Here is a 56,650-nt window from a genome sequence, read left to right as displayed (position 1 = left end):
ATCCGCCCCACGCTACCCGCGTGCCCCGTGAGCTCCCCCGCGTTCCGCCTGCTGATCGAGCAGCCCGCAGCGGGCGTCTCGAGATCCACCCGCACAAGAACAAGGGTCTGCAGACCCGCCCTGCTGACGACACCGGGTCTCGATACGCCGCTCCGCGGCTACTCGACCACCATGAATGGAGCCCCTCCGAGGAAGTCGGCTCGACTCCACGGCGGACCGCATCCGTTTCATGCTGATCGAGTAGCCCGCGCAGCGGGCGTATCGAGATCCACCACCGCCCGAACAACGGCCCCCCGGACGCGACGGAGCCCCGGCACCGCCGACGTCCGCCGCAGAAGCGGTGTCCGTCGACGGCCCGGGGCTCCAGGTCGTCAGAAGCGGGCGACTAGCGCGCGACGCTGCCGTCGGTGTAGTCCTCGTCGGTCTGCTTCCAGGCGAAGAGCTTGCGCAGCTCGCGGCCGGTCTCCTCGATCGGGTGCTTCTCGCCCTTGGCGCGCAGCTCCTGGAACTCGGGCGCTCCCGCGTCCTGGTCCGCGATGAAGCGCTTCGCGAAGGCACCGTTCTGGATGTCGCCCAGAACGGCCTTCATGTTCTCCTTGACGCTCGGGTCGATGACGCGGGGGCCGGACACGTAGTCGCCGTACTCGGCCGTGTCGGAGACCGACCAGCGCTGCTTGGCGATGCCGCCCTCCCACATCAGGTCGACGATCAGCTTGAGCTCGTGGAGCACCTCGAAGTAGGCGATCTCGGGCTGGTAGCCGGCCTCGACGAGGGTCTCGAAGCCGTACTGGACGAGCTGCGAGGTGCCGCCGCAGAGCACGGCCTGCTCGCCGAACAGGTCGGTCTCGGTCTCCTCGGTGAAGGTCGTCTTGATGACGCCGGCGCGGGTGCCGCCGATGGCCTTCGCGTACGACTTCGCGGTCTCCCAGGCGGTGCCGGTCGCGTCGTTCTCGACGGCGATGATGTCCGGGATGCCGCGGCCGGCGACGAACTCGCGGCGCACGGTGTGGCCCGGGGCCTTCGGCGCGATCAGGATCACGTCGACCCCCGCGGGGGCCTCGATGTAGCCGAAGCGGATGTTGAAGCCGTGCGCGAAGGCGAGGGTCTTGCCCTCGGTCAGCTTGTCCGCGATCTGCTCGCTGTAGATGGCGCGCTGGTGCTGGTCCGGCGCGAGGATCATGATCAGGTCGGCCCACTCGGCGGCGTCGGCGACGCTCTTGACCTCGAACCCGTCGTCCTCGGCCTTGGCGGTCGACTTCGACCCCTCCTTGAGAGCGATGACGACCTGGACACCGGAGTCGCGGAGGTTCTGCGCGTGCGCGTGGCCCTGCGAGCCGTAGCCGACGATCGCGACCTTCTTGGACTGGATGATGGAGAGATCGGCGTCGGCGTCGTAGATGAGCTCGGTCACGTGATGCTTCCTTTTCTGGTTGTGGAGTGGGCGGAGCAGAGGGGACGGCGCGGAGCCGTCAGTTCTTGAAGACGCGCTCGGTGATCGACTTCGAGCCGCGGCCGATGGCCAGCAGGCCCGACTGGGCGATCTCCTTGATCCCGTAGGGCTCGATGACCCGGAGGAACGCGGTGGTCTTGCCGGAGTCGCCGGTGACCTCGATCACCAGGGCGTCGGTCGCGACGTCGACCACGCGGGCGCGGAAGAGGTTCACGGCCTCGAGCACCTGCGAGCGGGTGACGTTGTCGACGCGCACCTTCACGAGCAGGTGCTCGCGGTGCACCGACTGGTCGGGGTCGAGCTCGACGATCTTGATGACGTTGATCAGCTTGTTCAGCTGCTTGGTCACCTGCTCGAGCGGGAGGTCCTCGACGTCCACGGCGACCGTGATGCGCGAGAGCCCCTCGAGCTCGGTCGGCCCGACGGCCAGCGACTCGATGTTGAAGCCGCGGCGCGCGAACAGCCCCGCGACGCGGGTGAGCAGTCCCGGCTTGTCCTCGACGAGCAGGGAGAGAACGTGGTGGGTCATGCGGTCTACTCCTCGTCGTCCCAGGTCGGGCTGTGGTCTCTGGCGTACTGGACGTAGCTGTTCGAGACGCCCTGCGGGACCATCGGCCACACCATGGAGTCGCGGCTGACCACGAAGTCGATGACGACCGGCCGGTCGTTGGTGGCGATCGCCAGCTCGATGGCCGCGTCGATCTCCTCCGGCTTGGTGACCCGGATGCCCAGGGCGCCGTAGGCCTCCGCGAGCTTCACGAAGTCCGGCACCCGGACGGTGTCGTGCCCCGTGTTGAGGTCGGTGTTCGAGTAGCGGCCCTCGTAGAACAGGGTCTGCCACTGGCGCACCATGCCGAGCGAGGAGTTGTTGATCACCGCGACCTTGATCGGGATGTCGTTGATCGTGCAGGTGGCGAGCTCCTGATTGGTCATCTGGAAGCAGCCGTCGCCGTCGATCGCCCAGACCGTGCGGTCCGGCTCGCCGACCTTGGCGCCCATCGCCGCGGGCACGGAGTAGCCCATCGTGCCGGCGCCGCCGGAGTTGAGCCACGAGTTGGGGCGCTCGTACTTGATGAACTGCGCCGCCCACATCTGGTGCTGGCCGACACCCGAGGCGAAGACGCCCTCGGGTCCGGTGATCTCGCCGATCCGCTTGATCACGTACTGCGGGGACAGCAGGCCGTCGACCGGCTCGGTGTAGCCGAGCGGGAACTCCTCCTGCAGGCCCTTGAGGTAGGTCCACCAGTCGGCCGTGTCGGGCGCGGCGCCGTCGATCGCCTTCGCGAACGCGTCGGTGAGGTCCGGCAGGACGTCCTTCAGGTCGCCCACGATCGGCACGTCGGCCGTGCGGATCTTCGAGATCTCCGCCGGGTCGATGTCGACGTGCACGACCTTGGCGTTGGGCGCGAAGAGCGCCGCCTTGCCGGTCACGCGGTCGTCGAAGCGCGAGCCGAGCGCGAGGATCAGGTCCGACTCCTGCAGCGCGAGCACCGCGGGGACGGTGCCGTGCATGCCGGGCATGCCGAGCTGCTGCTCGTGCGAGTCCGGGAACGCGCCGCGCGCCATCAGCGTCGTGACGACGGGAGCGCCGCAGGCCTCGGCGAACGCCAGGAGCTCGGCCGCCGCACGGGCGCGGATGATGCCGCCGCCGACGTACAGCACGGGCTTCTTCGCCTCGGCCAGCAGCTGCGCCGCGGCCTGGATCTGCTTGCCGTGCGCCTTCGTCACCGGGCGGTAGCCGGGCAGGTCGACCTTGGGCGGCCAGACGAACGGCGCCGCGTCCTGCTGCGCGTCCTTGGTGATGTCGACGAGCACCGGGCCGGGGCGGCCCGTCGTCGCGATCAGCACGGCGGAGGCGAGCGCCGAGGGGATGTCCTCGGGGCGCGTGACCAGGATGGAGTGCTTGGTGATCGGCATCGTGATGCCGACGATGTCCGCCTCCTGGAAGGCGTCGGTGCCCATCAGCGTCGAGAAGACCTGACCGGTGATCGCGAGCATCGGCACGGAGTCCATGTACGCGTCCGCGATCGCCGTGACGAGGTTGGTCGCGCCGGGCCCGGAGGTCGCGATGCAGACGCCGAGCTTCCCGGTCGCCGCGGCGTAGCCCTCGGCCGCGTGGCCGGCGCCCTGCTCGTGGCGGACCAGGATGTGGCGGATCTTCGACGAGTCCATCAGCGGGTCGTAGACGGGCAGGATCGCGCCGCCGGGCAGGCCGAAGACGTCCTCGATCCCGAGCATCTCGAGCGAGCGGACGACCGCCTGCGCTCCGGTGAGCGACTCGGCGACGGGAGCGACCGCCGTCGCGGACGCAGCGGAGCGGGGTGGCTGGGGGGTCGGGGCGGGAGGCGCGGCGGACGGGTCCGGGGTCATGCGGGTGTCGATTCCTTCGAAGCGGTGTGCGGCGGCGGGCACCGGGGGCTCGGAGTGCGAGCGAGCGGTGCCCGGGAGGCGCGAGTGCGCGGCCGGCCCGAGCGGGCCGGGATCAACCCGTGGTGGCGCCCTCGGCGGCCGAGCGGACGAGCTTGGCGTACTTGGCGAGGACACCGCGGGTGTAGCGCGGAGGGAGGGGCGCCCAGCCTTCTCGGCGGGCGGCGAGCTCGGATTCGTCGACGAGTAGGTCGATCGATCGAGCGGCGATGTCGACCCGAATCGGGTCTCCGTCGCGAACGAATGCGATGGGACCTGCGTCCACCGATTCGGGAGCTATGTGGCCGATGCACAGGCCGGTTGTGCCGCCTGAGAATCGTCCGTCGGTCAACAGTAGTACATCTTTTCCGAGGCCGGCCCCCTTGATGGCGGCAGTGATGGCCAGCATCTCGCGCATGCCCGGGCCGCCCTTGGGGCCCTCGTACCGGATGACCACCACGTCGCCCTTCTTGATCTGGCCGTCGGTCAGCGCGTCCATCGCGGCGCGCTCGCGCTCGAAGACCCGCGCGGGGCCCTCGAACACGGAGGCGTCAAAGCCGGCCGTCTTGACGACCGCGCCCTCGGGAGCGAGCGAGCCCTTGAGCACGGTCAGTCCGCCGGTGGCGTGGATCGGGTTGTCGAGGGTGCGGATGACCTCGCCGTCCAGCGGCGCGATGTCCATCGCCGCGAGGTTCTCGGCGACGGTCTTCCCGGTGACGGTGAGGCAGTCGCCGTGCAGCAGGCCCGCGTCGAGCAGGGCCTTCATCACGGCGGGGACGCCGCCGTGGCGGTCGACGTCGTTCATCACGTACTTGCCGAACGGCTTGAGGTCGCCGATGTGCGGGATCGTGTCGCCGATGCGGTTGAAGTCGTCGATCGTGAGGTCGACCTCGGCCTCGTTCGCGATCGCGAGCAGGTGCAGGATGACGTTGGTCGAGCCGCCGAAGGCCATGGCCACGGCGATCGCGTTCTCGAACGCCTCCTTGGTCAGGATGTCGCGCGCGGTGGTGCCGTTGCGCAGCAGCTCGACGACCGCCTCCCCCGACTTGCGGGCGAAGTAGTCGCGGCGGCGGTCGGCCGCGGCGGGCGACGCGGAGCCGGGCAGGCTCATCCCGAGCGCCTCGGCGACGCTGGCCATGGTGTTCGCGGTGTACATGCCACCGCAGGAGCCCTCGCCCGGGGCGAAGGCGCACTCGATGCGCTTGGCGTCCTCCTCGGACATGATCCCGGCCTTGACGCCGCCGACCGCCTCGAAGGAGTCGATGATCGTGATGTCCTTCTCGGTGCCGTCGGACAGCTTGACCCAGCCCGGCGCGATCGACCCGGCGTAGACGAAGACGGCGGCGAGGTCGAGGCGCGCGGCGGCCATCAGCATGCCGGGCAGCGACTTGTCGCAGCCGGCCAGCATGACGGTGCCGTCGAGGCGCTCGGCCATCATCACGGTCTCGACGGAGTCGGCGATGACCTCGCGTGAGACGAGCGAGAAGTGCATGCCCTCGTGACCCATCGAGATGCCGTCCGAGACGGAGATGGTGCCGAACTGCAGCGGATAGCCGCCGCCCGAGTGCACGCCCTCCTTCGCGCTGCGCGCGAGGCGCTCCAGCGAGAGGTTGCAGGGGGTGATCTCGTTCCAGGACGACGCGATGCCGATCTGGGGCTTCTCCCAGTCGTCATCGCCCATTCCCACGGCGCGCAGCATCCCGCGCGACGTCGTGGCCTCGATGCCGTCCGTGACGGTGCGCGAACGAGGCTTCCAATCGATTTCCGGCATGTGACGAGGCTACCGCCTCGCGCGCGGTGCTCCGGCGCTGCCGAGCGCGTCCCGATCCGTCGCGAACGGTCGCGTCCGTCGCCTCGATCCGGCAGCGATGGTCGTGTCAGTGGCCGCGCGCCGACCGTTCGTGACGGATCGACCGGCGCTGGTCAGTCCGCGGTGGCGCGGAAGTCGGCGAGGAGCGACAGCACGTGGGCGATCTGCTCGGGGCCGCGGACGCGGTAGGCGGCCGAGGTCGTGCCGGGACCGCTCTTGACACCGACGTCGCCGGTGCCGAGGACCGCGAAGGCGTCCTCATCCGTGACGTCGTCGCCGGCGTAGAGCACGGCGGTCGCGCCGGTGTAGCGGCGCAGGTGCTGCACGGCCTCGCCCTTGGTGGTCGAGCGGACCGAGAACTCGAGGACGTTCTTGCCTTCGCGGACCGTGACGCCCTCGACCTCGGCGCGCGCCTCCGACAGGGCGACGACGTGCGCGACGCGGCTGTGCCGGTCGGTGGCCAGGCGCGTGTGCAGGGCGAAGCCGGCCGGCTTGTCCTCGATCCAGACGTTGTCGATCCCGCGGGCGATGCCCTTCAGCACGTCCTCGAGCACGCCGACCTTCGCCAGCTCGGTCTCGTCGAGGCGGACGGCGTCGTCGCCCGGGTCCAGGCGGATCTCGATGCCGTGCGAGCCGACCAGCAGCGCCTCGTCGGGCAGCTGCGCGACCTCCTCGAGGCTGCCGAGGGCACGGCCGGAGACCAGTGCGACGCGGGTGCCGGGCAGCGCGAGCAGTCGGAGGACCGCCTCGCGCGCCTCGGGCAGGGCGCGGGCGTGCGCCGGGTCGTCGACCTCGGGCGCGAGCGTCCCGTCGAAGTCGAGCGCCACCAGCAGACGGCCGGTCGCGGCCAGCTCGTGCAGCGCGGCGACGAGGCGGTCGGGCACGCCGGGCAGGTGCTCGCCCGGGGTCGGGGTCACGATGGTCATCGCGTCGCCTCCGCCGTCTCGTGGTGCGCGTCCTCGGCCGCGCGACCGCGGACCCCGTCCTCGTGGTGCTCCGCCTCCTGGCCGAGCGGCGCCTCCTGGCCCCGCGCGGCCGGCCGCACGTCGAGCTGCTGGCCCGCGGCGTGCTCGCTCAGCGCGTCGAGGAAGCTCGCCGACCAGCGCGAGACGTCGTTCTCGAGCACCCGGCGGCGCAGCGCCCGCATCCGGCGGCTGCGCTCGGCGCGCGGCATGCGAGCCGCGTTCTCGATGGCGTCCTTGAGCCCGGAGATGTCGTGCGGGTTGATCTGCACGGCCTGCTTGAGCTCGTCCGCCGCACCGGTGAACTCGCTCAGCACGAGCACGCCGTCGTTGTCGAAGCGGGAGGCGACGTACTCCTTGGCGACCAGGTTCATCCCGTCGCGCAGCGCCGTCACCAGCATCACGTCGGCGGCGAGGTAGAGCGCGACCATCTCCTCGCGCGGGTAGCCGTGATGCAGGTAGCTGATCGCCGGGTTGCCGATCGTGCCGTAGTCGCCGTTGATCCGGCCGACCTGCAGCTCGATGTCGTCGCGCAGCTGCTTGTAGGTCTCGACCCGCTCGCGGCTCGGGCTCGCGACCTGCACGAGCACCGCGTCCTTGGTGCTGAGCCGGCCGTCGGCGAGCAGCTCGCCGAACGCCTTCAGCCGGTGGCCGATGCCCTTGGTGTAGTCGAGGCGGTCGACGCCGAGCATGACGGTCTCGGGATCGCCCAGATCGGAGCGGATCTGGCGCGCCCGCTCCTGGATCTCGGGGGTGCGCGCCATCGCCTCGAAGGCGGCGGCGTCGATCGAGATCGGGAAGTGCCGGGCGACGACCGGGCGGACGCTGGCGCCGCGGCGCGAGCGGTTGACCCGGCGGGTGCCGTCGACCGCGTCGTCCTCGACCGGCACCTCGACGACGGTGCTGCGGGTGTCGTAGCCGAGCAGGCGCCGGACCGCGCGGAGGAAGCTGCCCGCGTCGCCCTGGCGCTGGAAGCCGATGACGTCGGCGCCGAGCAGGCCCTCGACGATCTGCTTGCGCCACGGGAGCTGGGCGAAGATGCCGTAGGGCGGGAACGGGATGTGGTTGAAGAAGCCGATCGTGACGTCCGGGCGCAGCTCGCGGAGCATCTTCGGCACGAGCTGCAGCTGGTAGTCCTGCACCCAGACCACGCCGTCCTGCTCGGTGACCGCGGCGGCGGCCTCGGCGAAGCGGCGGTTCACCCGCACATAGGCGTCCCACCACTCGCGGTGGTAGGTGGGCGGCGCGATCACGTCGTGGTACAGCGGCCAGAGGGTGTCGTTCGAGAAGCCCTCGTAGTAGTCCTCGAGCTCCTGGGCGCTGAGGGCGACCGGGACGATCAGCACGCCGTCGTTCTCGAACGGCGCGACCTCCTCGTCCGCGACCCCGGGCCAGCCGACCCAGGCGCCCTCGTTGGCCCGCATCACGGGCTCGAGCGCGGTGACCAGCCCGCCGGGCGACGTCTTCCACGAGGCGGTGCCGTCGGCGTCGACGACGCGGTCGACCGGGAGGCGGTTGGAGACCACGACGAACGCGTTGCGCGCTCCGGCGGTGTGGTCGGCGGCGGCTGGAGTCGTCCCGTCGGCGCTGTCCTCGAGGGGTGCGGGGGCGGAGGCGGAGTGCGGAGGAATGGTGGTCCCGATCGTCGGTCGTGCCCGTCTTCGTACCCGCCGAGGCTACCAGCCGCACTCGAACGGGGGTCGGGCTCAGCCCTGGGCGAGGGCCAGCGCGAGCACCGCACCGCCGACCGTCGGCACCACCGCGACGGCGCCGAGCAGCGCGTACTGCCGCCAGGAGATCGTCACGCCGAGCGCGGTCAGCCGCTGGTGCCAGAGCAGGGTGGCGAGCGAGGCCCACGGGGTGATCAGCGGGCCGGCGTTCACGCCGATCAGCAGGGCGACCAGGCGCACCCGGTCGGCGGCGACCGGCTCGAGCGCGAGATAGGCGGGCAGGTTGTCGACGAGGTTCGCGGCCACGACACCGGAGCCCGCGAGCCGGAGCAGCTCGCCCACGCCGCTCCCGTCGCCCGCGACCACGGCGAGCGCCGCTCCGAGCCCGAGCTGGTGCGCCGCCTCCATCACGACGAAGAGACCGGAGGCGAAGACGACCAGCTGCCACGGCAGCAGCGAGACCTTCAGCGCAGACGGCCGCCGCACCGCGAAGAGCACGACGAGGGCGAGCGCCGCGACGGCCGCGGGGATCCACACCTCGAGCCCGGAGACGAGGGCGGGCAGCAGCAGCGCGACGACGACGCCGGCGCCGATCAGCAGGACGCGGTCCTCGACCGGGGTCCGCTCCCCCGTCCGGTAGCGGCCGGCCAGCTCGCGGCGGTAGCGGATCGCGAGCACGAGCACCGGGACCACGGCGGCGACGAGCGCGGGCGCGGCGGTCAGCGCGGCGAAGGCGAGCGGCCCGTCGACGCCGAGCCGCCTCTCTGCCAGGAGGTTGGTGAGGTTCGACACAGGGAGCAGCAGGGAGGCGCAATTGGCGAGCCAGACGGTCGCCATCGCGAACGGCAGCGGCGACACCCGGACGTGCGCGGCGAGCAGCACGACCACCGGCGTGAGCAGCACGGCGGTCGTGTCGAGGGAGAGGAAGACGGTGCTGACGATCGCCATCGCGACGACCAGGAGCCAGAGCAGCGCGGTCCGCCCGCGGCCCCAGATCGCCGCCCGCTCCGCCACGACCGTGAAGACTCCGGCCTCGGAGGCCAGCTCCGCCACCACGGTGACGGCGACCACGAAGGCCAGGATCGGCGCCGTGCGCTCGACCAGCTCGCCGAGCGCGTCCATCGGCAGGACCCCGGTGAGAGCGGCGATCACGCCGAGCACGAGGAGCACCGCCCCGATCACAGCCGTGCGCATCTCGTATCCGTTCTCCTCGGTCCGTGCCGCGGCCCGGCGCCGAGCAGCGGTTCACCGTAGCGGGCGACACCGACGACGGAGCCGTCCGCTGGCCGTCGGCGGTGTCAACCGTTGGGAGGGAACGGGGCCGGGCCACTAGCGTCGTGGTGAACACAGGAGGCAATCGATGCGCAAGTTCATCCTCAATTCCAGCGTCATCAGCGCGATCGTCGGAGGCTGGTCCATCCTGCAGACGACGCGCAAGGGTCCGCGCGACTGGCGGCTGGCCCTGCAGTGGGTCAGCTGGGCGATCGCTCTCGCGGTCGCCATCGGCTCGGTCTCCTACGACTCGAAGGAGCTCGTCAAGGAGCAGAACGGCAAGAAGCGCGACCGCTGACCGCCTTCTGACACGCCGCGAGCCACCGGCCGCGGCGTGTCAGCGCGCTCCGGCGCCGTCGCCCCTGGACACTGGAGTCTCAGCACGCGGCACGGGAAACGGGGTTCGTCATGAGGTTTCGTCTGAGGCGCCGTCAGCCGGCCCCCGAGGTCGTCGCGGCCCCCGCGCTCACGCAGGACGAGCTCTTCGCCGTCGTGCACGAGCGCCTCTCCGCCTTCGTCGGCGCCGAGGGCGCCTGGGTCGTCACCCGGCGCAGCCATGACGACCGCGACCCGATCTTCCACGGGATGCTCGCCCGCTCGCTCGCCCACGAGCTGTCCGCCGCCATCCAGGCCGAGCAGCTGCGCGCCGGCGTCGAGGCCACCGCCAACCCGGTCACCTCCGCCATCCCCGTGATGCGCGCCTCCACTCCCCCCGTCACCGCGGAGCCGGCCGCCCCCGTCACCGAGCCCGCCGCCCTCACCTGGGACCCGAAGCCGATCGCCGTCTGGGCCGAGCCCGACTCCGCCTCCGTCGCGACCCCGGCCGACGCCACCCGCTGACCCGTCGGCCCCCTGCATGCTGATCGAGTAGCCCTCGCAGAGGGCGTATCGAGCGGAGGGGGCGCCTCCGGCGCCATCGCAGGGCGGGGAAGAGGCCGACGTCCTTGGGGTGCGCGGGTCTCGATACGCCCCTGCGGGGCTACTCGACCAGCATGTCTGCGGGCGTCTCTTCCAAGTAGATCCACCCCCCTGAGCACGTTGGGTCTCGATACGCCGCTCCGCGGCTACTCGACCAGCATGGGCTGCCTCAGAGCACGTCGAGGATGTCGTTCTTCAGCGCCTCCGCGCGGGGGCCGAAGACCGCCTGGACGCTCTCGCCGACCTCCAGCACGCCGGCCGCGCCGAGAGCCTTCAGCCGTGCGGGATCGACCAGCGCCCGGTCGCCGACCTGGACGCGCAGCCGCGTGATGCACGCGTCGACGTGGACGAGATTCCCGCGCCCACCGAAGGCCGCGATGAGCGACTCGGCCTCGGACTCCGGCGGTTCGTTCGACGCGGAGGTCGGCTCCGCCACGACCGCGGCAGGTTCGCCCACGTCCACTCCGGAGACGACCTCCTCCCGGCCCGGCGTGCGGAGGTTCCACCTCCGGATGACGACCCGGAACAGCAGGTAGTACACGCCGGAGTACACGACTCCCATCACCACGAGCAGCCCCACGTTCTTCGCGGCCGGCGCCGTGCCGTAGAGAAGCAGGTCGACGAGCCCGGCCGAGAACGAGAAGCCGAGGTGGATGTCGAGGAGGTCGGCGATCGCGAGGGACAGCCCGGTCAGCACAGCGTGCACGACGTAGAGCGGGAACGCCGCGAACATGAACGCGAACTCCAGCGGCTCGGTGATGCCGGTGAGGAAGGCGGTCAGCCCGGCCGCACCGAGGATGCCGATCGCGACCGCGCGCTGCGAGCGGTTCGACACGTGGATCATCGCCAGCGCCGCCGCCGGGAGTCCGAACATGAGCACCGGGTAGAAGCCCGAGGTGAGCGCGCCAGCCGTCGGGTCGCCCGCGGCGAAGCGCGTCAGCTCGCCCGTGACGACGCCGCCGTCGGCGTTCGTGTACGAGCCCTGGAGGAACCAGACGTACGAATTGAGGATGTGGTGCAGCCCCAGCGGGATCAGCATGCGGTTGGCGAAGCCGTAGACGAAGGCGCCGAGCGCCCCGGTGCCGCCGATGAAGGCGCCGAGACCGGTGAGGCCGGACTCGAAGACCGGGTAGAACCAGCTCAGACCGAAGCCGACGACGAGGCACGCGAGCGAGACGACGATCGGGACGAACCGCCGGCCGCTGAAGAAACCGAGGTAGGCGGGGAGCGCGATGGTGTGGAACCGGTCGAACAGCACGGCCGTGAGCAGTCCGACCACGATGCCGCCGAAGACGCTGTAGTCGATCTGCACCTGGTCGCCGGCGGCCGTCGTCCGCCCCGCCAGGACGATCGGCGACAGGACGGTGAAGACCTTCGCGAGCACGAGGTGGCCGACGACGGCCGCGAGCGCGGTCGACCCGTCCGGCCTCCTGGTGAACCCGATGGCGACGCCGACGGCGAACAGCAGGGCCAGGTTCTCGAAGAGGGCCCCGCCCGCCGCGCTCATCGCCTGGAAGAACGGGCCGATCACGGGCAGATCGATCCGCCCGAGCAGGTCGGGCTGTCCGATCCGGAGGAGGAGCCCGGCCGCCGGGAGCACCGCGATCGGCAGCATGAGGCTCTTGCCGAGGCGCTGCAGACCCGCGAAGCCGGGGACGACGAGTCGTCGACGCGAGGCGGGCGCGCTCCGAGTGCGGGCGGTCATGCGGACAGCAGAGGATCACCGGCGAGGACGGACGCGCCGTCCTCCACGAGGGCGTCGACGTGGTCCGCGGTCCGCTCCAGCACGACCACGGGCACCACCGTCGGGAGTCCCGCGGCGAGGATCGCCGGGACGTCGTACTCCAGGACCGGCGTCTCGGCCTCGACGCGGTCGCCCTTGGCGGCGAGGACCGTGAAGCCGCCGCCCTTCAGCCCCACCGTGTCGATCCCGAGGTGGACGAGCACCGCTCGTCCGCTGTCCGCGACGACCACGAACGCGTGCGGCAGCACCTGGAGCAGGACCCCGCGGACCGGCGAGAGGACCTCGACGCGCTCCGCGGGAGGCTCGATCGCCATTCCGGCTCCCATCACGCCGGCCGCGAAGAGCTGATCGGGGACGGCCGTGAGGGGCACGGCGCGCCCGGCGAGTGGGGACAGGACGACGACCACGGGGACTCCCTCGAACCGGAGACCGGCGCGTACTCGGCACCGGTCGCCGATCACAGTAGGTCGGAGCGGAGCCCGGCCGTGCTGTGGCGCGAAACGCCCTGCGCGCCTGCCGCCGGGTCTCGATACGCCGCTCCGCGGCTACTCGACCACCATGCCCCCCTGCTGATCGATCAGCACTGCAGAGGGCGTCTCCGCTTCATGCTGATCGAGTAGCCCTCGCAGAGGGCATATCGAGATCCCGCGCGCTCAGACCGCCGGCCAGCGCTCCGGGCCCTCGCTGCCGGCCGGGTACTCGTCCAGCGGCACGTCGTCGGCGCGCCAGGCGTCGATCGCGGGCTGGACGATGCGCCAGCACTCCTCGGCCGCGTCGCCGCGGACCGAGAGCGACGGGTCGTCGTCGAGGATCCCCGAGATGACCTCGCCGTACGCCAGCAGCTCCCCCGCACCGAAGGTCGCCTCGAGCGACGCGCGCTCGAGCGTGTACGGGTCGCCCGGGCCGTTGATGTTCAGCTCCAGCGCCATCTGGTCCGGAGCGAGGAACAGCCGCAGCACCGATGCCTCGGCCGTCCCGTGGAAGCCGGCCGGCAGGTGCGGCACCGGCTTGAAGCGGATGACGATCTCGCGCCGCCGCTCGCCCAGCGCCTTGCCCGAGCGCAGCGTGAACGGCACGCCCGCCCAGCGCCAGGTGTCGATCTCGACGGTCAGCTCGGCCAGCGTCTCGGTCTTGCGCGACGGGTCGACGCCCTTCTCGTCCGTGTAGGCGGGGAGCTCGCGCCCGTCGACCGAGCCGGCGGTGTAGCGCGCCCGGCGCGAGTTCGCGCTCAGGTCCTCGCCGTGCAGCCGCGTCGCCCGCAGCACGATGCCCTTGGCGTCGCGCAGGTCCGCCGCGCCGAGGGTCGACGGCGGCTCCATCGCGACGACCGCCAGCACCTGCAGCAGGTGGCTCTGGATCATGTCGATCAGCGCGCCGGCGCCGTCGTAGTAGCCCGCGCGCCCCTCGAGGCCCAGCTGCTCGTCGTAGACGATGGCGACGCTCTCGATGTGCTCCGCGGACCACAGCGGCTCGAGGATCCGGTTCGCGAAGCGCAGCCCGAGCAGGTTCATGACGGTCGCGCGGCCGAGGAAGTGGTCGACGCGGTGCACCCGGTCCTCGGGGACGAGCGCGGCGACGCGCGCGTTCAGGTCCCGGGCGCTCTTCTCGTCGGTGCCGAACGGCTTCTCGAGCGCGAGCACCGTCCCCTCCGGCAGCTCGTGCGCGGCGAGCGCGTCGCAGGCCTTCGCGGCGATCGCCGGCGGCAGGGCGAAGTAGATCGCGACGGGTCCCTCGCAGCTCGCGAGCAGCGCGGCGAGCGCCTCCGGATCCGTCACGTCCACCTGCTGGTAGCGCGTGCCCGAGACGAGGGCGTCGATGCCGGCACCCGAGGCGGTCTCCGTGGCGAACGACGTGGACACGACCTCGTGCCAGTGCTCCTGCGTCCAGTCCTCCTGACCGGCGCCGACGAGGTGCAGGCGGCGATCGGGCTCGCGGGTCAGGAGCTGACCGACAGCGGGGAGGAGCAGGCGGGCGGACAGGTCGCCCGTCGCACCGAGGATGAGCAGCGTGTGGACCGACTGAGGCATGCGCCACACCCTACGGCGCCCCCGCCGACCTTTCCCGGCCTTGACGGCGGTGCGTCCCGGCCGGCCGGCCCCGCCCGCTCGCAGGAGCGCCCAGTGTTCTGCTGCCAGGATCAGCGCATGGTCTCCCCGATCGAGGACTACGCCGTCCTCTCCGACTGCCGCACCGCCGCTCTCGTCTCCCGCGACGGAGGAATCGACTGGCTCTGCCTCCCCCGCTTCGACTCCGCGTCGATCTTCGGCGCGCTCCTCGGCGGTGACGACCAGGGCCGCTGGTCGCTCCGGCCGGTGGACCCGGAGGCGACCGTCGAGCGGCACTACCTCGGCGACACCCTCGCCCTCGTCACCACCTGGACCACCGCGACCGGCGTCGTCGAGGTCACCGACGTGATGCCGCTCCGTGACGACCGCGCCGAGCTGGTCCGCCGCGTGAAGGGCGTCTCCGGCTCGGTGCGGATGCGCCAGGAGCTGCGGATCCGGTTCGACTACGCCCGCACGATGCCGTGGGTGCGCCAGGAGGGGACGGAGGAGGATCCGCTGCTGGTCGCCGTCGCCGGCCCGGATGCGGTCGTCGTCCGCGGCGTGCGCCTCTCGGCGACCGATCACGTGCACTCCGCCGAGTTCGACGTCGCGCCCGGCGAGACGGTCGACCTCTCGATGGCCTGGTTCCCCTCGCACCAGCGCGCCCCGAAGGTGCTCGACGTCGACAGGGCGATCGAGCGCACGGTCCGCTGGTGGACGGACTGGGCCGGCGCGATCCGCTACGACGGCCCGCACCGCGAGGCCGTGGTCCGCTCGCTGCTCACGCTGCGCGCTCTCACCGACGACCAGACCGGCGGCATCGTCGCCGCCGCGACCACCTCCCTCCCCGAGGAGTTCGGCGGCAGCCGCAACTGGGACTACCGCTACGTCTGGCTCCGCGACGCGTCCCTCACCCTCGAGGCCCTGCTCGCGCACGGCTTCGAGAAGGAGGCGCAGAAGTGGCGCGCCTGGCTGCTCCGGGCGGTCGCCGGCGCCCCGGAGGACGTGCAGATCATGTACGGCCTGGCCGGCGAGCGCGACCTGGCCGAGCGGGAGATGCCGAGCCTGCCCGGCTACGACGGCGCCTCCCCCGTCCGGATCGGCAATGCGGCGGTCGACCAGTACCAGGCCGACGTGATCGGCGAGGTGATGGTGGCGCTGCACGAGGCGCGAGTGGCCGGAGTGGACGAGAACGAGTTCTCCTGGCCGCTGCAGCGCGCGCTGCTCGGCTTCGTCGAGAGCAACTGGCAGCGGCCCGACAACGGCATCTGGGAGATCCGCGGCGAGCCGAGGCACTTCACCCACTCCCGGGTGATGGTCTGGGCGGCGCTGGACCGCGGCGTCCGCGCCGTCCGCGAGCACGGGCTCGACGGCCCGGTCGAGACCTGGGAGCGGCTGCGCGACACCGTCCGCGCCGAGATCGAGGAGCAGGGCTTCGACTCCGAGCGCGGCCACTACGTGCAGTCCTACGGCTCCACCGAGGTGGACGCCTCGCTGCTCGTGCTGCCGATGGTCGGCTTCGTCGCCGCCGACGACCCGCGGATGCTCGGCACGGTCGCCGAGCTCGAGCGGGCGCTGATGCACGACGGCCTGCTGCACCGCTACCGCACCGAGTCCTCGGTCGACGGCCTGGCCGGCGGGGAGCACCCGTTCCTGGCCTGCTCGTTCTGGCTGGTGCGGCAGTACGCCGACTCCGGCCGTCTCGACGACGCCCGCGCCCTGATGGACCGCCTCGTCGGGCTCTGCAACGACGTCGGCCTGCTCTCGGAGGAGTACGACGTCGAGAACCGGCGCCACGCGGGCAACACTCCGCAGGCGCTCTCGCACCTCGCGCTCGTCCAGGCCGCCGACGCGATCGCGCGGCACCGATGAGCGCGCGCAGAGCGGCGCCGCGCCGGCGCCGCCCGCTGCGGATCGTCCTCGTGAGCATCGGCGCCCTCGTCGCCGTCGCCGTCCTCGGCTTCCTCACCTGGTCCTCGATCGTGATGGGCCCCGATCCGGAGGCGCTCGCCCGCGTCGACGCGGACCCGGCGGTCGCCGTCGAGCGCACCGACACCGCGATCGTGCTCACCCCGACGGACGACGCGGGCACCGACCTCGACGGCGTCGGCCTCGTCTTCGTCCCCGGCGCCAAGGTCGACGCGGCCTCCTACGAGGCGACCCTCGCGCCGCTCGTCGAGGAGGGTGCGAGCGTGGTGATCACCCGGCCGATCCTCAACCTGGCGTTCTTCGATCTGCGCTCGCTCGAGAGCTTCACGGCGCAGGCCGACGGCGTCGACGAGTGGCTGGTCGGCGGCCACTCCCTGGGCGGCGTGAAGGCCTGCCAGTGGGGCGAGGACCCCGAGGTCGCGGGCCTCGTGCTCTTCGGCAGCTACTGCGCGAACGACCTCTCCGCGTCGGGACTGCCGGTGCTGAGCGTGAGCGGCTCGGAGGACGGCCTGAGCACCCCGGCGAAGGTCGCCGCGGCGAGCGACCAGCTGCCCGCCGACGCGCGCTTCGTCGAGATCGACGGGTCGAACCACGCCGACTTCGGCTGGTACGGCCCGCAGCCCGGCGACGGCACGGCCACGATCAGCCACGAGGAGGCCGACGCGCAGATCGCCGAGGCGCTGCTCGCCTTCGCGGGCGAGCGCGGTTAGGCCCGGTCCCGCCCGCCGTGGCGGTCAGTCGTGCCGGCGGCCGTCGCGGTCGGGCGTCTCGCGCAGGTCGATCAGCCCGGTGAAGAGCGCGCCGCGCTCGTTGGACTGCTGGTCGCCCGAGAACAGGTTGTCCGGCGCCGACTTCGTGCGGGTGCGCGGTGCGGGGGCGGTGCCCGCCTCCTCGTGCTGCATCTCCACGCGCTGGCGCGGCAGGGCGATCGGGTCGCTCTCGTGCAGCCAGCTCACCAGCCCCTCGCGGACGTAGCAGCGCAGGTCGAAGAGCGTCGGAGCGTCCTTCGCGGTAACGAGCACGCGGATGCGGACGTAGCCGCCGACCGCGTCGGTGACCTGCAGGACGCTGACCCGCTGGTCCCAGAGATCGGTCTCCTCGAGGATCCGGTGCAGCTCGGCCCGCATCTCGTCGGGTCGGACGCGCCAGTCCAGATCGAGCTCGACGGCGCCGAGCAGCTCGGAGCCGGTCCGGGTCCAGTTCTGGAAGGGCTGGGTGGTGAAGTAGTTGGTCGGGAGCACCAGGCGGCGGTCGTCCCAGAGGTGGACCACCACGTAGGTCAGGGTGATCTCCTCGATCCGACCCCACTCGTTCTCGACGATGACCACGTCGTCCAGGCGGATCGCGTCGCTGAAGGCGAGCTGCATCCCCGCGAAGATGTTGGTCAGGCTCGACTGCGCGGCGAGACCGGCGACGATCGAGAGCACACCGGCGGAGGCCAGCAGGGACGCCCCGGCGGTCCGCGCCTCGGGGAAGGTCAGGAGCGAGGCGCCGATCGCGATCACGACGACGGCCGCGACGGCCACCCGCCGGATGATCGTCATCTGCGTGCGCAGGCGGCGAGCCCGCCGGTTGTCGGCGGTGTCGGTGCGGTAGCGCTCTGCGCCCAGGTCCTCGAGGAAGACGAAGGTCGCACCGACCAGCCAGGCGGCGGCGCCGATCGTGGCGATCTGGAAGATCCGGTCGACGAGCCCCGGCCAGGTGTCACCGGAGACGGTCGCGGCGAGCGCGGCCCAGACGGCGATCGTGAGCAGCAGCACGCGGAACGGGATGCGCACCCGGCGGATCAGCAGCCGGGCCCACGTCTTGCGCTTGCCGATCGAGCGGATGATCAGCGCCACGACCGCGGTCACGACGACGGCGATCACGACGGCGATCAGCACGGCGAGGGCGATGGAGCCGACTTCTTGCAGGGCGTCTTCGGGCACGGCGGTCCTTTCGGGTGGGGGAAGGGGCGCGCACCATCGAGCGGATCGGACGAAGAGGGCAGCCTCCCACGGACACGGCGGGGAGCGCACGGGGCGACGCCGCACGTTGCGGGGATGCCCAGGCGGAGCGCGACGACGTCGGACGCTCCGGAAACGACGAAACGCCCGCCGGAGTGGCGGGCGTCTCGATGTGGTGCACCCCCTCGGACTTGAACCGAGAACCCACTGATTAAGAGTCAGTTGCTCTGCCGATTGAGCTAGAGGTGCGTGGCGACCGGCGAATCGTGCGTGCCGAACCGAGGAATCACATTACCAGCGCCCACCCCCGTTTCGTCAAATCGACACTCGCGCCCTGCTGATCGAGTAGCCCGCGCAGCGGGCGTATCGAGATCCACCCTTCTGCACACGTGGGTCTCGATACGCGCTGCGCGCTACTCGACCAGCATGCAGTGCGCCCCTCCGGGGCCACTGACCAGCATGCAGTGCGCCCCTCCGGGGCTACTCGAGCAGCAGGGAGACGCGCGTCCACGCCGCGCTGGCACCAGGCCATCGGCGGGGGCGCTCAGTATCGTGGACGCGTGACCCTCGACGACGACCTCCGCCTCGCCCTCCGCCTCGCCGACGCCGCCGACGCGATCTCGCGCGAGCGCTTCCTCGCCCTCGACCTCGTCGTGGACACCAAGCCCGACAGCACGCCCGTCTCGGACGCGGACCGCGCCGTCGAGGAGGCGATCCGCGCGGTCCTCGCCGCCGAGCGCCCCGACGACGCGATCCTCGGCGAGGAGTTCGGCACCTCCGGCGAGGCCTCGCGCCAGTGGATCCTCGACCCGATCGACGGCACGGCGCACTTCGTCCGCGGCGTCCCGATCTGGGCGACCCTGATCGCGCTGGCGATCGACGGCGTCCCGGTGGTCGGCGTCGTCTCGGCCCCCGCCCTCGGCAAGCGCTGGTGGGCCTCCAGGGGCGCCGGCGCCTGGGTGGACGAGAGCCGCGCTCCCCTGGGCAGCCTCGACCTGCCGGACGGCCTGCGCGGCGTCCTGGTCGCCCCGGCCGCCGAGGAGCCGCGCCGGCTCCAGGTCTCCGGCGTCGCGTCCCTCGCCGACGCCACCTTCAGCTACAACAGCATCCAGCAGTGGGACGGCGCCGGCCGGCTCGAGCAGCTGCTGGAGCTCGCCCGCACGGTCTGGCGCGACCGGGCCTACGGCGACGCCTGGCCCTACATGCTGGTCGCCGAGGGCCTCATCGACGGCGCGGGCGAGTTCGACGTGAAGCCCTACGACCTCGCCGCCCTGATCCCGATCGTCCAGGAGGCGGGCGGCCGCTTCACCTCCGCCGACGGCGAGGACGGCCCCTGGAACGGCAGCGCCGTCGCGACCAACGGCCTCCTGCACGACGAGGTCCTCGCGATCGCCGCCCGCCGATGAGCCGGCGCTCGGCGCTCCTCGCGGCGGCACTCCTGACCGCCGTGCTCCCGCTCGCGGCGTGCTCGTCCGTCGTCGGCTCCGACGATCCGGCGGCACTCCGTGACGAGAGCGGCACGGTCACCACCGCGGGCGTCATCGACGCCTTCTCGGTGGCGAAGGGCGACTGCCTCCGGGAGCCGGACGACGACCGCGTCGCCGACTTCGAGGCCGTCCCCTGCGCGGACAGCCACGACCTCGAGGTCTTCCACGTCTTCGCGCAGCCCGGCGACGACTACACCAGCCGCAACACCCTGCTGGCCCAGGCGGACGCCGGCTGCGAGCCCGAGTTCGGCGCGGTGATGAGCATCGCCTACGGCGACTCCGCCCTCGAGTACCGCAGCTTCGTCCCGTCCGAGGTCAGCTGGCGCCACGGCGACCGCGCCGTGCTCTGCGCCGTCTTCGACCCGGCGACCGGCGAGACCACGGGCAGCCTCTTCGACGCCGCGCGCTGACGCTCAGCCCGGACGCCCGCCGTCCGGGTCAATCCCCTCCGCGCCTCGATTGACAGGTTCGCGGCGCACGCGCACTGTGGGAGGACGATCACACACGATCGGCGAACGGCTCGGGGGTGCCGCGAAGCGCTGCAGGAGTCGAAGATGCACGAGCACCCAGGAGACGTTCCGGAGAGCGCGGAGCCGGAGCGCTCGGCGACGGCGGAGCACGAGCTCCGGCCGGCGGACAGCCTCTTCACCCGGCTGCAGCGGCAGTGCGCGCTGCTCTCGGCGGCGGAGGCGCTGGCCGACTCGACCGAGGACTCCGTCCGGCGCTGGTCGCGGCTGATCCACGACTACGCGCTGACCTCGGACCGAGTCGTGTCGGTGCACGGCGGCGCGGAGGACGCCGTGCTGGGCTGGCTGAAGCCCCGCGGCGTCATCGCCCTCCTGGTCACGGAGGAGTGCGCGGACGACCACGCGGTCGAGCACCTGGCCGCCGCTCTCGCGGCGATGAACGCGGTGACGCTGACCGTCGACGACGAGCGCGCCGAGCGCCTCGCCCCGCTCACGCAGGCACTCGCGCGGATGCTCCCGAGCGGATTCGCCGAGCTGCCCCTCGATGCCCACGCGCACTACCCGGAGGGGGCGATGGCGACGGTCGTCACGCCCGAGAACCTCTACCGCGCGTGGACGCCTCCCGCGACGCTCCAGGGGCCGGAGAACGGTGCGGAGCGCGACGACGACGAGCGCCTCGCGCTGCTGACCCTCTACGGCCGCGTCCGCCAGCTCGACGTCCGTCCGGAGTGACGGCTCGGAGCAGCGGCGGCTCGGAGCGGCAGCTCCTGTGTGCGACGACGACCGGTGGTGGAGATGGGGGGAATCGAACCCCCGTCCATCGCTGTGATTCTGCGCCTTCTACGGGTGTAGCCAGTGAGAGCGTTCTGCTCGGCCCCGACCGTTACCACTGGCGCATCGGTCGACGGGCCCAGCCCGAGTGCAAGTCCCGCGTCGCCCTCAGGCGTAACGACGCAGCAAGTCCTCTAGATGACGCCAGGATCCGGGGCGAGGACGCACCCACGGGCTGACGGACTATCTACTCTGGCTTAGGCAGCGAGAGCGAAGTCGGTGCGCTTCTGTTCGGCACCTGTGTTTTTCAGAGATCGTTAACGAGATAACCCTGAATCCTCGACCCGCTTCTCGCAGTTTCGCAGGCAATGTCGAAACCGATCATCCCCGCGAGCACTCGCCGGCACTGGGCCAGGTGGAGTGGGTCGTCGTCGCACACTGTGGAGTTACGAGAGAAGAGTCTACCTCGTCGCGCGGGCGGTGACCCGACGACGGCGCAGATCGAGCAGTCCGAGCACGAGGGCGAGCGCGATCAGCCCGAGGGTGACGAAGTAGCCGTTGCGGAAGGCGTCGTGGTACCGGTCGAGCCCCTCCGCCATCCCCGCCTCACTGGCGAGCGTGGCGAAGAAGATCGCCGAGGCGCAGGCCGTGCCGACCGCGGTGCCGACGCGCTGACCGAGCTGGCCGACCGAGCCCGCCACGCCGCCCTGCTCGGGCGAGATCTCGGCGAGCGTCAGCGTCTGGTTGGGCGAGACGACGAAGCCGCCGCCCGCGCCGGCGACGAGCATCGCCGCGCCCATCCCGTAGGCGGCCGTCTCGGCCGGCAGCAGCTCGGCCGCCAGCAGCACCAGTGTGAAGCCGATGACGACGAGCACGATGCCCAGCACGACGAGGGCGCGACCGTAGCGCTGGACGAGCTTGCCGCCGTACCACGCGGTCACCGCCGAGGTCAGCGCGAACGGGATGCTGACCATGCCCGCGAACACCGGCGCGAGGCCGAGGCCCTGCTGGAGGAAGAGCGTCGTCAGCAGGAAGGTCGCCGGGATCGCCGCGAAGTAGGACGTCGCGACCAGGATCCCGTTGCGGTACGAGCTGGTGCGGAAGATCCGGAAGTCGATGACCGGGGTGCGGTCCTTCGCGGCGTAGTGCGCCTCCCACTTCACGAAGGCGTACGCGGCGACAGCCGCCAGCAGCAGCCAGAGCCAGCGGAACGGCGAGTCCGTCGAGGCGCCGGTGGTCAGCAGGAACGGCAGCATGAAGGCGAAGATCGTCACGCCCAGCAGCAGCAGGCCGACCGGGTCGAGCGAGGTGTCGCCCTGCGGTGTGCGCTGCACCTTCGGCAGCAGCTTCCAGGCGAAGACCAGCGCGGCGATGCCGAGCGGGATGTTCATCCAGAACAGCAGCCTCCAGCCGTCCTGCTCGCCGCCGATCGCGATCAGCAGTCCGCCCAGGGTCGGCCCGAACGCCGTGGAGAGGCCGATCACGGCGCCGAAGACGCCGAAGGCGCGGGCCCGTGCGGCCCCGGTGAACAGCTGCTGCACCAGGCCGAGCACCTGCGGCATCTGGATGCCGGCGGCGATGCCCTGGATGAAGCGGGCGATGACGAGCAGCTCGATCGTCGGCGCGACGGCGCAGAGCAGGCTGGCGAGGGTGAATGCGGTGAGACCGACGAGGAAGAGCAGGCGCCGCGACTTGATGTCGCCGAGCCGTCCGGACGGCACGAGCGAGAGACCGAAGGCGAGCGCGTAGCCGGCGACGATCAGCTGCAGCTGGCTCGGATCGGCCGAGAGCGACTTCTCGATCGAGGGCAGCCCGACGTTGACCTTCGACAGGTCGAGGATCGTGAAGGCGGCGACCGACACCGCGACCGCGAAGGCCCGCCAGCGCGTCCTCTCCTCCGCGGCAGTGGGCGGCGCGTCGGGAGCGTTGTCGGGAGAGGTCACGTCCTCCAGTCTCTCAGGACCGGAGCGCGCGCCTCCCCCGCTTGCGGGACATCGGCGCGGGCCGCCTACTCCCCCATGCGGCGGCGGGTGGACATCGCGCGGTCGGCCTCGCGGCGGTCCTGGCGCTCGCGGAGCACCTGGCGCTTGTCGTAGTCCTTCTTGCCCTTCGCTACCGCGAGCTCGACCTTGGCCTTGCCGTCGCTGAAGTAGAGCGAGAGCGGGATCAGCGTGTACCCGCCCTCCTTCACCTTGTTGTGGATCTTGAGGATCTGCGCCTTGTGCAGCAGCAGCTTGCGCTTGCGCCGCGGCGGGTGGTTGGTCCAGGTGCCCTGGGCCCACTCGTTGATGTGCACGGCGTCGAGCCACGCCTCACCGCCGTCGACGAAGGCGTAGCCGTCGACCAGTGACGCGCGGCCGTTGCGGAGCGACTTGACCTCGGTGCCCGAGAGCACGAGTCCCGCCTCGTAGGTGTCCTCGATGAGGTAGTCGTGGCGCGCCTTGCGGTTGGTCGCGACGACCTTCTGTCCCTGTTCCCTGGGCACGGCTGCTCCTTCGGTCCGAGAGCGATGGTGAGCCACCCCGATCGGGGCAGCCCACCAGTATACGGCCGCACGCGGCCGAGAACGCCGGGCGGTCTAGACCCGCAGGTACCGCGCGATCGCCACGTTGGCCGAGATCGCCGCGAGGACGATCCCCACCACGATCAGGATCGGCACCACGATCAGCGCGTCGTCGACGCCCACGAACGACGTCAGCGGGATCCGGTACGCGAGGAACCCCTGCACGAAGAAGACCACGATCGCCACGACCGCGACCCCCGCGAGGATCGAGCCGAGCAGCGCCGCGAAGACGCCCTCGAGGATGAAGGGGGTCTGGATGAACCGGTTCGAGGCGCCCACGAGCCGCATGATGCCCAGCTCCCGTCTCCTCGAGAACGCCGACAATCGGATCGTCGTCGCGATCAGCAGCACCGCCGCCACGAGCATCAGCACCGCGATGCCGATGGCCGTGTAGCTGGCCGCGTTGAGGATCGAGAAGATCTGGTCGAGGTACTGCTTCTGATCCGTGACGCTCTCGACCCCCGAGACGCTGGACAGGCTCTCCACGAGCACGTCCGACTGCGTCGGGTCCTTCAGGTTGATCCAGAAGGTCTGGTTGAGCAGGTCGGGAGTGACGTACTCGGCGACCGGGTTCCCGGCGAACTGCTCCTGGAAGTTCGCGTAGGCCTGGTCGTGGTCCTCGAAGTAGGAGCGGTCGATGTAGGGGGCGAGCGTCGCGCCCGCGAGCTGCGACTCGACGGTGTCGATCTGCTCCTGCGTCGCGTCGGAGCCGCTGCAGTTCGAGCCGCCGGAGGTGGCGGTGCACATGTACACCGCGACCTGGGCCTTGTCGTACCAGAAGTTCTTCATCTGGCCGATCTGCATCTGCAGCAGGATCGCGGTGCCGACGAAGGTGAGCGAGATGAAGGTCACCAGGATCACCGAGACGACCATGGAGACGTTGCGCCGGAGGCCGCTCGAGACCTCCGACCAGATCAGTGCGTATCTCACTTGACGGGTCCTACATCCTGCTGGTCGTCCCCGGACTCGTCGCCCTCGCCCGCGTGGGCGCGCAGCCCCAGGCGGGCCGCGAGCGACTCCTCGGGGAGGGCCCCGGTGTCGGCGGGGAGGTAGATCGGGCCGGTCTGGCTCTGCAGCTCGACCACGCGCGGCGAGGCGGGCGCCTCGGTCGGGGCGGGCGGCGGCGGCGGGACGACCGGGTTCGACTGGGTGGTGGGACGCGCCGGAGCGACGTGGGTCTCGGGTGCGGCGGCCGAGCGGCGGCCCTCCGGGACGCGGGGCTGCGGCGCGGTCTGCTGCAGGCGCGGGCGCGCGAACGCGGCGCCGTGCTCGGGGAGCTCCGGCGCGGCGGCGGCGGGCGCCGGGGCACGGCGCAGGTCGACCTCCGGGACCTCGGCGGGCGCGAGCGCGCTCTCGGTGATCACGGGGTTGGCGATCGAGGACGTGGTGGTCGGGTGGTCGTCGGCCGCGACCACCACGACGCCGTCGTGCACGACGGTGATGCTCTCGGTCTGGCCGTACCCGCCCCGTCTCTCGTCGCGGACGATGCTGCCCGCCGAGAGCTCGATGACGCGGCGCTTCATCTGGTCGACGATGCCGGCCTCGTGGGTGGCCATGATCACGGTCGTGCCGCCGGCGTTGATCCGCTCGAGCAGCGCCATGATGCCGGCGCTGGTCGTCGGGTCGAGGTTTCCGGTCGGCTCGTCGGCGAGGAGGACCGCGGGCTTGTTGACGACGGCGCGGGCGATGGCCACGCGCTGCTGCTCGCCGCCGGAGAGCTCGTGCGGCAGGCGCGCGGCCTTGCCGGCGAGGCCCACCATCTTGAGCGTGTCGGGGACCGCCTCCTGGATGTAGCCCTTCGACTTGCCGATCACCTGGAGGCTGAAGGCGACGTTGTCGAAGACCGACTTGTTCGGGAGGAGCCGGAAGTCCTGGAACACCACGCCCATGTTGCGGCGGAAGTAGGGGACCTTGCGGCTCGAGATCTTGCCCAGGTTCTGCCCGAGCACGTGGATCGAGCCGGAGGAGGGCCGCTCCTCCTTGAGGATCAGGCGGAGGCAGCTGGACTTGCCGGACCCGGAGGCGCCGACGAGGAAGACGAACTCGCCCCGGAGGATCTCGAGATCGATGGCGTTGAGGGCGGGTCTCGTGCCACCCCGATACTGCTTGGAGACGTTGTCGAAGCGAATCATGTCGGTACGAGGGTAAGCGACGATCCCGGAGAGTGACCCGTCCGGCCGCCCGGCGCGCCGAGCGGCCGGCCCTTCGGCGGACCCGACCTGGGAGTCAGACGCCTCGCGACTCCCCCGGCCGCCGCACCAGAGCGACGACGAGGGAGCCCGCGGAGACGGTCGCGCAGGCGAGAAGAGCGATCGCGAGAGCCGACGACGCCCTCTGCGCCTCGGGAGTCGGCATCGACGTCGCCGGCTCCGTCCCGACGCCGACGAGCGACAGCCCGACGAGGAGGCAGACCGCCGCCGCGGCCGCCGTCGTCGCGATCACGGGGGCTGCGCTCCCCCCGCGCTCGGCACCCCAGGCCCGTCCGAGCAGCGCGGCGGCTCCGAGCAGCAGCAGACTGGCGAGCGCCGACGCCACCGCGAAGCCGACCCGCCATCCCTCGTCCGGCACGGCGTCGAACGCACCGGTCCGGTTGCCGATGACGGACGCGACGACGAACGCGGCCGCCGCCGCACCGAGCGCAGCGAGCCCGAGGAGAACGAGCCCCACCGGGCGCTCGGCCGGAGTGCCCCCGGGGGTCTCCCCGCCGGTCCGCTCAGCGGCGGGCCGACGGGGAGGCGTGCTCACCGGCGATCGGCGGAGGTGGCGTCTCCCGGATCGCCGTCGACCGCCCCGGTCGGAACGACGCGAGCGGCGGCGTCGACGACGGCAGCGGCGTCCGCGACGGAACCGCCCGCGACGACGGCGCCCGTCTCCTCGGAGGGCAGCGCGACGTCGCCCGCCACGGTGAGGGACGCCCACTCGTCCTCGAGGACCAGCGCGAACAGCTCGGTGCCGTCGAACAGCGCGGCTCCGTCGACTCGGAGCCCGGCGCCGGTGACCGCTCCCGCAGAGGCACCCCCGACGACGTCCGCTGCTCGGGCGGGAGCGAGCGGGTTCGCGGGGGTCTCTCCGAGTCGCAGCGCGATGTCGTCCCCGAGGGCGTCGGAGAGCGACGTCTCGGAGGACAGCGGGAGGCCGGCGATCGGCTGGTCCGCCTGTGCCGGAGCGGCTGCCGCGAGGGCGAGCACGGCGCCGGCCCCGGCAGCGATCAGGAGAGAAGTCTTCGACATGGTTCCACCTTTCTTGAGAGAGTCTCGGATCGAGACGTTCTCAGGGTAGAACCGGTCGACGCTCAGGCTCTTCCGGGTTCGCGGAACGTCGGCTCCGCCTCGCGCCCGTGCTCCAGTGGGGTTCCCGGGCGCAGGGGGCCGGCCCGGCTCGCGCCGTGCCGCCGCCGGTCAGGCGGACTTGCGCCAGCGGATGCCCGCGGCGATGAAGCCGTCGAGGTCGCCGTCGAAGACGTGCGAGGGGTTGCCGACCTCGTGGTCGGTGCGGAGGTCCTTGACCATCTGGTACGGCGCGAGGACGTAGCTGCGCATCTGGTCGCCCCAGCTCGCCGTGATGTTGCCGGCCAGCTCCTTCTTGGTCGCGGCCTCCTGCTCCTTCTGCAGCAGCAGCAGGCGCGACTGCAGCACGCGCATGGCGGCCGCGCGGTTCTGGATCTGGCTCTTCTCGTTCTGCATCGAGACGACGAGGCCGGTGGGGAGGTGGGTCAGGCGCACCGCGGAGTCGGTCGTGTTGACCGACTGGCCGCCGGGGCCGGAGGAGCGGAAGACGTCGACGCGGATGTCGTTGTCCGGGATCTCGATCGCACCGGCCTCCTCCATCAGCGGGATGACCTCGACCGCGGCGAAGGACGTCTGGCGCTTGCCCGCGGCGCCGAAGGGGCTCATCCGCACGAGGCGGTGGGTGCCGGCCTCGACGGAGAGGGTGCCGAAGGCGTAGGGCGCGTCGATCTGGAAGGTGGCGGACTTGATGCCGGCCTCCTCCGCGTAGCTCGCGTCCATCACGGTCGCGGGGTACTTGTGCTTCTCGGCCCAGCGGAGGTACATCCGCATCAGCATCTCGGCGAAGTCGGAGGCGTCGACGCCGCCGGCTCCCGCGCGGATGGTGATGACGGCGGGGCGGTCGTCGTACTCGCCGTCGAGGAGGGTCTGCACCTCGAGCTCGCCCATGGTCTTCTGCAGGGCGTCGAGCTCGGCGATCGCCTCCTGCTCGGACTCGGCATCGTCGGCCTCGTTGGCCATCTCGACCAGGACCTCGAGGTCGTCGAGGCGCCGCTCGATCGCGGTGATCCGGGCGAGCTCGGACTGGCGGTGGCTCAGCGCGCTGGTCACCTTCTGCGCGTTGTCGGTGTCGTCCCAGAGGTCGGGGACGCCCGCCTGCTCGTTCAGCTCCTCGATCTTCGCGCGGAGCTCGTCGACGTCGATGACGGCGAGGATGTCGGAGAAGGTGGAGCGGAGAGCAGTGATCTGCTCGGTGAAGTCGTTGTCCAGCATGGTGGCTCCAGACTACCGGGGGCACCGGGGGTCACCGCGGGCGGCCGCCCGGGCGGCGCTTAGGATGGGGCTGATGAGCAGCACCGCCGAGCGCCCCTTCCCCGTCGGGCCCCTCCTGCTCTCGACCTTCCTGCCGACGCTGCTCTTCTCGGTCGGCGAGGGCGCGATCATCCCCCTCCTCCCCGCCGTCGCCGGCGACCTCGGGGCGACGCTGGCGATCGCCGGCCTCGTCGCGGGAATGATCATGATCGGCGAGCTCGCGGGCGACATCCCGAGCGGCTGGATCGTCTCGCGGATCGGCGAGCGCGGCGCGATGCTCGGCGCCTCGGCCGCCTCGATCCTCGGCCTGGTGATCTGCCTCGTCTCCACCTCGTGGGTGACGCTGACCGTGGGTGTCTTCCTGATCGGCCTCGCGACAGCGGTCTTCGCGCTCGCCCGGCACGCCTTCATGACCTCGTTCGTGCCGATCAGCCACCGGGCCCGGGCGCTGTCCTCGCTCGCGGGGGTGTTCCGCGCGGGCTGGCTGATCGGCCCGTTCCTCGCCGCGGGGGTCGTGCACCTCAGCGGCTCGGTCGAGTCGATCTTCTGGGTGCACATCGCCTGCTGCGTGGCCGCGGTGGTCGTGCTGCTGCTCGTGCCGGACCCGGCGACGGTGCTGCGCCGCGCGGCGGCCGCCTCCGCCGCCGCCGACCCCGTGCTCGACGCCGCCGCCGAGGCCGCGGCTGTGCCGGAGTCCTCCCCCGGCCTGGTCCGCACCCTCCGCGCGCACCGCGGCGTGCTCGCGCGGATGGGCTCCGGCGCCGCCGTGATCGGCGCCCTGCGCGCGAGCCGGACGCTGATCCTCCCGCTCTGGGCGGTCAGCCTCGGCCTCGCCGAGACCGACACCGCGATCATCATCGGCATCGCCGGGGCCCTCGACTTCGCCCTCTTCTACGCGGGCGGGCAGGTGATGGACCGCTTCGGCCGCGGGGCCACGGCGATCCCGTCGATGATCGGCCTGGGGGTCGGGCACCTGCTGCTGGTGGCGACGCTCCTCGCCGCCGACCCGGTGCCCTGGTTCATCGCGGTGGCCTGCGTCCTCGCGGTGGCGAACGGGATCGGCTCGGGCATCCTGATGACGATCGCCGCGGATCTCGCGCCGCCGAAGGATCCCGCGCCCTTCCTCGGCGCGTTCCGCTTCACCGGCGACGCGGGCAATGCGGCGGCGCCGATCGCGGTGTCCGCGCTCACCGCGGCGGTCTCGCTGCCGTTCGCTGCGGGAGCGATGGGCGTGCTCGGGCTGGCCGGTGCCGCCGCGCTCTCGCGCTGGATCCCGCGGTACCTGCCGCACCGGCGCCCGCGCACCTGACCCGCAGCGCGCCTGGCGGCCAGGCGGTCTCCGCGCGGGCCCCTGCTCGCGCTCCCCTCCTACACTGGAGCGCGCACGCGGGAGTGGTGGAATGGCAGACACGCAGGATTTAGGTTCCTGTGCCGAGAGGCATGTGGGTTCGAGTCCCACCTTCCGCACCAGGGGCGACCGGAGCGACCGGCGTGGCACGCCACCTTCGGGGGCCGCCCCGGCCGTCTTCCCGGTTTCGCCGGTACAGTGAGCGCGGTCGAGCCGCCGCAGACCGAGGATCGGCTGCGGCGTCGGCCGGCCGCACGGCACTGATCGACTGGAGAACCGTTGAACCACGCCGCCCTGGTCCCCTGGCTGGACCCCGGAACAATCCTCGAGCAGGCGGGACCGTGGGGCGTTCTCGTAGTCTGCCTGATCGTCTTCGCCGAGACCGGCCTGCTGATCGGCTTCCTCTTCCCGGGTGACACTCTCCTCATCATCACGGGACTCCTTGCGCATGAGAACGCGGCCGGAAATGGTCTGGGCATGCCTATCTGGCTGATCTGCCTCGCGATCGGCTTCTCGGCGTTCGTCGGCGGCGAGGTCGGCTACCTGATCGGGCACAAGGCCGGGCCGCGCATCTTCGAGCGCAAGGAATCCGGCTTTTTCAGCATCGAGAACGTCAAGCGCACCAACGCCTTCTTCGAGCGCTTCGGCGGCCTCGCCGTGATCCTCGCGCGATTCGTGCCGATCGTCCGCACCTTCGCGCCGATCGCCGCCGGCGTCGCCCACATGAACTACCGCAAGTACAGCCTCTACAACCTCATCGGCGCGCTCATCTGGGGCAGCGGCGTGACGCTGATCGGCTGGCTGCTGGCCTTCATCCCGCCCGTCGCCGCCTTCGTCTCGCACTACATCGACGTGATCCTGATCGGCGCCGTGGCCCTCGCGATCATCCCGACGGTGTTCCACTTCCTCCAGCAGCGCCGCAAGGCCCGCCTCGCGGCCGACAAGGAGACCGACGCGTCGGAGGCGAGCGCCCTCGTCCTCGACCCCACCGCCGTCGACGACAAGCACCGCAAGCACTGACCGATCCCGCGAGATGCCACTTGTGCACACTCGACACGGCGTGTCGCGTGCACAAGTGGCATCTCGCGGTCGGGAGGCTGCGCCCCCGATCAGGGCAGGGTGGTCGCCAGGGCCGCCAGTTCGGCTCGGAGGGCGGTGAAGGCCCGGGCGCGGTGGCTGCGGGCGTTCTTCTCGGCGGGGGCGATCTCGGCGGCCGAGAGGGCCGAGTCGGCGGGGACGAAGACCGGGTCGTAGCCGTGGCCGTTCGTGCCGCGCGGACCGGCGGCGATGGCGCCGTCCCAGCGGCCCTCGACCACGATCTCCCGGCCGCCGGGCAGGACCGACTCGGGGACGACCAGCGCGATCGTGCAGACGAAGTGCGCGCCGCGGTGCTCCGGCTTCACATCGGCCAGCTGCGCGAGCAGCAGCTCGTGGTTCGCGACCGCGTCGTGCGGGCGGCCCGACCAGCGGGCCGAGAAGATGCCCGGCGAGCCGCCGAGCACGTCGACGCAGAGGCCGGAGTCGTCGGCGAGCGCGACGAGGCCGGTGTGCGCCGCCGCGGCCCGCGCCTTGATCAGCGCGTTCTCGGTGAAGGTGACGCCGTCCTCGACCGGCTCCGGCCCGTCGTAGGCGCGGACGCCGACGCCCGGCAGCGCGCCGGCCAGCATCGCCCGGAACTCCTCGACCTTGCCCGCGTTGTGGGTGGCGAGGACGAGGTCGAGGCTCACGCGTCCCGCCCCGCGGCGAGCGCCTCGGTCTGGAAGCGGGCCAGGTCGGCCGCGCCGCCGACCGCGAGATCGAGCAGCGCGTCGAGCTCGCGGCGGTCGAAGGGGGCGCCCTCGGCGGTGCCCTGCACCTCGACGAAGAGGCCGCGGCCGGTGACGACGACGTTCATGTCGGTCTCCGCGCGCACGTCCTCGACGTACGCGAGGTCGAGCATCGGGACGCCGTCGATGATGCCGACGGAGACCGCCGACAGGCTGTCGATCAGCGGCTGCGCCTTCTGGCCGACGTACTTCTTGCCGCGGGCCCATTCGATCGCGTCGACCATCGCCACGTACGCGCCGGTGATCGCCGCGGTGCGGGTGCCGCCGTCCGCCTGGAGGACGTCGCAGTCGATCACGATCGTGTTCTCGCCGAGCGCCTTCGTGTCGACGACCGCGCGGAGGCTCCGGCCGATCAGCCGGGAGATCTCGTGGGTGCGCCCGCCGACCTTGCCCTTGACGGCCTCGCGGTCCATCCGGGAGTTGGTGGCGCGGGGCAGCATCGCGTACTCCGCGGTGACCCAGCCCTTGCCCTTGCCCTGCAGCCAGCGCGGGACGCCGTTGGTGAAGGACGCAGTGCAGAGCACCCTGGTGTTCCCGTAGGAGATCAGCGCCGAGCCCTCGGCCTGGGTGCTCCAGCCGCGCTCGATGGTGATCGCGCGCAGCTCGTCGGGCGCGCGGCCGTCCTTGCGCTTGACGGTCGGCTGGGCGGCGGTGCTGTCGGTCACTCGGGTCTCCCTGGAGTCGTGCGGCGCGCGGCCCGGTCGAGCTCGCGCAGGTTGATCGTGCCGGTCTCGACGAGGTCGACGCTCGAGACCTCGGGGCCGAGGAAGCGCCGGGCGAGGCGGACGAAGTCGCTCGAGCCGGTCTCCTCCCAGCGGTAGGTCGGCGGGGCGGCGGCGGTGCGCTGCAGGCCGTGCGCCACCAGCGTGCGGTAGACGTCGAGGGCGGTCTCCTCGGCGCTCGAGACCAGCCGGACGTCGGGCCCCATCACGTAGGCGATGGCGCCGCGCAGCAGCGGGTAATGCGTGCAGCCGAGCACGAGGGTGTCGACGCCCGCCTGCTTCAGCGGCGCGAGGTACTCCTCGGCGAGCGCCAGCAGCTCGTCGCTCCAGGTGACGCCGGCCTCGACGAACTCGACGAAGCGCGGGCAGGCGGCGGTGACCAGCTCGAGGTCCGGTGCGGCGACGAAGGCGTCGTCGTAGGCGCGCGAGCGGATCGTGCCGACGGTGCCGATCACGCCGACGCGGCGGTTGCGGGTGTCGCGGACGGCGCTGCGGACGGCGGGCTGGATGACCTCGATCACCGGGATGCCGCGGCCGATCGTGTAGCGCTCGCGCGCGTCCCGCATCATCGCGGCCGAGGCGGTGTTGCAGGCGATCACCAGCAGCTTCGCGCCCTGGTCGACCAGCGTGTCCAGGGTGTCGAGGGCGTAGGCGCGGACGTCGGCGAGGGGCTTGGGCCCGTAGGGCGAGTGCGCGGTGTCGCCGAGGTAGACGATCGACTCGTTCTGCAGCTGGTCGATCACGGCGCGGGCGACGGTGAGTCCGCCGACGCCGGAGTCGAAGATGCCGAGGGGTGCGTCCGTCACGGAGGAAGAGCCTACCCGCGCCCGGGGAGGGTGCCTCGTGCAGGGAACGGTGCATGGAACACTGGTCGGATGGATGCCACGTCCTTCCTCACCGACCGCTACGAGCTGACGATGGTCGAGGGCGCTCTCGGCAGCGGCACCGCCGACCGGCGCTGCATGTTCGAGGTGTTCGCCCGCAGCCTCCCGCCGGGGCGCCGCTACGGGATCCTCGCCGGCACCGGCCGCCTGCTCGAGCTGATCTCGCGCTTCCGCTTCGGCGACGCCGAGCTCGACTGGCTGCGGGAGAACCGCGTCGTCGACGCGCGCACCCTGGACTGGCTGGCCGACTACCGCTTCCAGGGCGACATGTGGGGCTACCGCGAGGGCGAGGTCTACCTCCCCGGCTCCCCCGTGCTGATCGTCGAGGCGCCCTTCGCCGAGGGCGTGCTGCTCGAGACGCTGGTGCTGAGCGTGCTCAACCACGACAGCGCCGTGGCGAGCGCCGCGGCCCGGATGGTCTCCGCCGCCGACGGCCGCCCGCTGGCGGAGATGGGCTCCCGCCGGGCCGGCGAGCGCTCGGCGGTCGCCGCCGCGCGCGCCGCGCACATCGCCGGCTTCGGCGCCACCTCGAACCTCGAGGCGGGCCGCAGCTGGGGCGTGCCGACGATGGGCACCTCCGCGCACGCGTTCACGCTGCTGCACGACTCCGAGGAGGACGCCTTCCGCGCGCAGGTCGCCGCGCTCGGGCCGGGCACGACCCTCCTCGTCGACACCTACGACGTCACCGCCGCGGTGGACCTCGCGGTCCGCGTCGCGGGCACCTCGCTCGGCGCCGTGCGGATCGACTCGGGCGACCTCCCCCAGCAGGTCGCCGCCGTCCGCGCGCAGCTGGACGGGCTCGGCGCCACCGGCGCCAGGATCACCGTCACGAACGACCTGGACGAGTACGGCATCGCGGCGCTGGCCGCCTCCCCCGTCGATTCCTACGGCGTGGGCACCTCGGTCGCGACCGGCTCCGGCCACCCCACCGCGGGCATGGTCTACAAGCTGGTCGCGCACGAGGACGACGCGGGCGAGTGGGTCTCGGTCGCCAAGAAGTCGGCGGCGAAGGCCTCCATCGGCGGACGCAAGTCCGCGGGGCGGCGCCTGACCGAGGACGGCATCGCCGTCGAGGAGGTCGTGCACGTCGGTGCCGGGCCCGAGGGCGCGGTCGGCGAGGACGAGCGCGCACTGCTGGTGCCGCTGATCGAGGACGGCCGGATCCGCGAGGAGCACCTCGGTGCGACGGGTGTCGTCGCCGCGCGCGAGCACCGGGCGAACGCCGTGATCGAGCTGCCGCAGGACGCGCTGCGCCTCGGCCGCGGCGACCCGGTGATCCCGACCCGCTACGCCTGAGCGGAACGGTCCCGGAGCGGAACGGACCCGGAGCGGGGCGGACCCGGAGTGGGGCGGGCCCGGCTCCCGAGGGGGCCTGGCCGCGCGCCCTACTTCATCCGGGCGTAGATCTCCTTGCAGGAGGGGCAGACGGGGAACTTCTCCGGGTCGCGGCCCGGCAGCCACTTCTTGCCGCAGAGGGCGCGGACGGGCTTGCCGGTCATCGCGCTCTCGAGGATCTTGTCCTTCGGCACGTAGTGGGAGAAGCGCTCGTGGTCGCCCGGCTCGATCGTCTCCTGGTTGAGGAGCTCCTCGAGTTCGCGGTCGAGGGTGGCGGTTCCTCCGCCTCCCTCGAGGGGGTCGGTGCTGCTGTTCTCGAAACGGGACGTCATGCCTCCGATCCTACGCTCGGAGCCCGGGAGCGGGCGGGGCTCCGTCAGGCTCAGTAGCGGCTGGTGAACGAGACCAGCTCGGCCGCGCGGTGGTCGAAGAGGAAGCCGCCGAGCAGCACGCCGAGGGCGAAGACGCCGACCGCGCTGCCGAGGCCCGCGAGGATCGCCTGGTCCCGGTCGCCCTCGAAGAACAGGGTCTGCACCGCCAGCACGACGGCCGGCGCCGACAGCAGCAGCCCGAGGCCGAAGGCGAGCGCCTGCGAGCCGGCTCCGCTCGCTCCCGGTGCCTGCGGCTGGACGAAGGCGCTGTCGCCGGGACGCGGCGCCGGGTAGGCGAGCCGCGCGGAGAGGGCGCTCGCGACCCCCGCGGGCACCAGGAGCAGCGCGGCGTTCACCGCGAGCAGGACCGGCAGCGCATCGTCGAGGCCGGAGGTGGCGCTGCTGACGAGCGAGCCGAGCACGACGACCGGCAGGCCGAGCAGCAGCGTCGGGAAGGCGCGGCCGAGCCGGTCCGACCAGCCGCGCACCCCGGCGGCGGCGTGCAGCCAGAAGGCCGAGCCGTCGTAGGCGACGTCGTTGTGCAGGAACCAGCCGAGGAACAGCGCGACGAGCGGGACGGGCAGCAGCGAGAGCAGCGGGAACGGCACGCCCACCAGGGCCAGCAGCACCACGGCGAGCACCGGGAGCAGCGGAACCGCGACGAGCGACGCCTGGTAGCGGGGGTCCCGGAGCCAGTAGGTCGTGCTGCGCGCGGCGATGGCACCGGTGCGGCTGCCGCCGAGGACGTCGAACCAGCCCAGGCGGAGTCCGCGCGGCGGCCGGGAGGTGCGCTCGGGGCGGACGGTCAGCGCGCGGACGACCAGCCACCAGAGCGCCCCGGCGACGACGAGGGTGAGCAGCGCGGTCAGCAGCGGGCCGGCGACCGCCCCGGAGGCCGCGCTCGGCGCGATCGCCCAGGCGGCGCCGAAGGGGGTCGGCGCGAGGACGGCGGCGAGCCGCTCCAGCGCCTCGGAGCCCTCGCCGCCCCAGTCGAGTCCGGTGGTCAGCACGAGCGCGACCGGCGCGGTCAGCAGGAGGACGAGGCCGAGCACCGCGAGCAGCTCCCGCGCCGTGCGGGAGGGCACCAGCGCCGACGAGGCGGCGAGGCCGATCCGGCCCAGCAGCGCCGCGGTGAGGACGCCGAGCAGCGGACCGATCACGGCCAGGAGGCCGGCGGCGGGGAACAGCCGGATCGTCGCCGCGCCGAGGACGACGAGCGCGAGCACGGGGAGGGAGACGAGCCCGGCCAGCGCGAGGGCGGCCGCGAGCCGGCCGCTCGGGAAGCCGAAGAGCCGGAACGCCCGCGGGTCCATCGGATCCTTCGGCCCGAGCAGGAACGGGAGCACCAGGAAGCCGAGCGTGACGACCGCTCCCCCGGCGACGACGGCGTCGTCCGCGAGCCAGGAGCCGGGCTCGAGCGTGCCGAGACCGGACAGGAGCGCGGCGGTCGCCACGACGACGACGAGCACTCCGAGCAGGGCGCCGCCCGTGTGCCGCGCGCCCGAGCGGAAGGCGCCGAGCAGGACGTCGAGCCTCAGCCGGAGAAGTCGTGCAGCCACTGCAGCCCCTCGGCGATCTGCTTGCCGCCCGCGAGCTCGAGGAAGCGCTCCTCGAGCGTCGCGGTGCCGGCGACCTCCTCGACGGACCCGGCGGCGAGGACCTTGCCGCCCACGATCACGGCGACGTCGTCGCAGACGCGCTCGATGAAGTCGAGGCCGTGGCTGGAGAGCACGACGGTGCCGCCGCCCGCGACGAAGCGGCGCAGGACGGTGATCACGGCCGCGGAGGAGACCGGGTCGACCGACTCGAACGGCTCGTCGAGCACCAGGACGCGGGGCGCGTGGATCATGGCGCCGGCGAGCGCGACCTTCTTGGCCATGCCGGCCGAGTAGTCGGAGATCAGCCGCTCGAGCGCGTCGGTCAGTCCGAGCGCCTCGGCGAGCTCCACGGTGCGCTGCTTGGCGGTCTTCCGGTCGATCCCGCGCAGCGCGGCGGAGTAGTAGAGGAACTGCGCGCCGGTGAGGCGGTCGAACAGGCGCAGGCGGTCGGGCAGGACGCCGATCAGCGGCTTCGCAGTCCGCGGGTCCTTCCAGACGTCGACGCCGTGCACGAGCACGCGGCCGGTGTCGGGGCGGAGGAGCCCGGTCATCATCGACAGCGTCGTGGTCTTGCCCGCGCCGTTCGGACCGATGATCCCGTAGAAGGTGCCGGCGCGGACGGCGAGGTCGATGCGGTCGACCGCCACCGTGCGCCCGAAGGTGCGGGTGAGGGCGTGCAGCTCGAAGACGACGGGGTGCTCGGGGTCGGCGGGCTGGGCGTTCTCGGGCTTCGGCGAGGGGTCGGCCGTCCGCGCAGGAGCGGCCGGATCCGCGGTCTCCTTCGCGAACGATTCTGCGGGAGTCGGCGACTCGGCGGGCGGAGCGCCGTCGCGCTCGGATTCCTCGGCGTTCGTCGCGGACGTCATCCGGCTACGGTACCAAGTCGCTCCGGACGGGGACGGGGCGCGCCGGGCCCTGTGGAGAGGAGCCTGGGATCCGTCTCGCCGACACGGCTCCTGGCAACCCCTGGCCTTCGAAGGCGTGCACAGTACACTAAGTGGCGACCCAGGAAGCGATCAGGTCGCTGCACGCCGGTTAAGGATCGCTACGCGGCGGTGAACACATCGTTCCGCCGCGATCGACGCGAGGAGAACACATGACGAGCAAGCCCTTCCCGACCGCCCCCGCCGGCGACTCCACCGGTGCGCCCGCCTCCGTCGTCATCCTCGCCGCAGGCATGGGCAGCCGGCTCGGCCGCTCCCTGCCGAAGCCGCTGACGCCGCTGAGCGACGGCCGCACGATCATGCAGCAGCAGTTCGACAACATCCACCACGCCTTCGGCACGAAGGTGCCGGTGAGCATCGTCGTCGGCTACAAGCTCGAGCACATCATCGAGGCGTTCCCCTCGGCGACGTTCGTCTACAACGAGCAGTACGACCAGACCAACACCTCGAAGAGCCTCCTCCGCGCGCTGCAGGCCTCCGGCCAGGGCGGCGTGCTCTGGATGAACGGCGACGTCGTCTTCGACCCGCGCATCCTCGACCGCACCGCGGACCTCATCGCGAAGGACGCCTCCTTCGTCACCGTCAACACCGCGAAGGTGTCCGACGAGGAGGTCAAGTACACGACCAGCGCCGAGGGCTACATCGACGAGCTGTCCAAGACCGTCAAGCGCGGACTCGGCGAGGCCGTCGGGATCAACTACGTCTCGGCCGCGGACAAGCCGGCGCTCATCCGCCAGCTGGCCCGGGTCGACGCCCAGGACTACTTCGAGCGTGGAATAGAGTTGGCGATCGAGCAGGACAGACTGCTCGTCGAGCCGATGGACATCTCCGACCTCTACGCCGTCGAGGTGGACTTCGCCGAGGATCTCGAGCGGGCGAACCTCTTCGTCTGAGGCTCGCGTCTCGTCCGGCTCGATCCGAGCCGGTCGAGAGGAGTCGCCTGCCGTGAGCAGCCCCGCACGTGTCGACGCCGGTGCGACCGCCCTGCGTCCGCACCGCTCGCGGGCCTGGCGCTACCGGCACTCGCTCTGGCTGCTGACCAAGCGCGACCTCACGGTCCGGTACGCCACCAGCGCGCTCGGCTACGTGTGGTCGGTGCTCGACCCGCTGGTGATGTCGGGCATCTACTACTTCGTCTTCACCGTCGTCTTCAAGCGCACCGTCGGCGAGGACCCGTACATCGTCTTCCTGCTCGCGGGCCTGCTGCCGTGGATGTGGTTCAACCAGGCGACGTCGGATGCGACGCGCGCCTTCCTCCGCGAGGCGAAGCTCGTGCGCTCCACGTCGATCCCGCGCACCATCTGGGTCGGCCGGATCGTGCTGTCCAAGGGCATCGAGTTCGTGGCGAGTCTGCCGGTGCTCGTGCTCTTCGCGGTCGTCGCGGGAGCGGGAGTGACGCCGGCGATCCTGCTCTTCCCGCTCGCGATCCTGCTCCAGGGCGTGCTCACGCTCGGCGTGGGCCTGCTGGTCGCCCCGCTCGTCGTGTTCTTCCGCGACCTCGAGCGCGCGATCAAGCTGGTGCTGCGCTTCCTCTTCTACGCCTCGCCGATCATCTACTCGACGGCGAACCTGCCCGACGCGATCCGGCCGTGGGCCGCGCTGAACCCCCTCAGCGGGATCTTCGCGCTCTACCGCTCCACCTTCTTCGCGAGCGAGCTCGACCTGCCGCTCATCCTCACCTCCGTGCTGATCTCGTTCCTCGTGCTCGGTCTCGGCCTGATCGTCTTCCGCCGCTCCGAGCGCGCGGTGCTGAAGGAGCTGTGACCGTGTCCTCCGCTGACGAGCGCCCCGGCGGCGAGGCCCCTGTCGTGATCGAGTGCCGGGGTCTCGGGATCCGGTTCCGGCGGAACCGCCGCGGCCGTCGCTCCTTCAAGGACCTCTTCTCCCGCGGGACGCGACGCTCGCGACCCGGCGAGTTCTGGGCCCTGCGCGGGCTCGACGTCCGGGTGCACGCGGGCGAGGCGATCGGCGTCGTCGGCCGGAACGGCCAGGGCAAGTCGACGCTGCTGAAGCTCGTCGCCGGCGTCGTGCTGCCGGACGAGGGCGTGGTCGAGGTCCGCGGCGGGGTCGCTCCGCTGATCGAGATCACCGGCGGCTTCGTCGCCGACCTCAGCGTCCGGGAGAACGTCTACCTGACCGCGGGGCTGCACGGCATGTCCAAGCGCGAGGTCGACGACCGGTTCGACTCGATCATCGAGTTCGCCGAGATCGGCGACTTCCTGGACACCCCGTACAAGCACCTCTCCAGCGGGATGAAGGTGCGGATCGCCTTCTCGGTGGTGTCGCGGCTCGAGGAGCCGATCATCCTGGTCGACGAGGTGCTCGCGGTGGGCGACAAGGCGTTCCGCGAGAAGTGCTACGCCCGGATCGAGGAGCTGCTCGCGGCCGGCCGGACGCTCTTCTTCGTCTCGCACAACGAGCGCGACCTCCGTCGCTTCTGCACCCGCGGGCTCTACCTGGACAAGGGCGCGCTGGTGCTCGACGCACCGATCGATCAGGTTCTCGCCCGGTATTCTGAGGACTACGCGCCGAAAGCGCAGCCCGCCGCGGAGTGACCGGCAGTCCGAGCCGCACGGCCCGGAGCTCGCCGCGACAGCGCGACGCGCGGGACCTCACGACGCAGGAGTGCAGACATGTCCTCGAAGAAGGACCGCAAGGACCGCGACGAGCTCGAGCAGGCCGGCACCGCCGACGTCGAGAACGCGCAGCTGGCCCGGATCCTGGACCGCGTCCTCGCCGTCCAGCGGCCCGCGGTCCTCGCGAACATCCGGGCGCTGCGGCGTCGCCGGCCGAACGCGACTCCCGAGCAGCTGATCACCTCCCTCGAGCGCCAGTACCTCTCCAGCGTCGCCGCCGGCGGTGCGGCCATCGGAGCGACTGCGGTCGTCCCCGGGATCGGCACCGCCGCGTCCGTCGCGCTCTCCGGCGCCGGGGCGATCGGCTTCCTCGAGGCGAGCGCCCTCTTCGCGCAGTCGGTCACCGAGGTGCACGGCATCCGCCTCGAGGACCCGGACCGCGCCCGCGCCCTCGTGCTCACGCTGATGATGGGCTCCTCCGGCAGCGAGCTGGTGCGCCAGGTCGCCGGGCACGCGACCGGCACCAGCACCGGAATGAACCAGTACTGGGGCTCCGTGGTGACCAAGGGACTGCCGTCGTTCCTCGTGGGCGAGCTGGCCGACCGGGCCAAGAAGTCGTTCGCCAAGCACTTCCTCGCGCAGCAGGGCGCCGGGCTGGTCGGGCGGGCGATGCCGTTCGGGATCGGCGCCGCGCTGGGCGGCGTCGGCAACGCGATGCTCGGCCGCAAGGTCGTGCAGAGCGCGCGGGACGCGTTCGGTCCGGCCCCGCGCGAGTTCGGCAACACCTTCGTGCTCCCGCCGACGAAGGCGGAGCGGAAGGCGCTCGCGGCCGGTGCCGCGCCGCTCGAGCTGCACGTCCGCGACTACGGCGGCTCCGGCGAGAAGATCGCCCTGCTGCTGCACGGCCTCGGCACGGACTCGCGCGTCTGGTACGCCCTGGTGCCCACGCTGCACGAGCACGGCTACCGCGTCGTCGCGCCCGACCTCGCCGGGCACGGCGGCTCGCCGAAGTCGCCCGCCTACTCCGTCGGCCACTGGGCGGAGGACGTGCGCGCCTCGGTCCTGCAGTCGCCCGACCTGGTGATCGGGCACGGCCTCGGCGCCGTCGTCGCCGCGCGGCTCGCCCCGGAGTACCGCGCCGAGCGGCTGATCCTGCTCGACCCCGCCTTCTCCGACGCGAAGGGCCTCGCGCTGCGCCGCGGCGGCTCGATCGCGCACGTCGAGAAGGGCGACGCCGACGATCTGCGGCACCGCCACCCGATCTGGACCGACGAGCAGATCGAGCTCGACGTCTCGGCCCACGCACTGTGGGACCCGGAGTCCGCCTCCGGTCTGACGGCGCGCGGCGCGGCCGACGCCCCGGACGCCTTCCCGGTGCCGACGCTGGCCGTGCTGCCGGAGGACCCGCTCGGCCACTCCTCGCTCGGCGGCGTCCTCGCCGACCACGGCGCGGAGGTCCGCACGGTCCCCGGCGCCGGCGCCTCGATCCTCCGCGAGGACCGCGCGGCCCTCATCGCGGCCCTCGCCGACCGCCTCTAGCCCCGGCCACTGCGGAATCGAATCGCCAGGGCGATCCGATTCCCCGGGTCTCGATACGCCGCTGCGCGGCTACTCGACCAGCATGGAGGGCCGCCGACCGTTCAGCAGGTCGTCGAGCAGGTGCAGCATCCGCAGCCGGCGTAGCAGCAGGCGCAGGAAGCGCAGCAGCCGCGGCAGCCGAAGTCGCCGTCGCGTTCGCAGCAGCCGGAGGCGTGGCAGCCGCCACAGCATGCTGATCGAGTAGCGCCCGCAGGGCGCGTATCGAGATCCACCCACCGGACGACCTCGGCCGCGCAGCTGAGGCCGAACCGTTCTCCGGCCTCTCAACCCTCCTCGGGACGGGACCGGGACCCGTCGAGCGGAGTCGCGAGGACGATCCGCACCAGCGGGCCGCCGTCGCGGGCCTCACCGGCGACGCGGAGCCCGATCTTCTCGGCGACGCGCTGGGAGGCGCTGTTCTCGGGATGGATGATCGCCACGAGGCGTTCCGCGAGGCCGCACCGTCGAGCCAGCTCGAGACACGCGGTCGCGGCCTCCGTGGCGTAGCCCCGCCCCTGCAGGGAGGAGCGGACGTGGTAGCCGACCTCCAGCTCGGGGACGCCGTTGACGCCCTGCCAGGTCAGGCCGCAGTCCCCCACGAACTCGCGGTCCGTGGTCTCGATGATCCACAGCCCGAAGCCGTCGCGCTCGTAGTTGCGCCGGTTCCAGGCGATCCAGTCGGCGGCCTCAGCGCGGGTCTTCGAGGCCGGGTAGTAGCGCATCACTTCCGCGTCGCCGAGCAATCCGGCCAGGAGATCGACGTCCGCCGCGGTCATTTCGCGGAACCGGAGTCGTGCGGTGTCGAACGGCAGCATCAACGCCACGCTTCCGGCACGGCACGCTCCCGCAGGTCTCGATACGCCGCCGCCTGCGGCTGATCCGCTCTGCGCCCAGAGGGATCGGAGGGCCGGACCGGGTGGGGGAAGTGACCTGAAAGGACACTGTCCGACGACCGTTCAGTCGTGTCCACCCGGCCCGGTGAAGTCATCCGACCGGATCGCGAGATCCGGAAGGAGACACGACATGGTAACCAACGCCGAGCGGTTCTGACCAGGGGGCGCGGGGATCGGCACGGAGAGCAGCTGCATCACGTCGGTCCTCGATCTCGCCGGTCGGGTCCGGTAGCAGAGCGCGGAGCCGCCGCATCCCTGCTGATCGAGTAGCCCGCGCAGCGGGCGTATCGAGATCCACCGTCGTCGGAAGGCGAGTCTGCAGACCCGTCCTGCTGGTGACGGCGGGTCTCGATACGCCCCTGCGGGGCTACTCGACCAGCATGACGGGGCGCAGGCGCGTCCTCTCCCTCACCACGGAGACGCGAAGCGGCTTCGCCCCCGCGGGGCTACCCGACCAGCATGACGGGGCGTAGCCGTGTCCTCACCCTCACCGCAGAGACGCGAAGCGGCTTCGCTGCTTCGCGGCTACTCGATCAGCGTGAGGCGCGAGCCGCGCGCGCGTCCTACTTCTTGGCCTTGGCGGCGGCCTTGGCCGCCTGCTTCGTGGCGCGGACCTTGGTCAGGGACTCGGGCGAGACGATGTCGGCGACCGAGCGGAACGAGCCCTCCTCGCCGTAGGCGCCGGCGGCCTCGCGCCAGCCCTCGCCTTCGAACCCGCGGCGCTTGCCGAGCAGGGCGACGAAGATGCGGGCCTTCTGGTCGCCGAAGCCGGGCAGTGCCTTGAGGCGGGCGAGCACCTCGCGGCCGTCGGGGTCGTCGCGGGTCCAGATGGCCGAGGCGTCGCCGTTCCAGTCGTCGACGATCGCGCGGCAGAGGGTCTGCACCCGGCCGGCCATGTTCGCCGGGTAGCGGTGGATCGCCGGGGGCGTCCGGGACAGATCCGAGAACCGGTCCTCGTCGAAGTCCGCGATCGCGGCCGCGTCGAAGGACGACCCCTCCTCGGCCAGGCGCTGCTCGAGCTTCAGCGGCCCCGAGAACGCCGTCTCCATCGCCACCTGCTGATCCAGCAGCATGCCGATCAGCAGGGCGAGCGGGTCGCGGGTGAGCAGCGCGTCGGCGTCGGCGTCGTCGGTGATGTGCAGGGCGGAGTCGGCGGTCATCCTCCAGGGATACCACGGACGGCGGGACCGCCGCCGAGCAGTGCCCGGACGGTGCGGTCGATCGTGCTCAGCGCGGCGGTCAGCTCGAGATCGCTCGCGCTGCCGTAGCCGAGGACCAGCGCCTCCTCCTCCGCGCGGTCGGCCAGGGCGTAGTCGTCGAGCGGAGCGACGAGGAGCCCCTCCGCCGCGAGTGCCGCGACGACCGCCCTCGCCGTGAGCGGCGCGGGCAGCCCGAGCACCACGTGCAGCCCGCCGTCGAGTCCACGCGCCGAGCCCCAGTCGATCGCCTCGGAGAAGTCGCGGACCAGCCCGCGACGGTGCGCGTAGCGGCGCCGCGAGCGGGTGAGGTGCCGCCGGAAGCCGCCGCCCGCCATGAACGCGGCGAGCGCCTCCTGCGTCGGGCCCGAGACGGAGGCGTCGCGCTCGGCGTCGACCTCCCGCACCGCCCCGTGCAGCCACGACGAGGGCGGCAGAGTCAGATACGCCACCCGCAGCCACGGCGACACCGTCTTCGAGAACGAGCCGACGTGCGCCACTCCCCCGCCGCCGTCGAGCGACGCGAGCGCCGGCAGCGGTGCGCCGACGTAGCGGAACTCGCTGTCGTAGTCGTCCTCGATCACCAGCAGCCGCTCCGTCGCCGCGCGGCGCACCAGCTCGAGCCGGGCGGCGAGCGCCAGGCGCCCTCCGGTCGGGTACTGATGCGAGGGCGTGACGACCACGACGTCCGCGCCGCTCGTCGCGAGCGCGTCCAGGTCGATGCCGTCCGCGTCGACCGGTACCCCGACGACCTCGTGGCCTTCCGCGCGCAGCCGCCGCCGCACCGCCGGGTAGCCCGGGTCCTCGACCGCGACCCGCACCGGACGGCCGAGCGCGGTGGCGGCCGCCCGCACCAGCAGAGCGACGGCGTCCGCGGTCCCGCTCGTCACGAGGACGTCCTCCGCCTCGACGTCGATCCCGCGCGAGCGCCGCAGCTGCTCGGCGATCCGCCTCCGCAGACCCGCGTGCCCCGCCGCCGACGGCAGCTCCGAGGGCGGCGCCGAGAGCGCCGGCCGCCAGGCGGCCCGCCACTCCGGCCCGTCGAGATCGCGCGTGTCCGGGCGCCCCGGCCGCAGATCCAGCCGGGCCGTCGCCGGCACCACCGCCGGCTCCGCCCGCTCGACCCGGGACCGGATCGGCACGACCACCCCGTCGGCCGCCACCGTCACCGCCGCACGAGGATGCGCCACGAGGTAGCCCTCGCCGACCAGCTGATCGACCGCCGCGACGACCGAGCCGCGCGAGACCCCCAGCTGCTGCGCCAGGACCCGGCTGGACGGGATGGCGTCGCCGGCCCCGAAGCGCCCGTCGAGCACCGCCGCCCGCAGCGCTTCGGCCAGCCCGGAGCGGACCGCTCCGCGCTCCGGCGCCCGCAGCAGCAGCGGCACCTCGAGATCACCGGACGCCATGGACTTCCCCGTTCTGGACCACTCGACCTGTGGCTCCCTGGCATTCTCGCAGATCCAGTGCGGACGCGATCCTCGGACCATGGACACCCTCGACACCACCGACCGCACCCGCGTCACCCGGCTCCGCGACCGCCAGGTCCTCGACCGCGGCGCCCTGGACGCCCTGCTCGACGAAGCGCTGATCGCGCACGTCGCCGTCGTTCGCGAGGGGGCCGCGATCGTGCTGCCGATCCTCTTTGCCCGCGACGGCGACGACCTCCTCCTGCACGGCTCGAGCGGCGGCGGCCTCCTGCGCGAGGCGGCGCGCGGCTCGCTGCTCACCGTCGCCGTGACCCTCGTCGACGGCCTCGTCGTCGCCCGCTCCGCCTTCGACAGCTCGATGAACTACCGCTCCGCGATGATCCTCGGCCGCGCCGAGCCCGTCGAGGGCCCCGCCAAGGCCCGCGCCCTCGACCTGCTCACCGAGCGCTTCCTCCCCGGCCGCTCCGCCGAGATCCGCCCGAGCACCGTTCGCGAGATCGCCGCCACCCTCGTCCTCCGCCTGCCCCTCGCCGAGGCGAGCCTCAAGATCCGCGCCGCCGGCCCCTCCGACGACGACGCCCAGACCCCCGGCGTCTGGGCGGGCACCGTCCCCCTGGTCACCCGCACCCTCCCCGCGGCGCCGGCCCCCGGCTCCGCTCCCGAGCTGCCCGCGTCCGCGACCGCCTTCACCCGCACGGTCGACAGCACGGTGCCGCCCTTCCGCTGATCCCGCACCGTCCTGGGAGGACGAGCCTGCAGACCCGCCCCGCTGACTACGCGGGTCTCGATACGCCCCTCCGGGGCTACTCGACCAACATGGATGCGCCCCTGCGGACCACTCGCCCAGCACGACTGCGGCGCCGTCATGCTGATCGAGTAGCCCGCGCAGCGGGCGTATCGAGATCCACCCGCGTCAGAAGACGAGTCTGCAGATCCTCCCGGTTGACGACCGCGGGTCTCGATACGCCGCTGCGCGGCTACTCGACCAGCATGAGCTGCTTGCTGATCGAGTAGGGCGCGGAGCGGCCGTATCGAGATCCACCGTGTCTGAGACGGCGGGTCTCGATACGCCCCTCCGGGGCTGCTCGACCAGCATGGATGGGCCCCTCCGGGGCTGCTCGACCAGCATCGGGAGCCCTCAGCCGAGCACGAGGCGCGGGTGCGGTGCCTCGTCGCGGCTCCTGGCTCGGGTCTGGCGGGCGCGCCGCAGGCGCGCGGGAAGGAGTCGCGGCGAGGTACCGCACCCGCGCCGTCACGCAGTGACGCGCCGCCCCGGCCGCACGTGCACCGTCGCGAAGCGACGCGCCGAAGTGGACCCTACTTCGTGTCCTGCCTCGGGAACACGACCTTCTGCACCACGATGATCACCGAGGCCGCCACGGGGATCGCCACGAGGGCCCCCAGCACGCCCGCGAGCGTGCCGCCCGCGACGGCCGCGATGACGACGACGGCGCCGGGCACGGACACGGCGCGGTTCATGATCCGCGGGCTGAGGACGTACGCCTCGACCTGCATGTAGACGAGGTAGTAGATCGCCGCGACGAGCGCCGTCACCGGCGAGGCGAGCAGGCAGGCGAGCGAGATGATGACGGCGCCCGAGATCGTCCCGACGAGCGGGATCAGCGAGCCGAGGAAGGCCACGCAGGCCAGCAGCGCCGGCACCGGGCCGCCGATGATCAGCAGCAGGATGAAGGTCAGCACGCCGTTGACGGCCGCGAGCGAGACCTGGCCCACGACGTAGCGGCCCACCGCGCCGGTGATCTCCTCGCCGACCTCGCGCGCCTTCGGGCGGTGGGAGGCGGGCGCGAAGCGGTAGGCGACCGACTTCATCGAGCGCAGCGAGGCGAGGAAGTAGAGGGTGAGGATCAGCACGATGATCGCGCCGGTCACGCCGCTCGCGATGCCGCTGCCGACCGCGAGGATGCCGCCGCCGAGCGAGAGCAGGTTGTTCGGGTTGCCGATGAAGCTCTGCACGTTGCCGATGAGCGAGTCGACGTCGACGACGCCGCTGAGCTGCCGCTCCAGGTCGAGCACCCACGGCTGCGAGGCGATGTCGGAGACGATCCGGGGAGCGCTCGTCACGAAGATGGTGAGCTGCTCGATCAGGATCGGGATGATGTAGAGGAGCAGCCCGGCGAAGATCAGCAGCACCGAGGCCAGCACGATCGTGATCGCCAGCGCGCGCGGGATCCTCTTGCTCTCCAGCCAGGAGACGAGCGGGTCGAGGCCGAGGGCGAAGAACAGCGCGACGAAGACGTAGGTGAGCACCGTGCTCAGCGAGACGACGAGCCCGCCGACCACGAGGGCGACGAGCACGCCGAGACCGCCGAACAGGCCGATCCGGAACGAGCGGATGGTGAACTGCGGTCGCTCCGGGTCGCTCGACACCACGATGTCGGGTTCGACGACGGGCTGGGCCGGCGCGGCGGCACGCCGGCGGGAGCGGGCGAAGGCGCGCGGGGTGATCATGCGTCGAGCGTAGCGGGGCGCGGACGGCCGCCCGCGCCGCGGGAGAAGGCTTGACGGACGGGCGCCGGAGGGGTGGTGGGCCGCGTGGCCGGCGGCCCGCTCAGTGCTCGGGATCGTGCTCGTCGACGGCGGCGTCGTCGCGGTGCAGCTCGGCGTGCCGGTCCCACTCGGCGAGCAGCTGCTCGATCGCCGCGTGGAAGCGGGCGGTCGCGGCTCCGGGGCTCGTGTCGCCGAAGTAGTGGGCGACCCAGCGCTCGAGGCGCTCGACCGCCGCCTCGTCGTGCTCGACGCTCTCGAGCCGGGCGACGATCGCGGCCGCGTCCTCGGCGCGCAGCCACTCCGCATCGCCGAGGTAGCCGGACTCGTCGACCTCGGCCGCCGGGCTGATCGGCCGGGTGACCAGCAGCGGGCGGCCGGTCGCGAGCCGGTCGTAGACCATGGCCGAGACGTCCAGCACCGCGATGTCGGCGGTGAGCTGCCAGCCGAGCTCGGCGGAGGTGTCGTGCACGTGCCGGGCCGCCGGATCCGCCGCGTTCGCCGCCGCGATCAGCGCGACGATCTCGCGGTCGGAGGCCCCGTAGGCCGGGTCGACGGCGCCGCTGCGCGGGTGCGGCCGGTAGACGAGGCGGTAGCGGGAGTCGGCCAGCAGGGCGCGGGTGAGCGCGACGCCGTGGGTGCGGATCGAGCCGTAGCCGGCGGCGGGGCGGTCGCCCTCCCAGGTGGGGGCGTAGAGCACGACGCGGCGCTCGTCCGCGGGGTAGGGAGTGCGGCCGGAGACGTGGACGGCCTGCGGGCGGCCGATGGCCACGGCGCGCTTGTCGAAGTCGAAGTCCCAGAGCACGCGGCGCAGGCGGGCGAGCGCGGCGTCGCCGGCGATGAAGCTGTAGTCGTACGCCTTGAACTGGTTGGTCGTCATGTACATCTTGTCGCTCTCGCCGTGGTTGACGAAGACGTGCCAGCGGCGCCCGTAGCGCATCATCTGGAAGTTGCGCGCGTTCTGGTTGACGTAGAGGACGATCCGCAGCGGCTGCTCGTCGATGGCGGTCTCGAGGTCGGCGACGGAGCGCACGTGCGCGACCGGGATCGGGCTCTCGCGCAGCAGCGCCCGGGTGGCGGTGGCGTTCCGGGAGAGGAGGACGACCGGATGGGTCTTGGCGAGCTCCTGCAGCGGCGCGTACCACTGGCGCAGCTGGTAGAGGTTGATGTCGCCGTCGGCGAAGTAGACGCCGATCTCGAAGACGCCGGGCGTCAGCGGCGCGCGGGCCGCGAGCTCGCGGGCGACGTCGCGGCGGGCCCGCCGCGCTGTCAGCAGGTCGCCGGCCACTCCGCGCGCCAGTGTCGCGTCCCGGAGCAGACGGGAGAGGACGGCGCGGGGTGCGGGTGTCATCGGACCAGGGTACAAGCCGGGTTTGAGCATGCTGATCGAGCAGCCGGAGCGGTGTCCACCATGCTGATCGAGGAGCCCGCGCAGCGGGCGTATCGAGATCCACCGCGGCCTGAAGGTCGGCTCTGCAGACCGGCGTCCGTGCGACGGTGGGTCTCGATACGCCCCTCCGGGGCTACTCGACCAGCATGGATGGCACCGCGTGCTGGGGGACGCCGGGTCTCGATACGCCCCTCCGGGGCTACTCGACCAGCAGGTTATGGGCTCCTGCGGGGCTACTCGATCTGCAGGTGAGGGGCCGGGGTCACGCGCAGCCAGACGAACTGCAGGGGGGCGAGGCGGAAGCCCTCGCGGAGGTCGACGGCGATCTCGGTGACCAGGTCGACCGCCTCGGGAGCGAAGCCGCCGAAGCGCTCCGGCGCGACCTCCTGCGCCTCGTCGGAGACGTTGGCCAGGACGAGCACGGCCTCGCCGTCGCCGGGGCGCTGGTAGCCGAGCACGTGGTCGTTGACCGCGTCGAAGACGGTGAGCGCGTTGCCTGCGAAGAGGTCGGTCCGCTTGCGGATCGCGATCAGGTGCAGGAGCCCGCCGAAGATCTCGGCCGCGTCGGCGCCGGGGGTCTCGCGCTCGGCGTATCGCTCCGCGGGCCGCCGCGGGCGGTTCACCCAGCGGGAGTCGCCCGCGGTGCTCGGGTCGTCCAGGTAGCCGTGGTCGTTCAGCTGTCCCACCTCGTCGCCGAGGTAGAGCAGCGGCAGACCGCCGGTGCTGAGGGCGATGGAGTGCGCGAGCAGCACCCGGTCGATCCCGTACGGGTCGCCGGCCTCGACGCCCGCGAGCGAGGCGGTCGTGCCGGACACCCGGCGGTCGCCGGTGCGCGGGTTCTCCTGGAACGGCACGCCCCGGGCGAAGGTCCCCTCGAAGCGGTCGGTGTAGAAGTCGTTGAGGAAGCGCCGGTGCCCGGCCGCGTCGATGCCGAGCTCGGCGGCGTCCTCGTCGGCGAAGGTCCAGCCGATGTCGTCGTGCCCGCGGACGTAGTTGACCCACGCCGTCCCGGCCGGCAGCGCGTGCCGCCGCTCGAGCGCCTGGGCGAGCAGCCGGACGTCGCGGGTCGCGAGCGCCTCCCAGGTCAGCGCCATCTGCAGCGGGTTGTAGGAGAGCTGGCACTCCTCGAGGTCGATGTACTCGATCACCTCGTCGGGGTGCACGATCGCCTCGGACTTGAACAGCAGCGACGGAGCGGCGAGCCGGCAGACCTCGTTGAACGCGCGGAGCAGCACGTGCGCCTCGGGCTGGGACTCGCAGGTGGTGCCGAGCTCCTTCCAGATGAAGGCGACCGCGTCCATCCGCAGCGCGTCGACGCCCTGGTTGGCGAGGAAGAGCATCTCGCCGGCCATCGCGCGGAAGACCTCGGGGTTCGAGTAGTTGAGGTCCCACTGGTAGCGGTGGAAGGTCGCCCACACCCAGCGGCCGTCCTCGAGCTGCACGAAGGAGCCGGGGTGGTCGTCGGGGAAGATCTCGCGGGTGGTGCGCTCGAAGGCGTCCGGCTGCTCGCGGTCGGGGTAGATCCAGTAGTAGTCCTCGTAGCGCTGCTCGCCCGCGAGCGCCTTCCGCGCCCACTCGTGCTCGTTCGAGGTGTGGTTGAAGACGAAGTCGACGACGAGCGCGATGCCGTGCTCGCGCAGCTCGGCCGCGAGCAGGCGCAGATCGTCCATGTCGCCGAGGTCCGGGCGCACGCGGCGGTAGCTGGACACCGCGTAGCCGCCGTCCGACTCCCCCTCCGGAGCGTCGAAGACCGGCATCAGGTGCAGGTAGTTGAGCCCGATCTGGCGGAAGTAGGGGATCTCGGCGCGCAGCCCCGCGAGGTCGCCGGCGAAGCGGTCGACGTAGCAGACGCCGCCGAGGGCCTTGTTGGAGAGGAACCAGTCCGGGTGCTGCCCGCGGGCACGATCGAGCGCGCGCAGATCCTCCGGGCGCTCCTGCCAGGAGGTCGCGGCGAGCTCGACCAGGGCGACGATCTGCTCGACGAGGTCGTCGCGATGCGCGTAGACCGCGGCGAGCAGGTCGACCAGCCGCGGGAGGCGGGCGTCCAGGCGCGACTGGAACTCGGGATCGGCGACCGGTCCGCCGAGGGCGTCCACGCGGGAGCGCACGTCCGCGATCAGGTCGTCGGGGGTGGGCACCGGCTCGTCCAGCACTGCACCGGGCAGAGCTGTCGAGGGGAGTTGCGTCGAATCGAACACCGTCGTCCTTCCGAGGGGCGTCCGCCCGGCGGGGGGCGGATTCCCCGATGCTAGACGATCGGGGGACGCCCGGCGACCGTCATGCGCAGCAGCGTCCGGCCTGCCAGAATGCGGCGCTCCCCGGGGTCGGCGGTCCAGCCCTCGCGCCAGCCCGCGAACCAGGCCCGGAGCGCCGCACGGTCGTTCCGCCAGCGCAGGCACTGGATCGCGGTCCACGAGCCGACGTAGGCGAGCGCCAGCGGAGCCGGCAGCGAGCGGCGGGCGAGCCACACCCGGTTGCGAGCGTTCAGCCGGTAGTAGTCGGCGTGCCGGGTCGGCTGGATCACAGGGTGCTGGGCGACGAGCTCGCCCGCGTACCAGGTGCTGCGCCCGGTGTCCCAGACCCGCCAGGCCAGCTCGATGCCCTCGTGCGCGTAGAAGAAGGGAGCGGCCCAGCCGCCGGTCTGCTCGAAGACGTCGCGGCGCAGCACCACCGCACCCTCCCAGACCGAGAAGACGGGTCCGGAGCGGCGCGGGTCGCCCTTGAGGATGCGCGGGGTCCAGCGCCGGGGCGCGGGTGCGCCGTCGACGCTGTCGACGCGCGGCTGCACCATGCCGATCCGGCGCGGCGAGGCGAGCAGCGCGATCGCGTCGCGGAGGAAGCTCGGCGAGGGCACGCGAGCGTCGTCGTCGAGGAAGAACAGATACTCCCCCGTCACTGCGGGGACGCCGGCGTTGCGGCCGGCGGGGATGCCGAGGTTCTCGGGGAGGGCGAGCGCGCGGACGCCCTCGGGCAGTCCCTCGGGCGTCCAGCCGTTGCCGACGCAGACGACGTCGAGCTCGACGCCCTGCTGGGCGAGGACGCTCGCGAGCCCGGCCGCGAGGTCGTCGGGACGCGTGCCCTGGGTCAGGACGACGACGCCGACGCGCGGCAGCCCGCCCGGCTCAGGACCGGACACGCTTGGACGCCATGATCGCGACGAAGTGGCCGACGAGCGCGAGGAGCGCGAGCGGCAGCAGCGCCGACACCAGCACCCGGTCGGCCGTTCCGGCGCCGACGACCAGCCCGACCAGGCTCGCGGCGAAGGCCAGCATGGTCAGCTCGACCGAGTGGTACAGCCGGTGGAACGGCAGGAACCGCGCGGCACGGCGCAGGCGGGCGAGAGCGGAGGAGGACGGCGTCGCCTCCCCCTTGGTGTCGGCGAGTTTCGTCAGCCCGGCGTTCGCCCGGGCGACGTGCACCATGTCGTTGAGCGCCTTGTTCAGCACGATCACGAGCGCGAGTGCGAGGCCGATCGAGGTCCAGAGGAAGTCCTCCGGAGCGTCGAAGGGGATCCCGGCGGCGCGCAGTCCGAGCGCGATCGGGATCAGCGACTCGGTCGTGTAGTGGCCGACCTTGTCGAGGAAGACGCCGGCGGGCGACGAGGTGCGGCGCCAGCGCGCGACCTCGCCGTCGCAGCAGTCGACGAGCATCTGCAGCTGGCCGAGGATCAGCGCGAGGGCGGCGCCGGCGATCCCGGGGATCAGCAGCGCCGCGGCCGCGCTCCAGCCGACCATGATCATCAGCCCGGTCACGCCGTTGGCCGAGATCGAGGTGCGCAGCAGCTGCATGGTCAGGTACGGCGAGAAGCGCCGCAGGTAGAGCGACGCCGTCCAGTGCTCGGCGTTGCGCCGTCCGCGGACCTCGGGCGGCTGGGCGACCGCGCGGAGCTCGGCGATCGATCGCGGTCTGGCGGTGCTGGTCATGCGTCCCTCGCGGAGTCGGCGGCGGAGTCGGCCGCGGGGTGGTGGCGGTGCGCCGCGATGTTGCTGGTGAGGCCCGCGAAGCCGAGCACGAAGCCGGTGCCCCAGGCCACGTGGATGGCGGGGATCACGACGAGGAACCACAGCATGGTGCGCGGTCCGTCGACGCGGGCGACGGCGGTCGTGGCCGCCGCCACGAGGGCGAGGTAGCCGACCGGGACGACGAGGCCGATCAGCAGCCAGGGCGCGGCGCCGAGCAGCGCCTGCAGCGCTCCGGCGACCCCGGCGAGCAGGCCGAGGGCGAGCAGCGCCACGAGGACGGGGGGTGCGAAGTAGCGGAGGGACCGCGAGGCCGGGAACAGCCGCGTCAGCTCGCCCCGCCACATCCCGGTGGAGAGGAACTGCCGCAGCAGCGCCCGCATCGACGGCCGGGGCCGGTAGGTGACGGTGAGCCGCGGGGTGAACCAGACGAGGCCGCCCGCCTCGCGAAGCCGGCGGTTGAGCTCCCAGTCCTGGCCGCGCTTGAAGCGCTCGTCGAAGAGCCCGGCGCGCTCGAGGGCGGAGCGGCGGAAGACGCCGAGGTACACGGTGTCGGCCGGGCCCTCCTCGCCGCCGACATGGTGCGGGGTGCCGCCGAGGCCGATCCGCGAGCCGTACGCCCGGGCGACGGCGCGCTGGAACGGCGTCAGCCCCTCGGCCGCCATCACTCCGCCGACGTTCGCGGCGCCCGAGCGCTGCAGCGCCTCGACGGCGATCCGCGCGTAGTCCGGCGGGAGGACGGAGTGCGCGTCGACGCGGACGACGACGGGGTGCCGCGAGGCGCGGATCGCGGCGTTCAGCCCGGCGGGAGTCGAGCCGACGGCATTGGCCACGACGCGGATCCGCTCGTCGGCCGCGCTGAGCTCGGCGACGAGCCGCTCGGTGCCGTCGATGCTGGGCGCGAGCGCGAGGACGACGTCGAAGGGCCCGGTGTAGTCCTGAGCCAGCAGGGAGTCGACCGCCGCCCGCACGTGGGTGACCTCGTTGAGCACGGGCATCACGTAGGAGACGCCGGGCAGATCGGGGAGGTCGTCCGTCGGGGTCTCGGGCTGCATGGGTCCAGTTCGTGAGGCGGGGCCGGGCGTCCTGGCCGGACGCGGGCGCCCCACACTACCAGCGGGTCGCGCACCGCCCCGCGGACGCGGAGCAGCCCCCGGGGACGGATCCCCGGGGGCTGCCGCTCACTGCGGAAGGAGTCAGCTGGTGGCCATGGTGCCGAGCGTGACGTCGACCTCGAAGGTCTTGCCGCTGCGCACGTAGGTCAGCTTCACGTCGGCGTTCGCGGCCTGCGCGCGCACCTGGGCGGTGAGGTCCGAGGCGCTCGTGATCGGCGTCCCGGCCACGCCGGTAACGATGTCGCCCGCAGCCAGGCCGGCGGCCTGCGCGGCACCGCCGCTGGTCACCTCCTGGATCTTCGCGCCGAGGACGTCCTGGGTGGAGTCCGACACGCTCGCGCCGAGCAGGCCGTGCGTGGCGGAGCCGTTCGCGATGATCTCCTTCGCGACGCGCTCGGCGATGGCACTCGGGATCGCGAAGCCGACGCCGATGTTGCCGGACTGCCCGCTCGAGCTCGAGGACTGCCCCGCGCTCGCGATCGCCACGTTGACGCCGATCAGCTCGCCGTCGCTGTCGAGCAGCGCGCCGCCCGAGTTGCCGGGGTTGATCGCCGCGTCCGTCTGGATGACGGGCAGCGAGATGGTGCTCGTGGCCGGCGTCTGCTGGGTCTGGCCGGGGATGTCGAAGTTGAACGGGCTCTCGGTGCTGCCGCTCGAGCTGTCGCCCGAGTCGTCGGGGGCGGCGGAGGAGGCGACCTGGATGCTCCGGTTGAGCGCGCTCACGATGCCGTCGGTGACGGTGCCGGAGAGGCCCAGCGGCGCGCCGATCGCGACGGCGGTGTCGCCGACGTTGACCTCGGTCGAGTCGGCGAAGGTCATTGGGACCAGGTCGGTCGCGTCGGCCAGCTTGATCACGGCGAGATCGAGTGTCGGGTCGGTGCCGACGATGGTCGCGGTGAAGATGCGGCCGTCCTGCGTGGTCACGGTGACCGCGCCGTCCGAGATCTGGCCGTCGAGGGTGACGACGTGGGTGTTGGTGAGGACGTAGCCGTCCTTCGAGAGGACGATGCCCGAGCCGGTGCCGGACGAGGAGCTGCCGGCGACGGCGATCGTGACGACGCTCGGCGTGGCCTTGGCGGCGACGGCGGTCGCGGTGGTCGCGTCCTCGGCGTTGTTCACCGTGATCGTCTGCGAGCCGCTGGAGGACACCACGCGGGTGCCGGCCCCGTTGGAGGCGGACCAGAGGCCGAAGACACCGGCTCCGGCGACTCCGCCGACGACCGCGCCGATCGCGAGGGCCGCGACGACGCCGACTCCGGCGCGGCGCTTGGTCGCGGTGGGCGGGCCGACCGGGGGCTGGCCGCCGCCGAACGAGCCCTGCTCGCCGACGGGCGGCTGCTCGGTGCTCTGCACGGTGTGCGCCGCGGGAGGGGCGAACTGGCCGTAGCGCGGGGTCGGCGGGACCGGCTGGGCCTGGTTCCCCTCCGCCGAGTTCGACGTGTAGGACGGGAGGGGCTCGGTGGGCCCGGTGGACGACGACGGCACTCCGGTGCCCGAGGGGTACGTGGGCTGTCCGGGGGTGTGCTCGCCGGAGATGGGCTGGTTCGCCTCGTGGCGGCGATCCTCCGGCGTGCGGGGATCCTCCGGCTGACGAGGACCGTCGTGACTCTCGGTCATGGGTGGTGCTCCTTCCAAGCGGGGATAGCTTGACCAGGGAACCTGTGCGTTCCTTATGACGCGCCTGCGAGCGGCACGCCAATGCCCGCCGGTGCGCCCGCGGGGCCCCAGCCGCCAGACTGGCGGGGTGAGCATCCACGGATCCTGGACCCGCGCCGCCGCCGGCGCCGGTCTTCTCGGCCCGAGCGGCGAGGTCGCCGCCACCGTCTTCAGCGAGATGAGCGCCCTCGCCGCGCGGACCGGGGCGATCAACCTCGGTCAGGGCTTCCCGGACGAGGACGGGCCGCAGGAGGTGCTCGAGGCGGCGCGCGCGGCCATCTCCGCGGGCCTCAACCAGTACCCGCCGGGGCCGGGCTTCCCGGTGCTCCGCGAGGCCGTCTCGGCGCACCAGCGGCGGTTCTACGACCTCGCCGTCGACCCGGACGGCGAGGTGCTGGTCACGACCGGCGCCACGGAGGCGCTCGCGGCGACGCTGCTCGCGCTCCTCGAGCCCGGCGACGAGGTCGTCACCTTCACTCCGCACTACGACGCCTACGGCGCGCTGATCGCCCTGGCCGGCGGCGTGCACCGCACGGTCCCGCTGCGGGGGACGGACTTCCACGTCGACCACGAGGAGCTGGCGGCCGCGGTGACCGACCGCACCCGGGTCATCCTGGTCAACGACCCGCACAACCCGACCGGCTCGGTGCTGCCCGCCGAGACCCGGGAGCTGATCGTGCGGCTCGCACACCGGCACGACGCGCTGATCGTCACCGACGAGGTCTACGAGCACCTGCGCTTCGACGGCGGCCACGTGCCGATCGCGACGCTGCCCGGCGCCCGGGAGCGCACGCTCACCGTCTCCTCCGCGGGCAAGACCTTCAGCACCACCGGCTGGAAGATCGGCTGGATCACCGGGCCGCGCGCGCTGATCACCGCGGTGCTCGCGGTGAAGCAGTTCCTCACTTACGTCAGCGGGTCGCCGTTCCAGGGCGCGGTCGCCGTCGGCCTCGGGCTGCCCGACGCGTTCTTCACCGGCATCGCGGCGACCCTGGAGCGCAAGCGCGACGTGCTCTCCGCCGGGCTCGCGGCGGCCGGCTTCACGGTGTCGCCGTCGGCGGGGTCGTACTTCGTCGTCGCGGACGCGGCTCCGCTCGGCTGGGACGACGGGGTCGCCTTCTGCCGGGCGCTGCCCGGTCTCGCCGGGGTGGTGGCGGTGCCGGTCTCGGCGTTCTGCAGCACCGAGGACGCGGACGCCTACCGCTCGCTGGTGCGATTCGCGTTCTGCAAGCGCTTCGAGGTGCTGGACAGCGCGGCGGAGCGGCTAGCTGTAGTTCCCCGTGAGGTTGTGGACGCGTTCTGCGGGGGTTGATCCGCCGATTCCGGTGTGGGGTCGGTGGTGATTG

At 72.3% G+C, this 56,650-nt stretch carries 51 protein-coding genes, 2 tRNA genes, 1 other RNA gene and 1 pseudogene (1 of these 55 cut by a window edge); 17 read left to right on the top strand and 38 right to left on the bottom strand.

Annotated elements, in window-relative coordinates:
• From MT351_RS12505 to MT351_RS12470, 8 genes are all read right to left on the bottom strand, one after another.
• Positions 1-2, bottom strand: partial view of a hypothetical protein gene (locus MT351_RS12505; RefSeq protein WP_243582328.1) — a 2-nt sliver only. Its footprint begins 895 nt before the window's first position; only 2 of the gene's 897 nt are visible here; the start codon is cut by the window's left edge — 2 of its three bases fall inside, at positions 1-2; the stop codon falls past the left edge of the window.
• Positions 3-385: 383 nt separating this feature from the next.
• The gene (ilvC, locus tag MT351_RS12500) at positions 386-1,411 is read right to left on the bottom strand and encodes a ketol-acid reductoisomerase (RefSeq protein WP_123447977.1); all 1,026 of its coding nucleotides are present in this window, start codon (positions 1,409-1,411) and stop codon (positions 386-388) included.
• Positions 1,412-1,469: 58 nt separating this feature from the next.
• On the bottom strand, positions 1,470-1,979 hold the full coding sequence (ilvN, locus tag MT351_RS12495; protein WP_123447978.1) for an acetolactate synthase small subunit: 510 nt from the start codon (positions 1,977-1,979) through the stop codon (positions 1,470-1,472).
• Positions 1,980-1,984: 5 nt separating this feature from the next.
• Positions 1,985-3,820: an acetolactate synthase large subunit gene (locus MT351_RS12490; protein ID WP_132438513.1), complete on the bottom strand. Its 1,836-nt coding sequence runs from the start codon at positions 3,818-3,820 to the stop codon at positions 1,985-1,987.
• 112 nt (positions 3,821-3,932) lie between these two features.
• Complete coding sequence (ilvD, locus tag MT351_RS12485; protein ID WP_132438512.1) at positions 3,933-5,627, bottom strand: dihydroxy-acid dehydratase; 1,695 nt, start codon at positions 5,625-5,627, stop codon at positions 3,933-3,935.
• 152 nt (positions 5,628-5,779) lie between these two features.
• Positions 5,780-6,592 carry a trehalose-phosphatase gene (gene otsB / locus MT351_RS12480; RefSeq protein WP_243582327.1) on the bottom strand — a complete coding sequence of 271 codons (813 nt, stop codon included), beginning with the start codon at positions 6,590-6,592 and terminating at the stop codon, positions 5,780-5,782.
• Entirely contained in the window at positions 6,589-8,154 is a 1,566-nt protein-coding gene (locus tag MT351_RS12475) for a trehalose-6-phosphate synthase (protein ID WP_123737271.1), read from the bottom strand. The genes otsB and MT351_RS12475 overlap by 4 nt, the downstream gene beginning before the upstream one ends.
• Positions 8,155-8,334: 180 nt before the next feature.
• On the bottom strand, positions 8,335-9,492 hold the full coding sequence (locus tag MT351_RS12470; protein WP_243582326.1) for an SLC13 family permease: 1,158 nt from the start codon (positions 9,490-9,492) through the stop codon (positions 8,335-8,337).
• Positions 9,493-9,658: 166 nt separating this feature from the next.
• Between MT351_RS12470 and MT351_RS12465 the strand changes: the two genes are divergently transcribed.
• Both MT351_RS12465 and MT351_RS12460 read left to right on the top strand, forming a co-directional pair.
• Entirely contained in the window at positions 9,659-9,868 is a 210-nt protein-coding gene (locus MT351_RS12465) for a hypothetical protein (RefSeq protein ID WP_123447985.1), read from the top strand.
• 110 nt (positions 9,869-9,978) lie between these two features.
• Entirely contained in the window at positions 9,979-10,410 is a 432-nt protein-coding gene (locus MT351_RS12460) for a hypothetical protein (protein ID WP_132438508.1), read from the top strand.
• A 247-nt stretch (positions 10,411-10,657) separates the two neighbouring features.
• On the opposite strand, the gene MT351_RS12455 is transcribed toward MT351_RS12460, so the two are convergent.
• The 3 genes from MT351_RS12455 to MT351_RS12445 form a co-directional block, all read right to left on the bottom strand.
• Positions 10,658-12,193: a PTS transporter subunit EIIC gene (locus MT351_RS12455; RefSeq protein ID WP_132438507.1), complete on the bottom strand. Its 1,536-nt coding sequence runs from the start codon at positions 12,191-12,193 to the stop codon at positions 10,658-10,660.
• The gene (locus tag MT351_RS12450; protein ID WP_132438506.1) at positions 12,190-12,639 is read right to left on the bottom strand and encodes a PTS glucose transporter subunit IIA; all 450 of its coding nucleotides are present in this window, start codon (positions 12,637-12,639) and stop codon (positions 12,190-12,192) included. The genes MT351_RS12455 and MT351_RS12450 overlap by 4 nt, the downstream gene beginning before the upstream one ends.
• Positions 12,640-12,885: 246 nt before the next feature.
• On the bottom strand, positions 12,886-14,259 hold the full coding sequence (locus MT351_RS12445; RefSeq protein WP_185020244.1) for a glucose-6-phosphate dehydrogenase: 1,374 nt from the start codon (positions 14,257-14,259) through the stop codon (positions 12,886-12,888).
• Positions 14,260-14,376: 117 nt separating this feature from the next.
• Here MT351_RS12445 and MT351_RS12440 point away from each other — a divergent pair, with 117 nt between their 5' ends.
• Both MT351_RS12440 and MT351_RS12435 read left to right on the top strand, forming a co-directional pair.
• A complete protein-coding gene (locus MT351_RS12440) occupies positions 14,377-16,149 on the top strand; it encodes a glycoside hydrolase family 15 protein (protein WP_132438505.1) in 1,773 nt (590 codons plus the stop codon).
• Positions 16,146-16,916 (top strand): alpha/beta hydrolase, encoded by a 771-nt coding sequence (locus MT351_RS12435; protein WP_132438504.1) that lies wholly within the window; start codon positions 16,146-16,148, stop codon positions 16,914-16,916. The genes MT351_RS12440 and MT351_RS12435 overlap by 4 nt, the downstream gene beginning before the upstream one ends.
• A gap of 24 nt (positions 16,917-16,940) precedes the next feature.
• Here the strand turns inward: MT351_RS12435 and MT351_RS12430 are convergent, their stop codons facing one another.
• Together MT351_RS12430 and MT351_RS12425 are read right to left on the bottom strand one after the other, a co-directional pair.
• Complete coding sequence (locus MT351_RS12430; RefSeq protein ID WP_132438503.1) at positions 16,941-18,134, bottom strand: mechanosensitive ion channel family protein; 1,194 nt, start codon at positions 18,132-18,134, stop codon at positions 16,941-16,943.
• 191 nt (positions 18,135-18,325) lie between these two features.
• Positions 18,326-18,401 (bottom strand) — tRNA-Lys (locus tag MT351_RS12425).
• A gap of 311 nt (positions 18,402-18,712) precedes the next feature.
• Here MT351_RS12425 and MT351_RS12420 point away from each other — a divergent pair.
• From MT351_RS12420 to MT351_RS12410, 3 genes are all read left to right on the top strand, one after another.
• Positions 18,713-19,558, top strand: coding sequence for an inositol monophosphatase family protein (locus MT351_RS12420; protein WP_243582325.1), 846 nt, complete (start codon positions 18,713-18,715; stop codon positions 19,556-19,558).
• Positions 19,555-20,049: a septum formation family protein gene (locus MT351_RS12415; protein ID WP_132438501.1), complete on the top strand. Its 495-nt coding sequence runs from the start codon at positions 19,555-19,557 to the stop codon at positions 20,047-20,049. Before MT351_RS12420 ends, MT351_RS12415 begins: the two co-directional genes overlap by 4 nt.
• A gap of 144 nt (positions 20,050-20,193) precedes the next feature.
• Entirely contained in the window at positions 20,194-20,838 is a 645-nt protein-coding gene (locus tag MT351_RS12410; protein WP_132438500.1) for a hypothetical protein, read from the top strand.
• Positions 20,839-20,893: 55 nt separating this feature from the next.
• On the opposite strand, the gene ssrA is transcribed toward MT351_RS12410, so the two are convergent.
• The 8 genes from ssrA to prfB all read right to left on the bottom strand — a co-directional run bounded on the left by ssrA (position 20,894) and on the right by prfB (position 27,939).
• Positions 20,894-21,266: a transfer-messenger RNA gene (ssrA, locus tag MT351_RS12405) on the bottom strand.
• A gap of 72 nt (positions 21,267-21,338) precedes the next feature.
• The gene (locus MT351_RS12400) at positions 21,339-22,820 is read right to left on the bottom strand and encodes an MFS transporter (protein ID WP_243582324.1); all 1,482 of its coding nucleotides are present in this window, start codon (positions 22,818-22,820) and stop codon (positions 21,339-21,341) included.
• A 65-nt stretch (positions 22,821-22,885) separates the two neighbouring features.
• A complete protein-coding gene (gene smpB / locus MT351_RS12395; protein ID WP_123447996.1) occupies positions 22,886-23,362 on the bottom strand; it encodes an SsrA-binding protein SmpB in 477 nt (158 codons plus the stop codon).
• Positions 23,363-23,455: 93 nt separating this feature from the next.
• A complete protein-coding gene (gene ftsX, locus MT351_RS12390; protein ID WP_123737281.1) occupies positions 23,456-24,370 on the bottom strand; it encodes a permease-like cell division protein FtsX in 915 nt (304 codons plus the stop codon).
• Positions 24,367-25,572, bottom strand: a complete 1,206-nt coding sequence (ftsE, locus tag MT351_RS12385; protein ID WP_132438499.1) for a cell division ATP-binding protein FtsE — start codon at positions 25,570-25,572, stop codon at positions 24,367-24,369. Before ftsE ends, ftsX begins: the two co-directional genes overlap by 4 nt.
• 94 nt (positions 25,573-25,666) lie before the next feature.
• Positions 25,667-26,107, bottom strand: coding sequence for a hypothetical protein (locus MT351_RS12380; RefSeq protein ID WP_132438498.1), 441 nt, complete (start codon positions 26,105-26,107; stop codon positions 25,667-25,669).
• A 74-nt stretch (positions 26,108-26,181) separates the two neighbouring features.
• Positions 26,182-26,670: a hypothetical protein gene (locus tag MT351_RS12375; RefSeq protein ID WP_123737284.1), complete on the bottom strand. Its 489-nt coding sequence runs from the start codon at positions 26,668-26,670 to the stop codon at positions 26,182-26,184.
• Between the two features lie 168 nt (positions 26,671-26,838).
• A complete protein-coding gene (gene prfB / locus MT351_RS12370; RefSeq protein ID WP_123705075.1) occupies positions 26,839-27,939 on the bottom strand; it encodes a peptide chain release factor 2 in 1,101 nt (366 codons plus the stop codon).
• A gap of 73 nt (positions 27,940-28,012) precedes the next feature.
• Between prfB and MT351_RS12365 the strand changes: the two genes are divergently transcribed.
• The 3 genes from MT351_RS12365 to MT351_RS12355 all read left to right on the top strand — a co-directional run bounded on the left by MT351_RS12365 (position 28,013) and on the right by MT351_RS12355 (position 30,346).
• A complete protein-coding gene (locus MT351_RS12365) occupies positions 28,013-29,287 on the top strand; it encodes an MFS transporter (RefSeq protein ID WP_132438497.1) in 1,275 nt (424 codons plus the stop codon).
• 77 nt (positions 29,288-29,364) lie between these two features.
• Positions 29,365-29,448, top strand: a tRNA-Leu gene (locus MT351_RS12360).
• Between the two features lie 157 nt (positions 29,449-29,605).
• Positions 29,606-30,346 carry a DedA family protein gene (locus MT351_RS12355; RefSeq protein ID WP_132438496.1) on the top strand — a complete coding sequence of 247 codons (741 nt, stop codon included), beginning with the start codon at positions 29,606-29,608 and terminating at the stop codon, positions 30,344-30,346.
• An 89-nt stretch (positions 30,347-30,435) separates the two neighbouring features.
• Here MT351_RS12355 and rdgB read toward each other — a convergent pair whose 3' ends face one another.
• The 3 genes from rdgB to murI are packed head-to-tail and all read right to left on the bottom strand — an operon-like array spanning position 30,436 to position 32,680.
• A complete protein-coding gene (gene rdgB, locus MT351_RS12350) occupies positions 30,436-31,053 on the bottom strand; it encodes an RdgB/HAM1 family non-canonical purine NTP pyrophosphatase (RefSeq protein ID WP_132438495.1) in 618 nt (205 codons plus the stop codon).
• The gene (gene rph, locus MT351_RS12345; protein ID WP_132438494.1) at positions 31,050-31,817 is read right to left on the bottom strand and encodes a ribonuclease PH; all 768 of its coding nucleotides are present in this window, start codon (positions 31,815-31,817) and stop codon (positions 31,050-31,052) included. Before rph ends, rdgB begins: the two co-directional genes overlap by 4 nt.
• The gene (gene murI, locus MT351_RS12340) at positions 31,814-32,680 is read right to left on the bottom strand and encodes a glutamate racemase (protein WP_132438493.1); all 867 of its coding nucleotides are present in this window, start codon (positions 32,678-32,680) and stop codon (positions 31,814-31,816) included. The genes rph and murI overlap by 4 nt, the downstream gene beginning before the upstream one ends.
• A 69-nt stretch (positions 32,681-32,749) precedes the next feature.
• Between murI and MT351_RS12335 the strand changes: the two genes are divergently transcribed.
• Positions 32,750-34,054 carry a nicotinate phosphoribosyltransferase gene (locus MT351_RS12335; RefSeq protein WP_243582323.1) on the top strand — a complete coding sequence of 435 codons (1,305 nt, stop codon included), beginning with the start codon at positions 32,750-32,752 and terminating at the stop codon, positions 34,052-34,054.
• 89 nt (positions 34,055-34,143) lie between these two features.
• Here the strand turns inward: MT351_RS12335 and MT351_RS12330 are convergent, their stop codons facing one another.
• From MT351_RS12330 to MT351_RS12320, 3 genes are read right to left on the bottom strand one after another with little or no spacing between them, the layout of a single operon-like run.
• Positions 34,144-34,425: a DUF3039 domain-containing protein gene (locus MT351_RS12330; protein ID WP_123448008.1), complete on the bottom strand. Its 282-nt coding sequence runs from the start codon at positions 34,423-34,425 to the stop codon at positions 34,144-34,146.
• Positions 34,426-34,475: 50 nt separating this feature from the next.
• Complete coding sequence (locus MT351_RS12325) at positions 34,476-36,023, bottom strand: ABC transporter permease (protein WP_243582322.1); 1,548 nt, start codon at positions 36,021-36,023, stop codon at positions 34,476-34,478.
• Positions 35,999-36,928 carry an ABC transporter ATP-binding protein gene (locus MT351_RS12320; RefSeq protein WP_243582321.1) on the bottom strand — a complete coding sequence of 310 codons (930 nt, stop codon included), beginning with the start codon at positions 36,926-36,928 and terminating at the stop codon, positions 35,999-36,001. The genes MT351_RS12325 and MT351_RS12320 overlap by 25 nt, the downstream gene beginning before the upstream one ends.
• Positions 36,929-37,158: 230 nt before the next feature.
• On the opposite strand from MT351_RS12320, the gene MT351_RS12315 reads away from it, so the two are divergent.
• The 4 genes from MT351_RS12315 to MT351_RS12300 all read left to right on the top strand — a co-directional run bounded on the left by MT351_RS12315 (position 37,159) and on the right by MT351_RS12300 (position 41,121).
• Positions 37,159-37,899: a phosphocholine cytidylyltransferase family protein gene (locus MT351_RS12315; RefSeq protein WP_279398309.1), complete on the top strand. Its 741-nt coding sequence runs from the start codon at positions 37,159-37,161 to the stop codon at positions 37,897-37,899.
• A gap of 52 nt (positions 37,900-37,951) precedes the next feature.
• Positions 37,952-38,770 (top strand): ABC transporter permease, encoded by an 819-nt coding sequence (locus tag MT351_RS12310; RefSeq protein ID WP_372487873.1) that lies wholly within the window; start codon positions 37,952-37,954, stop codon positions 38,768-38,770.
• Between the two features lie 2 nt (positions 38,771-38,772).
• A complete protein-coding gene (locus MT351_RS12305; protein ID WP_374204768.1) occupies positions 38,773-39,561 on the top strand; it encodes an ABC transporter ATP-binding protein in 789 nt (262 codons plus the stop codon).
• 78 nt (positions 39,562-39,639) lie between these two features.
• The gene (locus MT351_RS12300; RefSeq protein WP_243582320.1) at positions 39,640-41,121 is read left to right on the top strand and encodes an alpha/beta fold hydrolase; all 1,482 of its coding nucleotides are present in this window, start codon (positions 39,640-39,642) and stop codon (positions 41,119-41,121) included.
• A 69-nt stretch (positions 41,122-41,190) separates the two neighbouring features.
• On the opposite strand, the gene MT351_RS12295 is transcribed toward MT351_RS12300, so the two are convergent.
• The 4 genes from MT351_RS12295 to MT351_RS12280 all read right to left on the bottom strand — a co-directional run bounded on the left by MT351_RS12295 (position 41,191) and on the right by MT351_RS12280 (position 44,658).
• A complete protein-coding gene (locus MT351_RS12295; RefSeq protein WP_243582319.1) occupies positions 41,191-41,352 on the bottom strand; it encodes a hypothetical protein in 162 nt (53 codons plus the stop codon).
• Positions 41,353-41,444: 92 nt separating this feature from the next.
• Complete coding sequence (locus MT351_RS12290; protein ID WP_243582318.1) at positions 41,445-41,975, bottom strand: GNAT family N-acetyltransferase; 531 nt, start codon at positions 41,973-41,975, stop codon at positions 41,445-41,447.
• A gap of 641 nt (positions 41,976-42,616) precedes the next feature.
• Positions 42,617-43,213, bottom strand: coding sequence for an HhH-GPD-type base excision DNA repair protein (locus MT351_RS12285; protein ID WP_243582317.1), 597 nt, complete (start codon positions 43,211-43,213; stop codon positions 42,617-42,619).
• Entirely contained in the window at positions 43,210-44,658 is a 1,449-nt protein-coding gene (locus tag MT351_RS12280; RefSeq protein ID WP_243582316.1) for a PLP-dependent aminotransferase family protein, read from the bottom strand. Before MT351_RS12280 ends, MT351_RS12285 begins: the two co-directional genes overlap by 4 nt.
• A 79-nt stretch (positions 44,659-44,737) precedes the next feature.
• Between MT351_RS12280 and MT351_RS12275 the strand changes: the two genes are divergently transcribed.
• Positions 44,738-45,406, top strand: coding sequence for a pyridoxamine 5'-phosphate oxidase family protein (locus MT351_RS12275; RefSeq protein WP_243582315.1), 669 nt, complete (start codon positions 44,738-44,740; stop codon positions 45,404-45,406).
• Positions 45,407-45,996: 590 nt separating this feature from the next.
• Here MT351_RS12275 and MT351_RS12270 read toward each other — a convergent pair.
• The 7 genes from MT351_RS12270 to MT351_RS12240 all read right to left on the bottom strand — a co-directional run bounded on the left by MT351_RS12270 (position 45,997) and on the right by MT351_RS12240 (position 55,265).
• The gene (locus MT351_RS12270; RefSeq protein ID WP_123705088.1) at positions 45,997-47,148 is read right to left on the bottom strand and encodes an AI-2E family transporter; all 1,152 of its coding nucleotides are present in this window, start codon (positions 47,146-47,148) and stop codon (positions 45,997-45,999) included.
• Between the two features lie 100 nt (positions 47,149-47,248).
• The gene (locus MT351_RS12265; RefSeq protein ID WP_243582314.1) at positions 47,249-48,535 is read right to left on the bottom strand and encodes a hypothetical protein; all 1,287 of its coding nucleotides are present in this window, start codon (positions 48,533-48,535) and stop codon (positions 47,249-47,251) included.
• A 272-nt stretch (positions 48,536-48,807) separates the two neighbouring features.
• Complete coding sequence (locus MT351_RS12260; protein WP_243582386.1) at positions 48,808-50,682, bottom strand: amylosucrase; 1,875 nt, start codon at positions 50,680-50,682, stop codon at positions 48,808-48,810.
• A gap of 140 nt (positions 50,683-50,822) precedes the next feature.
• A complete protein-coding gene (locus MT351_RS12255) occupies positions 50,823-51,710 on the bottom strand; it encodes a glycosyltransferase family 2 protein (protein WP_243582313.1) in 888 nt (295 codons plus the stop codon).
• Positions 51,697-52,497: a CDP-alcohol phosphatidyltransferase family protein gene (locus MT351_RS12250; protein WP_243582312.1), complete on the bottom strand. Its 801-nt coding sequence runs from the start codon at positions 52,495-52,497 to the stop codon at positions 51,697-51,699. Before MT351_RS12250 ends, MT351_RS12255 begins: the two co-directional genes overlap by 14 nt.
• Positions 52,494-53,588 (bottom strand): glycosyltransferase family 2 protein, encoded by a 1,095-nt coding sequence (locus MT351_RS12245; RefSeq protein WP_243582311.1) that lies wholly within the window; start codon positions 53,586-53,588, stop codon positions 52,494-52,496. Before MT351_RS12245 ends, MT351_RS12250 begins: the two co-directional genes overlap by 4 nt.
• Positions 53,589-53,729: 141 nt before the next feature.
• Positions 53,730-55,265 (bottom strand): S1C family serine protease, encoded by a 1,536-nt coding sequence (locus MT351_RS12240; protein WP_132437762.1) that lies wholly within the window; start codon positions 55,263-55,265, stop codon positions 53,730-53,732.
• A gap of 127 nt (positions 55,266-55,392) precedes the next feature.
• Here MT351_RS12240 and MT351_RS12235 point away from each other — a divergent pair.
• Positions 55,393-56,580 (top strand): annotated as a pseudogene (locus tag MT351_RS12235) (aminotransferase class I/II-fold pyridoxal phosphate-dependent enzyme); the annotation flags it as partial.
• Positions 56,581-56,650 lie beyond the last annotated feature (70 nt).

Source organism: Rathayibacter sp. VKM Ac-2926, assembly GCF_022815565.1.
Classification (GTDB): Bacteria; Actinomycetota; Actinomycetes; order Actinomycetales; family Microbacteriaceae; genus Rathayibacter; species Rathayibacter festucae.
This window is presented reverse-complemented; position numbering and strand designations above follow the sequence as displayed.

Coding starts and splice junctions, on each gene's coding strand:
- ilvN (WP_123447978.1), bottom strand. CDS start 1,979: ATGACCCACCACGTTCTCTCCCTGCTCGTCGAGGACAAGCCGGGACTG.
- MT351_RS12490 (WP_132438513.1), bottom strand. CDS start 3,820: ATGACCCCGGACCCGTCCGCCGCGCCTCCCGCCCCGACCCCCCAGCCA.
- ilvD (WP_132438512.1), bottom strand. CDS start 5,627: ATGCCGGAAATCGATTGGAAGCCTCGTTCGCGCACCGTCACGGACGGC.
- otsB (WP_243582327.1), bottom strand. CDS start 6,592: ATGACCATCGTGACCCCGACCCCGGGCGAGCACCTGCCCGGCGTGCCC.
- MT351_RS12470 (WP_243582326.1), bottom strand. CDS start 9,492: ATGCGCACGGCTGTGATCGGGGCGGTGCTCCTCGTGCTCGGCGTGATC.
- MT351_RS12465 (WP_123447985.1), top strand. CDS start 9,659: ATGCGCAAGTTCATCCTCAATTCCAGCGTCATCAGCGCGATCGTCGGA.
- MT351_RS12460 (WP_132438508.1), top strand. CDS start 9,979: ATGAGGTTTCGTCTGAGGCGCCGTCAGCCGGCCCCCGAGGTCGTCGCG.
- MT351_RS12455 (WP_132438507.1), bottom strand. CDS start 12,193: ATGACCGCCCGCACTCGGAGCGCGCCCGCCTCGCGTCGACGACTCGTC.
- MT351_RS12445 (WP_185020244.1), bottom strand. CDS start 14,259: ATGCCTCAGTCGGTCCACACGCTGCTCATCCTCGGTGCGACGGGCGAC.
- MT351_RS12440 (WP_132438505.1), top strand. CDS start 14,377: ATGGTCTCCCCGATCGAGGACTACGCCGTCCTCTCCGACTGCCGCACC.
- MT351_RS12435 (WP_132438504.1), top strand. CDS start 16,146: ATGAGCGCGCGCAGAGCGGCGCCGCGCCGGCGCCGCCCGCTGCGGATC.
- MT351_RS12415 (WP_132438501.1), top strand. CDS start 19,555: ATGAGCCGGCGCTCGGCGCTCCTCGCGGCGGCACTCCTGACCGCCGTG.
- MT351_RS12410 (WP_132438500.1), top strand. CDS start 20,194: ATGCACGAGCACCCAGGAGACGTTCCGGAGAGCGCGGAGCCGGAGCGC.
- ftsE (WP_132438499.1), bottom strand. CDS start 25,572: ATGATTCGCTTCGACAACGTCTCCAAGCAGTATCGGGGTGGCACGAGA.
- MT351_RS12375 (WP_123737284.1), bottom strand. CDS start 26,670: ATGTCGAAGACTTCTCTCCTGATCGCTGCCGGGGCCGGCGCCGTGCTC.
- prfB (WP_123705075.1), bottom strand. CDS start 27,939: ATGCTGGACAACGACTTCACCGAGCAGATCACTGCTCTCCGCTCCACC.
- MT351_RS12365 (WP_132438497.1), top strand. CDS start 28,013: ATGAGCAGCACCGCCGAGCGCCCCTTCCCCGTCGGGCCCCTCCTGCTC.
- MT351_RS12335 (WP_243582323.1), top strand. CDS start 32,750: ATGGATGCCACGTCCTTCCTCACCGACCGCTACGAGCTGACGATGGTC.
- MT351_RS12330 (WP_123448008.1), bottom strand. CDS start 34,425: ATGACGTCCCGTTTCGAGAACAGCAGCACCGACCCCCTCGAGGGAGGC.
- MT351_RS12320 (WP_243582321.1), bottom strand. CDS start 36,928: ATGACGTCCGCGACGAACGCCGAGGAATCCGAGCGCGACGGCGCTCCG.
- MT351_RS12315 (WP_279398309.1), top strand. CDS start 37,159: ATGACGAGCAAGCCCTTCCCGACCGCCCCCGCCGGCGACTCCACCGGT.
- MT351_RS12300 (WP_243582320.1), top strand. CDS start 39,640: ATGTCCTCGAAGAAGGACCGCAAGGACCGCGACGAGCTCGAGCAGGCC.
- MT351_RS12295 (WP_243582319.1), bottom strand. CDS start 41,352: ATGCTGTGGCGGCTGCCACGCCTCCGGCTGCTGCGAACGCGACGGCGA.
- MT351_RS12290 (WP_243582318.1), bottom strand. CDS start 41,975: ATGCTGCCGTTCGACACCGCACGACTCCGGTTCCGCGAAATGACCGCG.
- MT351_RS12285 (WP_243582317.1), bottom strand. CDS start 43,213: ATGACCGCCGACTCCGCCCTGCACATCACCGACGACGCCGACGCCGAC.
- MT351_RS12280 (WP_243582316.1), bottom strand. CDS start 44,658: ATGGCGTCCGGTGATCTCGAGGTGCCGCTGCTGCTGCGGGCGCCGGAG.
- MT351_RS12275 (WP_243582315.1), top strand. CDS start 44,738: ATGGACACCCTCGACACCACCGACCGCACCCGCGTCACCCGGCTCCGC.
- MT351_RS12270 (WP_123705088.1), bottom strand. CDS start 47,148: ATGATCACCCCGCGCGCCTTCGCCCGCTCCCGCCGGCGTGCCGCCGCG.
- MT351_RS12265 (WP_243582314.1), bottom strand. CDS start 48,535: ATGACACCCGCACCCCGCGCCGTCCTCTCCCGTCTGCTCCGGGACGCG.
- MT351_RS12250 (WP_243582312.1), bottom strand. CDS start 52,497: ATGACCAGCACCGCCAGACCGCGATCGATCGCCGAGCTCCGCGCGGTC.
- MT351_RS12245 (WP_243582311.1), bottom strand. CDS start 53,588: ATGCAGCCCGAGACCCCGACGGACGACCTCCCCGATCTGCCCGGCGTC.
- MT351_RS12240 (WP_132437762.1), bottom strand. CDS start 55,265: ATGACCGAGAGTCACGACGGTCCTCGTCAGCCGGAGGATCCCCGCACG.